Origin of the sequence: Brevibacillus daliensis, assembly GCF_021245735.1 — a bacterium.
GTDB classification, from domain to species: Bacteria; Bacillota; Bacilli; order Brevibacillales; family Brevibacillaceae; genus Brevibacillus_B; species Brevibacillus_B daliensis.
Window position 1 is genome coordinate 173014 of record NZ_JAJISB010000008.1, and the last position, 57156, is coordinate 230169.

General features: G+C 38.6%; 68 protein-coding genes, 1 pseudogene and 1 riboswitch (1 of these 70 only partly in view). Of the genes and pseudogenes, 56 read left to right on the forward strand and 13 right to left on the reverse strand.

The window, feature by feature from the left end; translation table 11 throughout:
* Nucleotides 1-4, forward strand: the 3' portion of a protein-coding gene (locus LM917_RS09850) for a DUF350 domain-containing protein (RefSeq protein ID WP_444876690.1). The gene continues 395 nt to the left of window position 1, outside the view; the window shows 4 of its 399 coding nt (coding positions 396-399); the start codon falls outside the window, past its left edge; the stop codon is at nt 2-4.
* Between the two features lie 584 nt (nt 5-588).
* Here the strand turns inward: LM917_RS09850 and LM917_RS09855 are convergent.
* Nucleotides 589-1038, reverse strand: a complete 450-nt coding sequence (locus LM917_RS09855) for a hypothetical protein (RefSeq protein WP_232697336.1) — start codon at nt 1036-1038, stop codon at nt 589-591.
* 78 nt (nt 1039-1116) lie between these two features.
* Between LM917_RS09855 and LM917_RS09860 the strand changes: the two genes are divergently transcribed.
* The 3 genes from LM917_RS09860 to LM917_RS09870 are packed head-to-tail and all read left to right on the forward strand — an operon-like array spanning nt 1117 to nt 3687.
* Nucleotides 1117-2352: a glutathionylspermidine synthase family protein gene (locus LM917_RS09860; protein WP_232697337.1), complete on the forward strand. Its 1236-nt coding sequence runs from the start codon at nt 1117-1119 to the stop codon at nt 2350-2352.
* A 30-nt stretch (nt 2353-2382) separates the two neighbouring features.
* Complete coding sequence (locus LM917_RS09865) at nt 2383-2970, forward strand: TlpA family protein disulfide reductase (protein WP_232697338.1); 588 nt, start codon at nt 2383-2385, stop codon at nt 2968-2970.
* A 12-nt stretch (nt 2971-2982) separates the two neighbouring features.
* Nucleotides 2983-3687 carry a prolipoprotein diacylglyceryl transferase gene (locus tag LM917_RS09870; RefSeq protein WP_232697339.1) on the forward strand — a complete coding sequence of 235 codons (705 nt, stop codon included), beginning with the start codon at nt 2983-2985 and terminating at the stop codon, nt 3685-3687.
* A gap of 91 nt (nt 3688-3778) precedes the next feature.
* On the opposite strand, the gene LM917_RS09875 is transcribed toward LM917_RS09870, so the two are convergent.
* Together LM917_RS09875 and LM917_RS09880 are read right to left on the reverse strand one after the other, a co-directional pair.
* Nucleotides 3779-4273, reverse strand: coding sequence for a hypothetical protein (locus LM917_RS09875; RefSeq protein WP_232697340.1), 495 nt, complete (start codon nt 4271-4273; stop codon nt 3779-3781).
* A 168-nt stretch (nt 4274-4441) separates the two neighbouring features.
* A complete protein-coding gene (locus LM917_RS09880) occupies nt 4442-4621 on the reverse strand; it encodes a cold-inducible protein YdjO-related protein (protein ID WP_232697341.1) in 180 nt (59 codons plus the stop codon).
* A gap of 262 nt (nt 4622-4883) precedes the next feature.
* On the opposite strand from LM917_RS09880, the gene fni reads away from it, so the two are divergent.
* The 10 genes from fni to abc-f all read left to right on the forward strand — a co-directional run bounded on the left by fni (nt 4884) and on the right by abc-f (nt 15420).
* Nucleotides 4884-5918 carry a type 2 isopentenyl-diphosphate Delta-isomerase gene (gene fni / locus LM917_RS09885; protein WP_232697342.1) on the forward strand — a complete coding sequence of 345 codons (1035 nt, stop codon included), beginning with the start codon at nt 4884-4886 and terminating at the stop codon, nt 5916-5918.
* A gap of 117 nt (nt 5919-6035) precedes the next feature.
* Entirely contained in the window at nt 6036-7280 is a 1245-nt protein-coding gene (locus LM917_RS09890) for an MDR family MFS transporter (RefSeq protein WP_232697343.1), read from the forward strand.
* A 417-nt stretch (nt 7281-7697) separates the two neighbouring features.
* Complete coding sequence (locus LM917_RS09895) at nt 7698-8567, forward strand: energy-coupling factor transporter ATPase (protein WP_232697344.1); 870 nt, start codon at nt 7698-7700, stop codon at nt 8565-8567.
* A complete protein-coding gene (locus LM917_RS09900) occupies nt 8564-9424 on the forward strand; it encodes an energy-coupling factor transporter ATPase (protein ID WP_232697345.1) in 861 nt (286 codons plus the stop codon). The genes LM917_RS09895 and LM917_RS09900 overlap by 4 nt, the downstream gene beginning before the upstream one ends.
* Nucleotides 9425-9435: 11 nt before the next feature.
* Nucleotides 9436-10278, forward strand: coding sequence for an energy-coupling factor transporter transmembrane component T family protein (locus LM917_RS09905; protein ID WP_232697346.1), 843 nt, complete (start codon nt 9436-9438; stop codon nt 10276-10278).
* A 38-nt stretch (nt 10279-10316) separates the two neighbouring features.
* Nucleotides 10317-10865, forward strand: a complete 549-nt coding sequence (locus tag LM917_RS09910) for an ECF transporter S component (RefSeq protein WP_309241945.1) — start codon at nt 10317-10319, stop codon at nt 10863-10865.
* Between the two features lie 131 nt (nt 10866-10996).
* A complete protein-coding gene (locus LM917_RS09915; protein ID WP_232697348.1) occupies nt 10997-12262 on the forward strand; it encodes a Zn-dependent hydrolase in 1266 nt (421 codons plus the stop codon).
* Between the two features lie 69 nt (nt 12263-12331).
* Nucleotides 12332-13129: an EcsC family protein gene (locus LM917_RS09920; RefSeq protein ID WP_232697349.1), complete on the forward strand. Its 798-nt coding sequence runs from the start codon at nt 12332-12334 to the stop codon at nt 13127-13129.
* A gap of 64 nt (nt 13130-13193) precedes the next feature.
* Nucleotides 13194-13337, forward strand: a complete 144-nt coding sequence (locus LM917_RS09925) for a hypothetical protein (RefSeq protein ID WP_232697350.1) — start codon at nt 13194-13196, stop codon at nt 13335-13337.
* A gap of 115 nt (nt 13338-13452) precedes the next feature.
* Nucleotides 13453-15420 (forward strand): ribosomal protection-like ABC-F family protein, encoded by a 1968-nt coding sequence (gene abc-f / locus LM917_RS09930; RefSeq protein ID WP_232697351.1) that lies wholly within the window; start codon nt 13453-13455, stop codon nt 15418-15420.
* Nucleotides 15421-15518: 98 nt separating this feature from the next.
* Here the strand turns inward: abc-f and xerS are convergent, their stop codons facing one another.
* Both xerS and LM917_RS09940 read right to left on the reverse strand, forming a co-directional pair.
* Nucleotides 15519-16673 (reverse strand): tyrosine recombinase XerS, encoded by a 1155-nt coding sequence (xerS, locus tag LM917_RS09935; protein WP_232697352.1) that lies wholly within the window; start codon nt 16671-16673, stop codon nt 15519-15521.
* A gap of 368 nt (nt 16674-17041) precedes the next feature.
* Nucleotides 17042-17416 carry a hypothetical protein gene (locus LM917_RS09940; protein ID WP_232697353.1) on the reverse strand — a complete coding sequence of 125 codons (375 nt, stop codon included), beginning with the start codon at nt 17414-17416 and terminating at the stop codon, nt 17042-17044.
* Here LM917_RS09940 and LM917_RS09945 point away from each other — a divergent pair.
* The 5 genes from LM917_RS09945 (at nt 17388) to LM917_RS09965 (ending at nt 23187) form a co-directional block, all read left to right on the forward strand.
* On the forward strand, nt 17388-17768 hold the full coding sequence (locus tag LM917_RS09945) for a hypothetical protein (RefSeq protein WP_232697354.1): 381 nt from the start codon (nt 17388-17390) through the stop codon (nt 17766-17768). The two genes, LM917_RS09940 and LM917_RS09945, sit on opposite strands and share 29 nt — an antisense overlap.
* Before the next feature lie 241 nt (nt 17769-18009).
* Nucleotides 18010-18212, forward strand: a riboswitch (cobalamin riboswitch).
* Between the two features lie 191 nt (nt 18213-18403).
* Nucleotides 18404-18787 (forward strand): class Ib ribonucleoside-diphosphate reductase assembly flavoprotein NrdI, encoded by a 384-nt coding sequence (gene nrdI / locus LM917_RS09950; RefSeq protein WP_232697355.1) that lies wholly within the window; start codon nt 18404-18406, stop codon nt 18785-18787.
* Entirely contained in the window at nt 18750-20849 is a 2100-nt protein-coding gene (gene nrdE, locus LM917_RS09955) for a class 1b ribonucleoside-diphosphate reductase subunit alpha (RefSeq protein WP_232697356.1), read from the forward strand. The genes nrdI and nrdE overlap by 38 nt, the downstream gene beginning before the upstream one ends.
* Nucleotides 20850-20861: 12 nt before the next feature.
* Entirely contained in the window at nt 20862-21857 is a 996-nt protein-coding gene (gene nrdF / locus LM917_RS09960) for a class 1b ribonucleoside-diphosphate reductase subunit beta (RefSeq protein WP_232697357.1), read from the forward strand.
* A 397-nt stretch (nt 21858-22254) separates the two neighbouring features.
* On the forward strand, nt 22255-23187 hold the full coding sequence (locus tag LM917_RS09965) for a methyl-accepting chemotaxis protein (RefSeq protein ID WP_232697358.1): 933 nt from the start codon (nt 22255-22257) through the stop codon (nt 23185-23187).
* Between the two features lie 147 nt (nt 23188-23334).
* Here LM917_RS09965 and LM917_RS09970 read toward each other — a convergent pair whose 3' ends face one another.
* Entirely contained in the window at nt 23335-24312 is a 978-nt protein-coding gene (locus tag LM917_RS09970) for an LCP family protein (protein WP_232697359.1), read from the reverse strand.
* A 222-nt stretch (nt 24313-24534) separates the two neighbouring features.
* Between LM917_RS09970 and LM917_RS09975 the strand changes: the two genes are divergently transcribed.
* From LM917_RS09975 to LM917_RS10060, 18 genes are all read left to right on the forward strand, one after another.
* A complete protein-coding gene (locus LM917_RS09975) occupies nt 24535-25383 on the forward strand; it encodes a polysaccharide deacetylase family protein (RefSeq protein WP_232697360.1) in 849 nt (282 codons plus the stop codon).
* A complete protein-coding gene (locus LM917_RS09980) occupies nt 25380-26108 on the forward strand; it encodes a YkyA family protein (RefSeq protein WP_232697361.1) in 729 nt (242 codons plus the stop codon). Before LM917_RS09975 ends, LM917_RS09980 begins: the two co-directional genes overlap by 4 nt.
* A 140-nt stretch (nt 26109-26248) precedes the next feature.
* Nucleotides 26249-26830, forward strand: a complete 582-nt coding sequence (locus tag LM917_RS09985; RefSeq protein WP_232697362.1) for a TetR/AcrR family transcriptional regulator — start codon at nt 26249-26251, stop codon at nt 26828-26830.
* Nucleotides 26831-26889: 59 nt separating this feature from the next.
* On the forward strand, nt 26890-27228 hold the full coding sequence (locus tag LM917_RS09990) for a DMT family transporter (RefSeq protein WP_232697363.1): 339 nt from the start codon (nt 26890-26892) through the stop codon (nt 27226-27228).
* Nucleotides 27228-27542: a DMT family transporter gene (locus LM917_RS09995; RefSeq protein ID WP_232697364.1), complete on the forward strand. Its 315-nt coding sequence runs from the start codon at nt 27228-27230 to the stop codon at nt 27540-27542. Before LM917_RS09990 ends, LM917_RS09995 begins: the two co-directional genes overlap by 1 nt.
* A 297-nt stretch (nt 27543-27839) precedes the next feature.
* Nucleotides 27840-28412 carry a delta-aminolevulinic acid dehydratase gene (locus LM917_RS10000; RefSeq protein WP_232697365.1) on the forward strand — a complete coding sequence of 191 codons (573 nt, stop codon included), beginning with the start codon at nt 27840-27842 and terminating at the stop codon, nt 28410-28412.
* A gap of 92 nt (nt 28413-28504) precedes the next feature.
* Complete coding sequence (locus tag LM917_RS10005; protein WP_232697366.1) at nt 28505-29032, forward strand: hypothetical protein; 528 nt, start codon at nt 28505-28507, stop codon at nt 29030-29032.
* A gap of 437 nt (nt 29033-29469) precedes the next feature.
* A complete protein-coding gene (locus LM917_RS10010) occupies nt 29470-31089 on the forward strand; it encodes a multicopper oxidase family protein (protein WP_232697367.1) in 1620 nt (539 codons plus the stop codon).
* 157 nt (nt 31090-31246) lie between these two features.
* Entirely contained in the window at nt 31247-31438 is a 192-nt protein-coding gene (locus LM917_RS10015) for a DUF2933 domain-containing protein (RefSeq protein WP_232697368.1), read from the forward strand.
* A gap of 516 nt (nt 31439-31954) precedes the next feature.
* Nucleotides 31955-32662 (forward strand): response regulator transcription factor, encoded by a 708-nt coding sequence (locus LM917_RS10020; RefSeq protein WP_232697369.1) that lies wholly within the window; start codon nt 31955-31957, stop codon nt 32660-32662.
* Entirely contained in the window at nt 32659-34065 is a 1407-nt protein-coding gene (locus tag LM917_RS10025; protein WP_232697370.1) for a sensor histidine kinase, read from the forward strand. The genes LM917_RS10020 and LM917_RS10025 overlap by 4 nt, the downstream gene beginning before the upstream one ends.
* Nucleotides 34062-34274: a hypothetical protein gene (locus LM917_RS10030; protein ID WP_232697371.1), complete on the forward strand. Its 213-nt coding sequence runs from the start codon at nt 34062-34064 to the stop codon at nt 34272-34274. Before LM917_RS10025 ends, LM917_RS10030 begins: the two co-directional genes overlap by 4 nt.
* A 78-nt stretch (nt 34275-34352) precedes the next feature.
* Nucleotides 34353-34544 (forward strand): NlpC/P60 family protein, encoded by a 192-nt coding sequence (locus tag LM917_RS10035; RefSeq protein WP_232697372.1) that lies wholly within the window; start codon nt 34353-34355, stop codon nt 34542-34544.
* Between the two features lie 238 nt (nt 34545-34782).
* The gene (locus LM917_RS10040) at nt 34783-34992 is read left to right on the forward strand and encodes a prolipoprotein diacylglyceryl transferase family protein (RefSeq protein WP_232697373.1); all 210 of its coding nucleotides are present in this window, start codon (nt 34783-34785) and stop codon (nt 34990-34992) included.
* Nucleotides 34980-35138: a hypothetical protein gene (locus tag LM917_RS10045; RefSeq protein ID WP_232697374.1), complete on the forward strand. Its 159-nt coding sequence runs from the start codon at nt 34980-34982 to the stop codon at nt 35136-35138. Before LM917_RS10040 ends, LM917_RS10045 begins: the two co-directional genes overlap by 13 nt.
* A 19-nt stretch (nt 35139-35157) precedes the next feature.
* Complete coding sequence (locus tag LM917_RS10050) at nt 35158-35565, forward strand: NusG domain II-containing protein (RefSeq protein WP_232697375.1); 408 nt, start codon at nt 35158-35160, stop codon at nt 35563-35565.
* Nucleotides 35566-35588: 23 nt separating this feature from the next.
* Nucleotides 35589-36041 (forward strand): hypothetical protein, encoded by a 453-nt coding sequence (locus LM917_RS10055; protein WP_232697376.1) that lies wholly within the window; start codon nt 35589-35591, stop codon nt 36039-36041.
* 28 nt (nt 36042-36069) lie between these two features.
* Complete coding sequence (locus LM917_RS10060) at nt 36070-36327, forward strand: hypothetical protein (protein WP_232697377.1); 258 nt, start codon at nt 36070-36072, stop codon at nt 36325-36327.
* Here the strand turns inward: LM917_RS10060 and LM917_RS24390 are convergent.
* The 4 genes and pseudogenes from LM917_RS24390 to LM917_RS10075 form a co-directional block, all read right to left on the reverse strand.
* Nucleotides 36324-36458 carry a hypothetical protein gene (locus LM917_RS24390; protein ID WP_255668153.1) on the reverse strand — a complete coding sequence of 45 codons (135 nt, stop codon included), beginning with the start codon at nt 36456-36458 and terminating at the stop codon, nt 36324-36326. The two genes, LM917_RS10060 and LM917_RS24390, sit on opposite strands and share 4 nt — an antisense overlap.
* Nucleotides 36459-36590: 132 nt before the next feature.
* Complete coding sequence (locus tag LM917_RS10065; RefSeq protein ID WP_232697378.1) at nt 36591-36911, reverse strand: hypothetical protein; 321 nt, start codon at nt 36909-36911, stop codon at nt 36591-36593.
* Between the two features lie 110 nt (nt 36912-37021).
* The gene (locus tag LM917_RS10070; protein WP_232697379.1) at nt 37022-37834 is read right to left on the reverse strand and encodes an alpha/beta fold hydrolase; all 813 of its coding nucleotides are present in this window, start codon (nt 37832-37834) and stop codon (nt 37022-37024) included.
* 251 nt (nt 37835-38085) lie between these two features.
* A pseudogene (locus LM917_RS10075) lies at nt 38086-38336 on the reverse strand (VOC family protein).
* 183 nt (nt 38337-38519) lie between these two features.
* Between LM917_RS10075 and LM917_RS10080 the strand changes: the two are divergent.
* The 5 genes from LM917_RS10080 (at nt 38520) to LM917_RS10100 (ending at nt 43634) form a co-directional block, all read left to right on the forward strand.
* Nucleotides 38520-39578 carry a flavin-containing monooxygenase gene (locus LM917_RS10080; RefSeq protein WP_232697380.1) on the forward strand — a complete coding sequence of 353 codons (1059 nt, stop codon included), beginning with the start codon at nt 38520-38522 and terminating at the stop codon, nt 39576-39578.
* Nucleotides 39579-39628: 50 nt separating this feature from the next.
* Nucleotides 39629-40147, forward strand: coding sequence for a gamma carbonic anhydrase family protein (locus LM917_RS10085; RefSeq protein ID WP_232697381.1), 519 nt, complete (start codon nt 39629-39631; stop codon nt 40145-40147).
* A gap of 203 nt (nt 40148-40350) precedes the next feature.
* Nucleotides 40351-41946: a serine hydrolase domain-containing protein gene (locus LM917_RS10090; protein ID WP_232697382.1), complete on the forward strand. Its 1596-nt coding sequence runs from the start codon at nt 40351-40353 to the stop codon at nt 41944-41946.
* Nucleotides 41947-42147: 201 nt separating this feature from the next.
* A complete protein-coding gene (locus LM917_RS10095; protein WP_232697383.1) occupies nt 42148-42642 on the forward strand; it encodes an arsinothricin resistance N-acetyltransferase ArsN1 family A in 495 nt (164 codons plus the stop codon).
* A 344-nt stretch (nt 42643-42986) separates the two neighbouring features.
* Nucleotides 42987-43634 carry a DUF5701 family protein gene (locus tag LM917_RS10100; RefSeq protein ID WP_232697384.1) on the forward strand — a complete coding sequence of 216 codons (648 nt, stop codon included), beginning with the start codon at nt 42987-42989 and terminating at the stop codon, nt 43632-43634.
* A 90-nt stretch (nt 43635-43724) separates the two neighbouring features.
* Here LM917_RS10100 and LM917_RS10105 read toward each other — a convergent pair whose 3' ends face one another.
* Nucleotides 43725-44558, reverse strand: coding sequence for a DUF2935 domain-containing protein (locus LM917_RS10105; protein WP_232697385.1), 834 nt, complete (start codon nt 44556-44558; stop codon nt 43725-43727).
* 362 nt (nt 44559-44920) lie between these two features.
* On the opposite strand from LM917_RS10105, the gene LM917_RS10110 reads away from it, so the two are divergent.
* From LM917_RS10110 to LM917_RS10145, 8 genes are all read left to right on the forward strand, one after another.
* Nucleotides 44921-45346, forward strand: coding sequence for a MarR family winged helix-turn-helix transcriptional regulator (locus tag LM917_RS10110; RefSeq protein WP_232697386.1), 426 nt, complete (start codon nt 44921-44923; stop codon nt 45344-45346).
* 158 nt (nt 45347-45504) lie between these two features.
* Complete coding sequence (locus tag LM917_RS10115) at nt 45505-46881, forward strand: MFS transporter (RefSeq protein ID WP_232697387.1); 1377 nt, start codon at nt 45505-45507, stop codon at nt 46879-46881.
* Between the two features lie 361 nt (nt 46882-47242).
* Nucleotides 47243-48094: an alpha/beta fold hydrolase gene (locus tag LM917_RS10120; protein ID WP_232697388.1), complete on the forward strand. Its 852-nt coding sequence runs from the start codon at nt 47243-47245 to the stop codon at nt 48092-48094.
* A 232-nt stretch (nt 48095-48326) separates the two neighbouring features.
* Nucleotides 48327-48542 (forward strand): helix-turn-helix transcriptional regulator, encoded by a 216-nt coding sequence (locus LM917_RS10125; RefSeq protein ID WP_232697412.1) that lies wholly within the window; start codon nt 48327-48329, stop codon nt 48540-48542.
* Entirely contained in the window at nt 48535-48927 is a 393-nt protein-coding gene (locus LM917_RS10130; RefSeq protein WP_232697389.1) for a DUF2178 domain-containing protein, read from the forward strand. Before LM917_RS10125 ends, LM917_RS10130 begins: the two co-directional genes overlap by 8 nt.
* A 47-nt stretch (nt 48928-48974) precedes the next feature.
* Nucleotides 48975-49403 (forward strand): N-acetyltransferase, encoded by a 429-nt coding sequence (locus LM917_RS10135; RefSeq protein ID WP_232697390.1) that lies wholly within the window; start codon nt 48975-48977, stop codon nt 49401-49403.
* 273 nt (nt 49404-49676) lie between these two features.
* The gene (locus LM917_RS10140) at nt 49677-50042 is read left to right on the forward strand and encodes a helix-turn-helix transcriptional regulator (RefSeq protein ID WP_232697391.1); all 366 of its coding nucleotides are present in this window, start codon (nt 49677-49679) and stop codon (nt 50040-50042) included.
* 232 nt (nt 50043-50274) lie between these two features.
* Nucleotides 50275-50724: an SgcJ/EcaC family oxidoreductase gene (locus LM917_RS10145; RefSeq protein WP_232697392.1), complete on the forward strand. Its 450-nt coding sequence runs from the start codon at nt 50275-50277 to the stop codon at nt 50722-50724.
* A 165-nt stretch (nt 50725-50889) separates the two neighbouring features.
* On the opposite strand, the gene LM917_RS10150 is transcribed toward LM917_RS10145, so the two are convergent.
* Entirely contained in the window at nt 50890-51456 is a 567-nt protein-coding gene (locus tag LM917_RS10150; protein ID WP_232697393.1) for an LOG family protein, read from the reverse strand.
* Between the two features lie 96 nt (nt 51457-51552).
* Here LM917_RS10150 and LM917_RS10155 point away from each other — a divergent pair, with 96 nt between their 5' ends.
* A complete protein-coding gene (locus tag LM917_RS10155; RefSeq protein WP_232697394.1) occupies nt 51553-51873 on the forward strand; it encodes a MazG nucleotide pyrophosphohydrolase domain-containing protein in 321 nt (106 codons plus the stop codon).
* Between the two features lie 373 nt (nt 51874-52246).
* Here LM917_RS10155 and LM917_RS10160 read toward each other — a convergent pair whose 3' ends face one another.
* Nucleotides 52247-52627: a winged helix-turn-helix transcriptional regulator gene (locus tag LM917_RS10160; RefSeq protein ID WP_232697395.1), complete on the reverse strand. Its 381-nt coding sequence runs from the start codon at nt 52625-52627 to the stop codon at nt 52247-52249.
* A 301-nt stretch (nt 52628-52928) separates the two neighbouring features.
* Here LM917_RS10160 and LM917_RS10165 point away from each other — a divergent pair, with 301 nt between their 5' ends.
* The 5 genes from LM917_RS10165 (at nt 52929) to adaB (ending at nt 56983) form a co-directional block, all read left to right on the forward strand.
* Nucleotides 52929-53780: an SDR family NAD(P)-dependent oxidoreductase gene (locus LM917_RS10165; RefSeq protein WP_232697396.1), complete on the forward strand. Its 852-nt coding sequence runs from the start codon at nt 52929-52931 to the stop codon at nt 53778-53780.
* Between the two features lie 52 nt (nt 53781-53832).
* On the forward strand, nt 53833-54708 hold the full coding sequence (locus LM917_RS10170; protein ID WP_232697397.1) for an SDR family oxidoreductase: 876 nt from the start codon (nt 53833-53835) through the stop codon (nt 54706-54708).
* Between the two features lie 317 nt (nt 54709-55025).
* On the forward strand, nt 55026-55739 hold the full coding sequence (locus LM917_RS10175) for a 2OG-Fe(II) oxygenase (protein WP_232697398.1): 714 nt from the start codon (nt 55026-55028) through the stop codon (nt 55737-55739).
* An 88-nt stretch (nt 55740-55827) separates the two neighbouring features.
* Nucleotides 55828-56448 carry a bifunctional transcriptional activator/DNA repair enzyme AdaA gene (locus LM917_RS10180; RefSeq protein WP_232697399.1) on the forward strand — a complete coding sequence of 207 codons (621 nt, stop codon included), beginning with the start codon at nt 55828-55830 and terminating at the stop codon, nt 56446-56448.
* A gap of 1 nt (nt 56449) precedes the next feature.
* Nucleotides 56450-56983 carry a methylated-DNA--[protein]-cysteine S-methyltransferase gene (gene adaB / locus LM917_RS10185; RefSeq protein WP_232697400.1) on the forward strand — a complete coding sequence of 178 codons (534 nt, stop codon included), beginning with the start codon at nt 56450-56452 and terminating at the stop codon, nt 56981-56983.
* The last annotated feature ends 173 nt before the right edge of the window (nt 56984-57156 follow it).

Consider the following 57156-nt stretch of genomic DNA (forward strand, 5'->3'; position numbering starts at 1 on the left):
TTAACCCCTTGATAAGGTAAAAAGGCATCAGTCAAAGCTACTTGTTAACTTTGAGCGATGCCTTTTTTAACAGATAGGTATTTATAAAAATCCTAATGGACTCTAAATGACTACTGTGGTGGGTATGCAGAAGAAGCACATTTTTTGTCTGCAAACTCGTTAAGGTCCAGCATGGTAGTAAAGACTGTCCGCTACACAACAAAGAATACGGAAAGTGCAAAAGGAGGAGAATACTACGCAGTATCTCACAGGGCTGCACTTTTTAATCCGCACTCTTTGTCGTATAGCTAGGTCGGATCTTAAATAGTTCTAGACAAAAAATGTGCTTCTTCTGCAAAGGGCTGCGGTGGAAAAACACAAGAAAAACCAACAGCATGAAAAACCAGATTCTCTTTTCACAAAGAGCGTCTTGGCGAAGCCCGGCCCAGCGTAGCGCACAGTCTAATCCTGTGTGGGGCGAAGACTTTTAGCGAAGGGTGAAAAGAGAAGCTGGTTTTCTCCACGACAGTAGGAAGATGGCAATCCTTAAAAATCCTAGCAAGGAATATCCTTGTTTCAAAGTAATTGATCTATAAGCCATTAGCCTAGTTACGAGGCATCCTTATCAAGATAGATCACATACACACCTCGATCTTCGTCAATCTCAGAAGAATCAACTAGTTGATGTCCCAGTTGTGCTACATAGATGTAATCTTTTATCAAATATCGAACAACCTCTGTATGGTTTTTGCAGGTCATTTGATGGACGAGTAGCGGTTCACTAAACGATTGCAACCTTCTGAATTCAACCAAAACACCGGAACCATTGTTATAACGTTCATCTTGATAGTGGGAAGCCGTTCCTTGGTCTTCATAAATGAGAATTTCCCTGTCCTCTTCCATTTCGTTAGAAAGCAATTTGTACTGAATGCGGTCTTTTATGAAATAGGTACACAAATGACGTGCAAGAATCCCGTCTTCACCAATGTCTGTGGAGTGATATTCGGCAAAGGCAGTGAAATCTTCCCCGTTTTTTATGTAACATGTGACTGAACGCATAGAAACCTCCCATAATCTGTTATGATTACTATGTTATACGCAAGCGAGGCAGAAAAGGATGCAAGGAGAGAGTATCAAATGACTCATAAGGATGCAAGGGCTGCTTTTTATCAGCAAATTCCTGATTATTGGGCGGATTTGTACGGGCAAGAATACAGCTTGTTTGATATCCATCTTATACATAAAGAAGAAGTGGATGCTATACGAAAAGCAACAGAACGTGCCGGTAAGATTTTTTTCAAAATGGCAAAATTATTACGAGAAGTAGACGATAGTCTGTTAGAAGGTCTTGGTTTTCCAGCTTCCTCAATTAAATATGTACGCCATCATCCTATGCCAATGGAAAGTGTGATTGCCAGACTTGATTTGGTTAAAGCGGGTGAGCATTTTGTGGTTTTAGAAATAAATAGTGATACACCCACATTCATTAAAGAACTATTTCATGTAAACGGGCAAATTTGTCATCATTTTGGAGTGGTAAATCCGAATGCAAAAGAAGAGATACGTCTAAGAAAAGCTGTGACCTATGCCATTGAACATGCGAGAAAAAGCCTACATAAAGAACAGGTGCGATTAGTTTATTCTGCTCATGGAGATCATTCAGAAGATAGGTTTACACTTGAATATCTACGCACGTTGACAGGACTGCCAGCAGAATTTATTCCGTTAGAAGAACTACGAATCAGAGAAAATGAAGGGCTTTTTGATCAGGCTGGTAACCAAATTGATATCTTGTATCGACAAACGTATCCGATAGAAAACATGCTCCAGGATTTTGATCCTGAAACAAAAGAACACGTGGGAGAAATGCTCCTTGATTTAGTAATCCAGAATAAGTTGGCTATTGTTAATCCACTATCAGCGTTTCTTTTACAAAGTAAGGCAGTTCAAGCTATCATTTGGGGGCTGCACGAAGAGAAGCATCCATACTTTACAGAAGAAGAGCATGGATGGATTAGCAAGCACTTTTTACCTACCTATCTGGAAGCTGAACCCTTCATAGAGAAAAAGCAAGCTTTTGTGAAAAAGCCAGCTTTCGGTCGTGAAGGAGACACGGTAGAGATATACGAAAAAGGAAGAGTTATCTTGGAAGACAAGAATAAATCATACGTGAACTATCTTCCTGTCTATCAACAGTTTGTACCTTTGCCTAAGACAACGTACAAGACTGAACTAGGCGAAAAGGTAGGACATATGATGGTGGGCAGTTTTCTCATAAATGAGTCCCCGTCTGCTATTGGCTACCGAGTTGGAGGGCAGATTACTGATAATCTGTCATATTTCTTACCTTGTGGTCACTCAGGTTCGAAATAATTGTTAGATCAACGCAAGAGGAGTGGCACCATGAAAAAATTCGGAACGGTTATCATATCGATGGTAGTACTGTTTTTTTTGACACAGACAATAAATCAACAAATAAAAGATAATAACCTGCCAACTGAAACTGGTAATTCCACAAAATCAGGCAATCCAGCGGCGAAGGAAGAAAAACAGGAATTACCTCGTATTGGCTTTCTTGCTCCTTCATTTGAACTGAAAGGCTTAGATGGGAAATCGTATCGTCTTAGTGACCAGCAGAAGGCGAGCAAACCCGTTCTTGTCAACTTCTGGGCTTCTTGGTGTGAACCATGTCATTTAGAAGCCCCCATGCTTACCGATTTATATGCAAAATACAAAGACAAAGCTGAATTTTATGCAGTTAATCTGACAAAAAGCGATTCAGTGGATTTAGCTTACGAGTTTGTAGATCAGTATAAATTTGAATTTCCTGTTTTGCTTGACGAGAGTGCTAGCGTAAAGAAAAAATATTATGCTTACTCCATTCCAACCACATATTTCATTAATAAAGACGGTGTAATAATTGATGTGGCAATAGGAGTATTACCGCCAGATGTATTTGAAGATAAAATACTTCGAATGATAAATGAATAGGGGAGAAGAGACATGGGCTTTATTAACAACTTGATCAATAACCCCAGGTTTATTCTTGTAGCAGCTTTGTTTATATCTGTTCTCTTAATGAACCATAAAGCCAAAACGCTCAATTATCAGAATCGTGAGCGCATGGTATCTGTAATCATGAATGCTGGATTGTTTGTATTGCTATTCTGGAAATTCGGACCGCTGTTAACCAATTTGAGTTGGTATTTGGAGTCACCTGCCTCGTTATTATGGTCATCAGGCTCGCTTAAACACGTGTCAATGGGTATCGTTGCAGCAGTCATCTATATTGTTTACTCCAATCGAAAAAGTCTTGTAGCCTATTTTGAAATGGGGGATTTACTAGCAATCGGGGTTAGTGTATTTACCTTTTTCTATTATCTGCTTGTTCCGCAGCCTGGTAGAATTACTACCATGCCATGGGGAATGACGCTTGAAGAATCTCAGATCATGTATCATCCACTTCATTGGTATTACGCGATTATTGCTTTCCTATTCCTCATTTTTCTATATCGCGCAAAGAACATTATCGGCTCAGGCTACTATGTAAGCAGGTTTTGCTTAGTAGGAGGTGGCGCAATATTATTGATGTCATTCTTCGAGAGAACGACTAATTTTTACGCGGGATTAGCAACTTCTCAATATATCTCCATACTTTTAATAGGTTGTGGCATGTATGTATATGATGGTATTGCTAAAGCGAAATAAATGTCAGATGGATGACAGATAGAAAAAAGCATCTATATGGATGAGATTTGGCTCCATCACTAGATGCTTTTTCTTTGACTATTAAAGTATGTTAAGCTTTTTTATAAAAACCTTCTTCTTGCAGATACATAACAGCTTCCTTATAAGAAGTTGTCGACATTTCCAGATTGCTTCCCGTATACAAATTCCATAAGTCATCCTCTTGAAGTAACTGGAGAGTTTGCCCTATCTTGTTTGCCCAGGTTTCTTCAACTGCTTCCTGTTCATCAGAAGAATAAATGTCCTGTTTCTCTACAGGTTCTACAGGTTCTTTTGATAAAAAGTCAATGGAAGCGGCAATGAGGGTACGTAATTCGTCAGCAGAGTAATCTCTGATATTGACCATACCCTTTTGATCCGTTTTCTTTTTTGGTAAATGTCCAGCATAGACAAAACCATTACCATTTGGATGTAGATGATTAACAACAATTTTTTTCTCGTGCTTGCTTTCTTCAAAATGATAATTGAAGCGTCCTAGTGAAACTGCTTTTTTGGCGAGTTCAGGAAATGACTCGATTATTTCTTGTTTTTGTTCAAACGTAAGCATGTCTTCCTCCATCTTTTAACTAGATGATCTCATTAAACCTTATTATCATACCATAATTTTCATCTAATTCGCACGGGGAGCAATAATTTTGTCAAAAAAGTGGGGGAGATGACGTAAAGACCTGTCCACTAAACAACCAAGTGGGACAGGTCTGATCATCGGAAACTCCTATAATGGAGGAAGAAGTTTCGTATCTCTTTCCATAGCAGAGCTACATATCGGGCAAGTTGGTACTTTGTCGAACGTTAAATTTTCTCTCATCCAACAGATGCAATCGGCCTGCATACAGGTCCACACAGATGTCGCAACTGCCACAACTGGTTCCTCTGTTCTTCTGGCGTGAAACATGTCTGACCACCTCCTTGGGATGATAAACCATAAGTCCCTATTTACGTTCTACTTTCTATTATACATTCTTTCCTTAGAATAAGCATGTTTGGGGTGTAATTATACCTCAATTAACAAAAAATATAGCAAAGATGAAGGAATACTCCATTTAAGTGTTATACACTCTTGCATAGTTGTGTAATTTTACCTACATTTAAAAAGGAAATGTTTGAGCGAGAATTTCAAATAATTTTTACCCGTTGATAGAAAGAAGGTGACTCATTTGCAAGATCACTCGCAAACAGAACGAAGAAAAACGGAACATATAAAAATATGCATGGAAGAACAAGTAACAAGCAGTGTTACAACTGGACTAGAATCCTACCGTTTTTTACATGCTGCACTACCCGAAATTAATTTTTCACAGATATCATTGCAAACGGGTTTTATTAATAAAATGGTGAGAACCCCATTTTTAATCAGCTCAATGACTGGTGGTACTACCTATGCAAAAGAGATTAATGAAAAATTAGCAGAAGCCGCAGAGATCAGAGGCTGGGTGATGGCACTTGGATCAATGCGTGCAGCGATAGAAAAAGAAGAGTTGGTCACGACCTTTCAGATACGTAAGAAAGCGCCTACGGTTCCTGTTATCGCTAATTTAGGAGCCGTCCAATTAAATAATGGATATGGCATAGATGAATGCAAGAGAATTGTAGATATGGTAGAGGCAGATGCACTTGTACTTCATTTAAACAGCATGCAGGAGGTTTTTCAGGCAGAAGGAGATACCAATTTTCATCAGCTGATAACCAAAATTGCACAAGTATGTAAAGCTTCAGATGTGCCAGTTGGGGTGAAGGAGGTTGGGTTTGGATTTGACTCTGCTTCCGCCAGTAAATTGATTGAAGCAGGCGTATCTTTTATTGATGTAGCTGGAGCAGGCGGAACTTCATGGATTGAAGTGGAAAAACATCGTAACAAGAATAAACGAATTTGGGATGCAGCAGAAGCATTTCTTGATTGGGGAATCCCGACGGCTACAAGTATTCTTGAAGTAAGGAAAGTCTCAACCGATCTATTGCTAATAGGTAGTGGCGGAATTAGAACTGGAGTAGAAGCAGCTAAAGCAATTGCACTTGGAGCGGATTTTGTTGGATTTGGGCGTTCGCTACTACAAGCTGCGACTAGTTCAGTTGAAGAAGTCTTGCAAGAAATGGAGCGGATAGAATTCGAATGTAAATCTGTCATGTTTGGGATTGGAGCAAGTGATTTACAGGCATTAAAAACGACAGAACGCTTGTTTAAAAAGGAATAGTTAAATCAGAAGAGCTATCATGATAAAAATGAATTGACCGTACCCTCCTGATCTGATAGCTTCAAGGCAAGAGATCATTTATCGGTAAAGAAAATTTGAGCAAGAGGAGGGAGATTAGTGGTTAGCCGGTTATTTGCTTCATATCCACGTGAATTGTGGATTTTAGCATTAGGTGCCATCATTAACGTGACGGGTGCCTCTTTTATTTGGCCTTTAAACAATATTTATATCACAACAATACTGGATAAACCTGCTACGATCGCTGGTCTTGTCCTGATGTTACATGCAGGAACAGGTATTATTGGAAGCATGGTGGGAGGCTACCTTCATGATAAGGTGGGTGGCGTTAAAACCATTTTAACGGGAGGCATCATCTCTACAGCATGTGTTTTCTCCCTAGCTTTCTTTCGGGATTGGTACTTTTATGTGTTTATTATGGGAGTACTAGGATTCGGGAATGCTCTTGTATTGCCAGTACTGAATGCAATGGCTGGTACGATTTGGCCTAAAGGGGGACGGCGTGCGTTTAATCTCGTCTATCTTTCACAAAACCTTGGTGTTGCTGTGGGTTCTGCGCTAGGCGGATTAGTGGCAGGCGTCTCATTTCAACTTGTTTTTATCGTAAATGGGATTACTAATTTGATCTTTTTGGCAATTATCTTAATCGGGTTACGCAATAAAATGAAACGCCCTTCCGTTGAGAACACGAGCGAGCCCAAGACGAAGCAATATGATGATGTACACGTAAAAGTGAGAGGACCATCTATTTGGCAATCTCCTTATGGTATTTCCCTCATGATCTTATGTTTAGGTTTTGCTATCACATGGATTCCCTATGCACAATGGTCAACCAACTTCTCTTCTTACATGACTGATCTAGGTTTTAAGCTGTCACAATACAGTTTATTATGGACGATTAACGGTGCACTAATCATTTTGGCACAACCGTTATGCTCCCTGCTTACTCAAAGGGTACTAAAAGGTTTGCGTTCTCAAATGCTGACGGGACTTCTCATTTTTGCTGCTGGGTTTGGTGTATTAACTATCAATCAATCATATATGTTTTTCGTGATTGGAATGATGATTGTAACCTTCGGGGAAATGTTACTTTGGCCAGCAATTCCAGCAGCTGCTGCAGAACTCTCCACTCCTGGGAAGGAAGGCTTTTTTCAAGGTGCAATAAGCGGTTCCGCAACAGCAGGAAGGATGTTTGGACCGGTTATTGGTGGTTTTCTATATGAGAACTTTTCACCGATTATTATGATATATGCAATGGTTGCTATTTGTTTGATTCCAATGATTTGTTATATGGTCTATGATCGACCTGTCTATTCAAAAGTACAGGAAACATTACATAGATAAATACCTAATCATCTTGTCAGGGGATCTGTTGCTGCTTCATTAAAACAGATCCTCTTATTTGTTGTGTAGAGTTTTTCTATACATGACTGACAGGGAAAATATAAAAGAATGACGAATTGTACGAAAAAAGGATATCAAGTCATGCACAATCAATGAAAATAGATTTGACTGGACGCTTGATGGGCAAAATAGGAAAATAACTATTTTAATCTGGAAGTAAGACAAAAAATATTCTTTTTCGCGAACATTTATATTCGATGTTGTTTACTTTGGCTGAATTTCGTATAGTTAAACAGGTGAAAAACATGTCAAGGTTGATTCAATTTCACACCAAGCAGTTAAAAATGACAAAATACCAGTACATATGAAGCGGTGTAGATAAATTACTGAGAGGAACGAGAGAGGGGGAAGTAATCTATGGCAAACGAACCACTATTACAGGTGGAAGATGTCTCCTACTCCTATAAGATAAATTCAAAAGAAACTCTACAAGTCTTAACAGATGTGAGTTTTTCTGTACAAAAGGGAGAATATGTAGCGATAATTGGTCATAACGGATCGGGAAAGTCAACGTTATCTAAGCTACTAAACGGAATTCTTGTTCCAGAGAAGGGGCAAGTACGTGTGAAGAACTTGCTTACTAGTGATCGCACCCAGATAAAAGAGATTCGACGTACCGTCGGCATGGTCTTTCAACACCCTGACAACCAAATCGTGGCGACCATTGTGGAAGATGACATTGCGTTTGGTTTAGAGAATATAGGGGTTCCTCACGACGAGATGGATGCAAGAATAACTGGAGCGCTAGAAGCCGTAGGAATGAGCGAATATCGCTATCGTCCACCCCATCACCTATCTGGTGGACAAAAACAGCGAGTAGCGATTGCAGGAATTCTAGCCATGCAGCCGGAATGTCTGGTATTAGATGAAGCCACCAGTATGTTAGATAGTTATGGTCGAGATGATGTATTGGCCATCATGCGCAAGCTCCATGAGAACGGAATGACTATTATTACAGTGACTCACCATATGAATGAAGTGATTGAAGCTGATAGAGTAATTGTAATCGCTGAAGGCAAGATCGCAATGGTGGGGAGTCCCAGAGAGATTTTTATGAGGCAGCAGGAACTGGAGTCGCTACATCTCGACGTCCCTGATTGTAGTAGAATAGCAAAAGTTTTACATCAAGAAGTCTCTTCGTTCAACGCTACTGCGATGAATCCTGAAGAGATTGTATCAGAAGTGAAACGGCTGACTCACGTTAATCAAGAGGAGAGCAAATCATGAACCAGCCTATTTTGAGTGTAAAAGATCTAACGTATGTATATATGAAAAGCACTCCTCTTGAGCATCAGGCGCTTTTGGGAGTGAATATGGAAATCACAGAGGGTGAGATAGTTGCCATCATTGGTCATACTGGATGTGGTAAATCTACGCTCATTCAACACTTTAATGGTATACATTTCCCGCAAACCGGACATGTCATGATCAACGGCATGGATCTAACTAAACCAAAGCTGGATGTGAAGTCGCTTCGCAGACAGGTGGGACTCGTTTTTCAGAATCCAGAGGATCAACTCTTTGAAAAGCTTGTCGGGGATGATATTGCATATGGCCCTTTCAAAATGAAGCTTCCTTTGGAAGAGGTTAGGGAACGAGTGAAGTGGGCAATGGAAATGGTAGGTCTTCCTTTTGATGAGATGAAAGACCGTGCGACCTTTGCATTGAGTGGTGGACAAAAACGGAAGGTAGCTTTAGCGGGAGTTCTTGCCCTACGCCCAAAAATATTAGTGTTGGACGAGCCTACAGCGGGTTTAGATCCAAAATCTCGTAGAGAACTACTGGAGAAAATTAAAAAATTGAACCAGGAAGAGGGTATTACCGTAATTTTCGTCTCTCATAATATGGAGGAGGTTGCCTATTTGGCAGACCGTATCTATGTAATGGCAGGTGGAAAAGAAGTATGCCATGGTACACCTGAAGAGATATTTACTAACCCAGAAATAATCTTGCAGCATCGAATCGGGACACCAGAGACTGTGAGAACCTTACATCGACTACATGAGGAAGGATACGCTGTCAATACAGGGAGATTCCGAGTAGAAGATGCATCAACAGAAATTCGCAAACTTTTGCCAGAGTAGGAGGTGAAAACGTGTCCTCACCGTTTGAACTGACCCGTAATATAACCATAGGGCAATATCTTGTCCGTAATTCTATCATACACAAGCTGGACCCCAGATTTAAGCTTGCTTCTTTTGCCATCCTGCTTGTAGGTATCGCCATATGTGATTCTTATATTGGGAATTTGATTGGTTTATTTCTATCCATCTACTTGTTCCACCTTGCATCAATACCTGTTAGTTATGGTGTTTCAGGTTTAAAGCCTGCTATTCCTTTTATGATTATTATTGGTCTCATGCAACTGTTTTTGTATAAAGAAATGTCGCCAGATAATGTGATTTATTGGCAGTTAGGTTTTTTAGAAGTATCTAGCGCTAGTATAAAAATTGTCATCATATCAGTTCTACGCTTTATGCAAATCATATTTTTAAGTAGTATTTTAACGTTGAGCACATCTACAACGGAAATTACCAGAGGCTTGGAGCGACTACTGTCGCCATTGCAAAAGGTGAAGTTTCCCGTGCATGCCTTCTCTCTAATTATTACGATTGCGATTCGTTTTGTACCTACTTTCGCGATGGAAATGGAAAAAATGATGAAAGCGCAAGCCTCAAGAGGAGCGGAATTTGGCACAGGCGCTTGGTGGCAAATTATCAAAAGAACAACGGAAATGTTCCCTTTGATTATCCCTCTCTTCAATGTTGCTCTAGCAAGGGGAGAAGACCTTATTTTAGCAATGGAAGCACGTTGTTATACCCCAGGTTCATCCAGAACGGTTTATACGCAGTACAAAGCGAACGGAAATGATTATGTTGCATTGCTGGTTAGTGTAGGAATTGTCTTTGTGCTTGTTTTCATTCCATATCCGTGGTAAAAATCAATAGAAAAACGAGATAAAGGAGGAGATTCATGGTGGAAAGAGGACTCACAGTACGAAAAATTGTGATTGCCGGGGTGCTAGGAGCGATTGCGATCCTGCTTGGTGTGACTCGTATCGGTTATATTCCTGTTCCTACACCTGCTGGTAATGCTACAATCATGCACATCCCCGTAATCATTGGTGCGATTATGGAGGGCTGGGGCGTTGGTATGATAATTGGACTTATCTTTGGTGTATCATCTTTTTTAAATGCCACCGTCGTACTATTTAAAGACCCGCTCGTAGCCATTTTACCTCGACTTCTTATTGGGGTATTCGCCTATATTACGTATGTAGGATTAAAAAACTTTAATCAGTATGTAGCAATCGGCATGGCAGGATTTGTAGGTTCACTAAGTAATACGATTCTGGTTATGACAATGGCAGTTGTTCAAAACTACCTGGTCCCTGGCGCGGCTATAGCGGTTGTACTTACCCAGGGGATTCCGGAGGCAATTGTCTCGGTTATTGTAACCCTTGCTGTTGTTACCACCTGGAAAAAACTAGGACCATCCGGAAAGCAAAAGTCAAAAATATCCTGAACATGCAGAATATGATTGTTTTAGCTCTACTATTATTAGTAGAGCTATTTTTATGCTAAAAGAACATAGTAATCTGAAATGCTTCGTGGAATAATAAGAGGATGATAAAAATTCGCAATGGGGAGAGTTACATGTTCGATAAAGAGAAGCACATACATAACAAACGTATTCATGCAGAGCGACTATCTTTACGAATCGAGCAGCTAGCTATGATCGGAAAGACGGATCGGAATGGTGTTACACGTCTTCCTTTGACTGAAGAAGATGATAAGGCACAACAATTGGTTGGAGAATGGATGAAGCAAGCTGGCATGAAGGTAAGAAGAGATGATTTTGGCAATCTGATTGGCAGAAGAGAAGGAAGTGATCCTGACGCCACTGCTATCATGATCGGTTCACATATAGATTCTGTTCCTAATGGTGGTAAATTTGATGGAACGGTTGGAGTGATCAGCGGCATTGAGATTGTTCAGGCCATACATGATGCCAACGTATCTCATAAACATCCGATCGAAGTCATAGCATTTTCTGATGAAGAAGGGGCTCGTTTTTCAGATGGGTTATTTGGAAGTAGGGGGATATGCGGTTACCTTACAGATAAAGAACTAGCAGTTATCGACGTGGAAGGAATTAGTCGAAAGGAAGCGATGGAGCAATTTGGACTATCGACTGAGAAAATGGCTAATTCTGTTCGAAATGCTACAGATGTTAGAGCTTATCTAGAGATACATATTGAACAAGGACCTTATTTACAAGCGATGAATCAACCTGTCGGACTTGTTACCTGCATTGCTGGTTCTTATGTGTTACGAATTACGCTTCGGGGAGAAGCAGGTCATGCTGGAACTGTCCCAATGCCAATGAGACGTGATTCTATGATGGGTGCAGCAGAGGCTATGGTAGCAATTGAAAAATTATGTGGACATGATGCGAAGCTGCCAACAGTTGGGACGGTTGGCACCCTTGAAATTTTTCCTGGGGCATCCAATGTTATTCCATCGGAAGTAAGCTTTACCCTTGATATTCGAGATTCCGACGATGAGCGCCTACATAAGCTGATAACCGATGTTGAGGTGGTACTTGCAGACATTTCTTTACGCCGTGGACTTGAGTACCATATTGAACAGTTGCTATCTGAGTCACCAGTAGAGCCTTCCCACAAGCTCATGGAACAACTTAGATCTTCTGCCGACAAACATGGAATGATCCTGCCAGAATTAATTAGTGGTGCTGGACATGATGCTATGATCATGGCCTCTATCACTGAAATGGCAATGCTATTTGTCCGTTGTAAGGATGGGATTAGTCACAATCCCAAAGAATGGGCAGATGCAGAAGATATCGCAATTGGTGTCTCTATTCTTTGTGATACTGTGCTCAAACTGTCGAATGAATAACAATTTTTGAAACACTCTATCTAGGATATTCGTATGAAGGAATACATACGTGACGATGGGAGAGTTAATATGAAGGAGACAAAAGAGTATTTACATAAAGAATTAGATGCTGTGCTTGCCTGGGAGCAAGATCAGAAAGATTTATGGTTCTGGGAAAAAATAGGTCGGCTTCCGTTCGTGTTACTCGACAGGGTAGCTCCCAAAATGTTAAAAGATAAAGTTGGTGAAATGCTCAATGAGTTAGGTGCCTTTATCCAGTCTGGAGGAAAGCATCTCATTAGCGAAAAAGATATACTAAATCGCTTTCCTGACAAGCCCAATCATCTAAGTCAGGTATCTGCAATGCCGTTAACTGAGATGGATCAGGTGGCCAAGGATTTGGGCACTTCACGAACCAATGTTGCTACTGTACAAGGTGCGAGTACCGGATTTGGTGGCATGTTCACATTAGCAATTGATATTCCCATGATTATTGGCTTATCTCTTAAGGTTTTACAGGAGATTGCTATAGTGTATGGCTTTGATCCGCATGACAAAACGGAGCGTGTCTTTATTATTAAATGCCTTCAGTTTGCTTCAGCGGATCTGGTCGGAAAAAAAGCAATTCTGGATGAATTGGCTGATATGGAGAGCAAAGAAAAGCACAAGGAAGTAATTGCTCAAATCCAAGGATGGCGAGAGGTTTCTCTTACCTTCATGGATAATATGGCTTGGAAAAAATTATTCCAAATGATCCCCATAGCGGGGATGTTTTTTGGAGCATATCTTAATCGGTCTCATATTGCAGACATTGCAGAAACAGGACATATGTTGTATCGAAAACGCAGAATACTGCATAAACTACAGGAATGTGAAGAGAGAAAATAATTGGCAAGTAAGAGAGAGTTATGATACACTAGTTAAAACTTTCCTGTAAGGAGGTGCAAGGTACGTGAGTGGATCTGTTCAAGCTTGGTTTATTGTTGAAACATCCAGTATGACACATGATTTTTCCAACTACGGGAGAAGTCTGTCCTTTTTTGGACCAACAATACCATATGAACAGAAACAAAAACGGCGTACCACGCATCGTTAGCAACCAGGAGTAATTTACTCATAATGAAAACGACAGCTGCGGGTTATTTGCCTGCAGCTTTTTTGTGTTTTGCTATCGAAATAACCTCGTAAACAAGGAAAGGCGGATATATACCATGATTATGATTGCGGCAAATAATATCGCCAAAACATACGGCGCAGAACAAATATTAACAGATGTATCACTAGAAATTCATGATAAATCACGTGTTGGGTTTGTTGGACCCAATGGTGCAGGTAAATCAACGTTGTTTCGTTTGTTGTGTGATCTGGAAGAGGCGGATTCCGGGCAAATTTTTCGAGCAAAAGGGGCTACTTTTGCTTACTTGCCACAACGACCACAGTTTCCAGCTGAATGGACAGGGTTTCAGGTAATCCAAAGTGCTTTTGCTTCCTCAATCGAGTTAGGCTCGATTATGCGCAAAATGGAAGATCAGATGAAAGATGAGCAATTTTTTACCTCTATGCAAGAAAATGAGCAACAAATCTTCTTGGAAAAATATCAAGGCATTCAGGAACAGTTTGAAAGAGCAGGGGGATATGATAATGAAACGACCATATCCAAGGTGAAGCAGGGGTTAGGCATCGACAGTAATTTGCTTGAAACCCCTTTTAACCAGTTAAGCGGGGGAGAACAAACCAGAATTGGCCTGGCAAAGTTATTATGCCAACAAAGTGATGTCTTACTTTTAGATGAACCTACGAACCATCTTGATCTAGATGCGATGGAATGGCTGGAAGAGTTCGTTAGACAGTATAAAGGGACAGTCTTGATTATCTCTCATGATCGTTATTTCTTGGATGCCGTTGTAACTTCTATTTATGAAGTAGACAATGGCGAAATAGAGCATTACCTAGGCACATATAGTAACTATGTGAAGGAAAAGGAAGAGAGATTGCTTCGTCAGTTTTCAGAGTATCAAGAGCAACAAAGAAAAATTAAAAAGATGAAAGAAACGATCAAAAGACTGAAAGAATGGGGCAATCGCTCCAATCCGCCAAATGAGGGCTTTCATCGTCGAGCGAAGAGTATGGAGAAAGCGCTGGCACGTATTGAAATCATCGAAAGACCCAAAATGGAAGCTGATCGAATGGGGTTGGTCTTTAAACATGCCTCCCGCAGTGGGCAAGAGGTCGTTCGTGTGGAGCAGCTTCACAAGCAAGTAGACCAGAAAGCGCTTTTCGAGAATGCGGATATGTCTATACGATATGGTGAAAGAAAGGCGTTACTTGGTCCGAATGGCTGCGGGAAATCAACTTTGTTAAAGATGATAATGGGAACACAGACTCCTGATAAAGGGAGCGTGAAAACGGGTAGTCAGGTTACCGTTGGATTTTTATCTCAACAAGGTCTGGATGGAGATGCCGCCAAAGACATCATAAGCCTTTTCAGAGAGACCGTTACGGTAACCGAAGGAGAAGCAAGACATATGTTGGCAAAATTCCTGTTCTATGGACATCAGGTGTTTAAAAAAGTTGACCAACTAAGTGGTGGAGAACGCATGAGGCTTCGCCTAGCTCAATTAATGCATCAGAATCATAATTTACTTGTACTAGATGAGCCAACGAATCATCTTGATATTGAAGCGAGAGAAGCCCTGGAAGAAGCAATCTCACATTACCAAGGTACTCTACTACTAGTCTCACATGATCGTTACTTTTTGCAAAAATTGGTGCAAGGCATCTACTGGGTGGAAAATAAAAAATTGGTCCATGATGAAGGGACATATGCAGAATCACGGGAAAAACATAAAGAACGTCTGTTAAATCTGTTAAATAGTAATCAACAACAAGATAGAATTGAAGTAGCGCCAATATCCAATCAGAGTGGTAAGAAGGCAGAGAAACCTACTGTCGAAACGATATCGACTAAACCACAAAAGAAAATAAATCCATGGAAACTTGCAAAATTGGAGTCAGATATAGCGGAGTTAGAAAACGAGCGGGAAGAATGCTTAACCGTCATGAATAAGGCAGGTAATCATGTAGATCAAATCGTTGAGTTGCAGGCTAAGATAACTCGGATAGAGGAAAAGCTGGAAGAACAATATGCAGAGTGGTATGTAATTCAAGAAGAAAAATAAATGCTGGTACGTGATTAGTTCGTTAAGTAGCCCCTTGTATCATTACATGGTTGTAATGATACAAGGGGCTTTCAATTAAATCGATCCATGTAGGTACATCAGGTAAGATCTTCATCCACGTTTTCAAGTTCTATTTCTCTTCGCGTCGTCCGGTTGACTGCTTCACTTAAGGTATCATCCAAGACATGAGCATATTGCATAGTAGTATCAATCTTGGAGTGACCCAGTTGAGCCTGCAATTGGTGCGGATCGGGATTGAGGCGCAAAAACTGAGTGGCAAAGCTATGACGTAATTTATGTACAGAAATATCTGGGACACCAAAAGCTTGTCCATATTTTTTAACGAACTTTTGTACGGTTCTCAGGTCGATTCGATGACCAAATGGCTTGGTTGGAGAGACCGTCAAGAATAAAGCATCCTCTTCAGTAGGAGGATTATATTTATGACGAACCTCCATGTAACTCATCAAGTACTGCTTACCCCAATCGCTAAAAAAAGGAGCATCCTCCTTTTTACCCTTACGAACCATACGGAGCTGATTTTTCTCTAAAATCACATTTTGTCTATTCAGATTCACAATTTCAGAGACACGAAAGCCACCAGATAGAATCAAGGCGACTATGGCAACATCCCTTTCTCGATTGCGATAGTGAAAATCTTGTTTCTTTTTTGTATTGCAGTATTCCAAATATCCATCATAGACAAAATCGACAAACCGTTGAATTTCGTCATCGACCAAGATTTTGGAGCGAATGGAATTGGCGCGAGCAAGAGGAGTGACTTCTTCCACATCCAATTCTATTTTAGCCATAACGTTTCTAGTTAAATAAGAGTTTCCATGTTCATCTTCGGATAAAGCTGATAGATAATAGAAGAGTGATTTTAGACTTGATAATTTTCTAGCAATAGTCACGTCGCTATATTCTTTTTTTGCACTTTTGGTTGGATTGGTAAGTAGGATAGAACGTTCAAACAGGTGTGAATCTTGAAGATAGATTAAGTAAGACTCCACATATTCTTTTCGTAACTCGTTTAATTCGGATAGCTCAATCTCTTTCATCTCGTTTGCCTTGGTTAAACCTTCAGAAATGAGCCAACGAAAGAAAAATTCAAAATCTCGTAAATATCCAAGCAGAGTGGACACGGATGCACGTTTTGATTTTTTATGATCCATATATTTTTCCACATACCAGGGAAAAGCGGGAATGCGCTGAATAAGTTGCTTAGCATCTCGTTGTTTTGTTACAGACATATTGTTGCACCACCAAATAAGAGTTACATTCACTTTATTATACAGGATATGGCAGTTAAAGTCGAACGATTGTTCGATTTTTTGTATATATCTACATCAAAAATGGAAAATGTAACGTTGCATTATTGGAGAGATACAAAGATATCAAAGGTAAGCACAAATTAGTGAATTCAAGTTAATTATTATAGTTATTCGTTTGTATTTGTTGTATGCAGAAAATGTGCTCCTCCTTAGCTGTTCTTTTGCATATTTTGCTAAGAAGTGAGGTGATAAGAGTTGTTCAATCTAAATGACAAAAATGGCAAAAATTTTAAGAGAAATGATGAAATAAGCAGATTTTTACGGAAAGACCCGTTTTACAAGAAACATCATAAATCTTGCTCATCATCTTCTTCATCATCATCTTCTTCATCATCATCTTCATCATCTTCATCATCTTCATCCACGTGTATAACGTTCAAAGTAATTCCGGGTATTACTGGGGCAACGGGAGAAACCGGCGCACCTGGCGCACCTGGAGCAACGGGGGGACCTGGCGCACCTGGCGCACCTGGAGTAACGGGAGGAACCGAAGCACCCGGGTCACCTGGAGCAACGGGAGGAACCGGAGCGCCTGGGGCACCTGGAGCAACAGGAGGAACCGGCGCACCTGGCGCAACAGGAGGAACCGGAGCGCCTGGAGCAACAGGAGCTGGTGTAAGTAGTGCTATCGGGGTGTATAGAAGTGATCCAGGAACAGGCACAGACCCAGTACCTGGAAATTCACCTATTGTATTTTCCAATTTAAGCGATCAGTTAGGAACAGCATTTTCATTTACTGCTCCATCTTCTACGGTTACAATCAACCAAACGGGGTATTACTTCTTTAGTGTTGAGGTGCATAACCAGAGTAATGCAGATTTTAATCTGGTTGTAGGCGGATCGCCTGTAACTCCAACTCCACTTTCCGGGAACGGCGGTGGGCCAATTGCTGCAACCTTTGTCTTAAATATCACTTCAGTTCCGGCAGCTGTGCAAATAGTTAATCCAGCCAATAATCCTGTTAACCTACACAATGGGGTTAATACAACATTAACCATCCTGAAGCTCTCATAACAATAGACGACTTCAGACCTACATGTAGCAATTAGTACACAAAAGGTTCCAAGAGAATTTTTGGAACCTTTTATCTTTTGTCTATTATGAATCAAGCTATTCTACTAATTTTGCACATTAATAAAATATGGGTCTTGCTTCTCCTGCCAAAAAGTTGTAATCTATGACATGTAGCATATATTGTGTTGTTGTGATTCAACAACTACTAGATATGGTTAGTTAAAAGGAAATTATTCAACTTAAAATACTGAGTGGAGTTAGGTGTTAGATTGTCGACTTAATAGGGAATTTGGTGAGAATCCCAAGCTGTCCCCGCAACTGTATGTGCGGATGAAATGAGAATAACCACTGCGAAGAAATATCTATATCTAGTGTTCTTTGTGGGAAGGACTCAGAGTAACTTGATGCACAAGCCAGTAGACCTGCCTACTTCATACGTTTCATATCTTCGGGGAATGAGTGGTTGAAACGACCCGCAGGTCCAAAATTGGGAGTTGCTTATTTGGCATGCCTCTTTTTTGTACATACGCGTCGTTTTGAGCACATCGAAACCAAGATGCGCTTTTTTTATTTGGTTCCCTAACGAATGAAATGTCACGTCAGTATTGATAGAAAATAGTGGAGGGGTGAAAGTCATGCTGATAGCTTTTGACTCTAAAACTGGCAATGTAAAGCGATTTGTCCAAAAGCTCGGAATGCAGTCCGTGCAGATCAATTCTGCTTTACAACTACAACAACCATATATTTTGGTCACATACACGACTGGCTTTGGACAAGTTCCCCCAACTACACAGGAATTCTTGCAGAATAACAAAGATTGGATGCATGGAGTGGTAGCTAGTGGTAATAAAAACTGGGGTACTAAGTACGGGCTGGCAGGTGACCAGATAGCTGAAACTTATCAAGTTCCCTTACTACATAAGTTCGAGTTAAGCGGAACGAAGCGTGATGTCGAAACAATTAAGCAGGAGGTAGAAAACATTGTCAACACAATTACCACAGTGGATCAAGCTCAATAATGAAATCCTGGTAAAAAAGGATAGTAGCTTTCAATACGAAAAAGATCGGGAAGCAGCAAGAAGTTATTTTATCGATTACGTAAACCAAAATACGGTATTCTTTCATAACCTTCGAGAAAAAATTGATTACCTACTTGACCAAGACTACTACGAGAGAGAGCTATTTGACTCTTACTCTTTCGATCAGATAAAAGAGGTTTACGATTACCTCTATACACAAAAATTCCGGTTCCCATCTTTTATGAGTGCCTTCAAATTCTATAATAACTATGCAATGAAAACGAACGATGGGACCAAGTTTTTAGAGAGATATGAAGATAGACTTGCCGTCGTCTCCCTATTTTTAGCAAAAGGGGACCATAAAAAGGCGCTTCAATATGCAGAGCTTCTCATTTCCCAAGAATATCAACCTGCGACACCGACGTTCTTAAACGCAGGTAAAAAACGTCGAGGAGAACTAGTAAGCTGCTTCTTGTTAGAAGTTGATGACTCGATGAATGCGATTGGATTTGCAATTAATTCCGCCTTGCAATTAAGTAAAATTGGCGGAGGAGTAAGCCTTAATCTAAGTAAAATTAGAGCAGCAGGTGAGCAAATCAAGGGATTGGATGGCAAGGCAAGCGGCGTACTACCAGTTATGAAACTATTCGAGGATGCTTTTTCCTATGCGAATCAATTAGGTCAGCGTGATGGCAGTGGTGTTGTTTATTTAAATATCTTCCACCCTGATATCCATGAGTTTTTAGATACAAAGAAAATTAATAGTGATGAAAAGATCCGCATTAAAACCTTATCTTTAGGTGTCGTTGCACCGGATAAATTCTTTGAACTGGTTGAAAAAGATAAGGACATGTACTTGTTCTATCCGCACACGGTTTATAAAGAGTACGGGAAACATCTGGATGACATGGATATTACCGCGATGTATGATGAGTTGGTTAATAATCCGAATATCCGCAAGAAAAAGGTTGTAGCTCGAGATCTGATCATTAAAATTGCCCAGACACAGATGGAGTCAGGTTATCCTTACATCATGTATGTGGATAATGCCAATGAATATCATGCATTAAAAGAAATTGGACGTGTAAAGTTCTCCAATTTATGCAGTGAAATTGCGCAAGTCAGTGAAGTGTCTGTGATTAATGATTATGATGAACCAGATGTGATTAACCGTGATATTTCTTGTAATTTAGGCTCACTTAACATCGTAAACGTGATGAAGAATAAACGGATTCAAGAAACCGTCCATTTATCCATGGATGCTTTAACTGAAGTGAGTGACAGAACTAACATTAATCTGGTTCCTTCTGTTGCAAAAGCAAATCGTGAGCTTCATTCTGTAGGCCTCGGGGCAATGAATTTGCACGGATACTTGGCGTTAAATAAAATCTCGTATGAATCTAAAGAAGCCATTGATTTTGTTCGGACATTTTTCATGATGGTCAACTACTATTCATTAGAGCGTTCGATGCTGATTGCAAAAGAACGCGGTATCACGTTTGTAGGTTTTGAACAGAGTGAGTATGCAAATGGAAATTATTTTACGCGTTATCTGGAAAATGATTATTCTCCACGATTGGACAAGGTAACGACTCTCTTCGAAGGTCATTATATTCCTACGAAAGAGGATTGGATTCGTTTGAAGGAAGAAGTTCAGCAGCATGGGCTCTACCATTCTTATCGATTGGCGATTGCCCCAACAGGCTCGATCTCGTACCTGCAATCAGCTACAGCATCGATCGCCCCGATTACACAACGTATAGAGGAAAGAGAGTATGGCGATTCCAAAACGATCTACCCAATGCCATATCTATCAGATGATAACTTCTTTTTCTATAAAGAGGCATATGATATGGATATGTTTAATGTGATCGATCTAGTGGCTGAAGTACAGGTACATGTGGATCAAGCGATCTCTACTATCCTGTTCGTAAAAGATGACAATACCACTAGAGATTTAGCTAAATACTATATCTATGCGCAAAAGAAAGGCTTAAAAACCCTTTACTATACAAGAACGAAGAAGCGTACGATCGAAGAATGCATCAGCTGTAGTGTTTAAGGAGGAGTAAAGATGAAACCATTTGAAGCGGTTAACTGGAACGATCCAGAAACGGATTATACGGAGATGATTTGGACGCAAAATACATCGCAGTTCTGGCTAGATACTGAGATTCCTATTTCTAAAGACGTGAAGTCATGGGTTCACCTACAAGATGAAGAAAAAGAAACGTATATGCGTGTCTTGGGTGGACTAACTCTTCTTGATACAGAGCAGGGTAATGTAGGTATGCCACTTATTGCTCAACACGTTAAGGAAAAACAAAAGAAAGCAATCCTAATCTTCCAGGCAGCGATGGAAGAGATTCATGCAAAGAGCTATAGCACTATTTTTACCACTGTAGCAAGCACTGAGAATATTAATAATGTGTTCCAATGGGTACAAGAAGAAAAACATTTACAATATAAAACAGCGACCATTGACGCGATCTATAAAAATATTAAAGAAGATGATCCATATAGTCTGTATCAAGGATTGGTGGCATCTGTTTTCTTGGAGAGCTTCCTGTTTTATTCAGGATTTTTCTATCCACTTTATCTGGCAGGGCAGGGTAAAATGGTAGCAAGTGGAGAAATCATCAAGCTGATCATCCGAGATGAGAGCGTACACGGAGTATTTGTCGGGGTATTGGCTCAAGAAGTGTATCAGCAACTTAGTATTGTGGAAAAACAAGAAGCAGACCGCTTTGTTAACGATCTGCTACAAGATTTATATAAAAATGAACTTGGTTATACAGAGAATCTCTATGATTCCATTGGTCTTACCCATGAAGTGAAAAAGTATATCCGCTACAATGCTAACAAAGCATTAATGAATCTAGGATTGGAACCTTTCTTCGAGGAAGAAGAAGTGAACCCAGTCGTCTTAAATGGTATTCGTACAGAAACTAGTACGCACGATTTCTTCTCTACCAAAGGAAAAGGATACCAGAAAGGAAAAGTAGAAGCATTGCACGATGATGATTTTGATTTCCTCAACCAACGGGTACTGGATACTACAATCAAATAAGTAGATTCATACAATAAAATACTCTTAGAGAAAAGCCGTTCATTCTGCCGATTCATTTTGGCAGAACGCTCGGTTTTTCTTACTGTATAAGAAAGTAGAAACTACTTGGCATCACTTCCTTATACGTATGAAAAACATCCTCTAAAAAAGAACCAGCTTCATCGAGAAACTTCGATAGAAGTTTTTATTACATGAACGGAAAAGAGATAGCTCAAAGCAGATTAATTGAAAAATATTAAATCTTTGTGTAATTGGCTCATGAATAAGTCAACTTGATGTATAGTTATCGTACATAGTCAAAAGAAAAGATGATTGCTAATGCTATTGTAATCTTTCATTTTTATCAACATGCAATCAACTTAAAATAACAGCTTTTAACGGACAAGGAGAGATGGAAATGAGCATGAACATAGATCATGGGGACAGGATGGAATCTGGTCAGGTACTAGACAGAGATGCAGTCTTAAGGGCAATCGAAGGCTCGCTAGCGATGATAGAATTTGATCCGCAAGGCAAGGTTCTTTGGGCTAATCATTATTTCGCGGAAACTATGGGATATGATAGTGATGAAATAGTAGGATTGATACATAAGCAATTTTGTACGACTGATTTTGTTACGAGTAGAGAATATCGTTTGTTTTGGGAAAATTTGCGAAGCGGTAATAGTTATCAAGCTAAAATTCAGCGCGTAGCGAAAGACGGAACACTTCTTTGGTTGGAAGCGTCCTATATGCCTGTGTTCAATGATGAGGGTAATACAATAGCTATTATTAAAATAGCTACGGACATTACAGTAAGGGAAAAAACAATTTCTGAGATCGCAACTGAATTACAAGCAATGGCTGAGAGTCTTCGAAAGCGGGCTGAAGAAGGAATTACCAAAAGTAGAGAAGTTGTTACATATACGGAAAAGCTAGTGGAAGAATCGAATGAGAATCTAAACGTTCTAGCAACATTAAAAACTCAAGCAGAATCAATTCAGACGATAGTTAAAACCGTGCGAAGTATCGCAACCCAAACCAACATTTTGGCATTAAACGCTGCCATCGAAGCTGCAAGAGCTGGCGAACATGGTAAAGGGTTTAATGTAGTAGCGGATGAAGTCCGTAATCTGGCTAAACGTGTTGAGGTCGCGATTCAAGAAGTTAGTTCTCAGATAGATGGAATTACCAATGAGGTGATAAAAGTTAGTACGGGTACTGAGCACTCTCAATCAGGCTTACAAGAAAGCCAAATCTTGATCGAAAAAGCAGTAGAAGAATTTGCTGGGATTGGGACAGCTTCACAAGAGCTTGATCTAAAGGCGAAAGACTTTAAGAAGATGTTGTAGTCGCTCAAGAAAAAACAGCTTTTCCTAGTAAATTTTGATAGAGGAGATTTTTCAGTCTGAACACAAATATACATGTAAAAATGGATTTGATCATAGAGAAAAGCCGATTCTAGTGATTAGAATCGGCTTTTCTCTATGAATAGGGGATTAGGAAACACGCTTATCTGGTTGATATCCAAGATGCTGTTGCAGAGTTTTAATGATTTCATCAAGTTGACCGTCATCTAGTTGATAATAATAGATTCCATTAATATGGATATCTGATCCAGCAAGCTGCATTTTTTCAATTTGAAGCTGCGAATGATTTTTTCCAAATTGTAATAGATCATACATCTCCGTTCTGGTCAGATTTGTTTTAATATGATCACCCATAGCGTCCAATATGGCACCGGATTTGGTTATAGTAGAGAAAGATAATGTTTTATCGAGAATGGCCTCCATAATTAATTGCTGTCGTTTTCCACGTTCTGCATCGCTATCGATTTTACGTGTACGTGCGAGTGCGAGTGCTTCTTCCCCGTTCAATGTTTGTAACCCTTTTTCTAGACGAATCGCACCAGGTCTGTCATTACTGTCCTGTTCTTTAAAGGTTATAGGAACATCAACCTCTATACCATCTAATACGTCAATGAGAGAAACAAATCCTTCGAAATCCAGTTTTACATAATAATCAATGGGTATATCAAGTAATCCTTCAACCGTTTCAACTGTTCCGTCAACTCCGCCAAATGCGTGGGCATGTGTGATTTTATCTTTTTTCCCTTCTACTGGGATATATACATAAGAATCGCGAGGTATGCTAACCAACTTTATTGTTTGCTTTTGCTTATTGAATGTAGCAAGCATTAGTGCATCTGATCTTACTGCTTTTCCATACTGATCTTTTCTGTTTTCACTTTGATCAACACCAATAAATAGTACAGAAAAGCTATCTTGAATGTTGTCCTTTTCGTCATCTCGTACGACTGAATTTTCGCCACGGTTTAATTCCTGAAACATGTTGTTTTCAGCCGCAACTGCTTTTTGATATAGGTAATACGTAAAGCCGGCAGCAGAGAAGAGAAATAGAATAACGGGAATTAGACAAAGCCATAAAATCCATTTCTTTTTAATACGTTTTTTCATGAAGAAATCATCACCTTTTTTCTAGCTGGTAGATAGTTTATCAGTTTTCAGGCTTTTTTTTGTTACAAATAGGTAACAATAAGTAAACAAAGGGAATTACCAAATTGCAGTAAAAAAATGTATAAATTTTTATGAAATGTTACTTTTCCTTAACCCTTTTTTCCAGGTAATCAATTAACCTAGAGATACAAACGTTGAAGCTAGGGAAACGGAAGTGAAAAAATGTCAGCAGCGAGACAGCACGATACACACAAAAAAAGAACAGGTTCAAAAAAAAGGAAAAGACTTGCTATAACAGTAATAGTAACATTTTTATTAAGCTTAGGTGGATTTTTTGCTATTCAAACCTATCAATCCGTAGCGGTAGCTTCTGAATTACAAGAGATTTCCAATTACCAAGCAAGTAGTCATCTGATTACTGAGTATAACAGAATTGTACCCTCAGAGTGGGATGGGAAAGAGAGGAAAGTCATTTATTTAACCATCGATGACGGACCTAGCCAATTTACAGAGGAAATTCTTGATATCTTACATAAAGAAAATATAGATGCTACATTTTTTATGTTAGGTAACAACATGAATCGATATCCTGAATCAGTGAAGCGATTAGTAAAAGAAGGTCACTATCCAGGGCTTCATTCCATGACACATGGATACAAAAACTTGTATAAGCATGGGCCACAAGCATTTATTAACGAGATGAAGCAGGCTCAAGCCATCGTAAAGAAATTAACAAATGTGACTCCTACCATTATTCGAGCTCCGTTTGGAAGCCATCCTCAAGTCACTGACAACTTTCGAGATGCAATTGTTCAGGCAGACTTAAAAATGTGGGATTGGACTATTGATTCATATGATTGGAAACTACCTAACCAACCAAATAAAATCACAGAGACCGTCAAGAAAGGATTAAAAAAGCCGACAGAGGTTGTATTGCTGCACGAAAAACCACAAACCATCGTAGCATTACCGCACATCATAAAAGCAGCGAAAGATATGGGTTATGAATTCGAAGTTTATAATCCAGCTGAGCACGCCTCCGTTAACTTTTGGAATGACCAGAGATTATGAGAAATCGGGAGAGAAGAAATCGAAAAAGAACAAGAAGAATTCTGGAATTGATCATCGTCTCAGTAATGATTGTTGGGATTCTACAGGGTTGCGAACCTAAAGCGGAAAAAGAGGTTTTTAAAACGTTTCAAAATGCGTTACACCTGGAAGAAAAAATCCCTCAAAAAATGAAGGAATGGCAAGAAGCTGAAAAGATGAATGCCCACTTATACCAACAGATCATGCAGGTTGGTAAAAAGAGTCGCGAAGAAGCAACCTCATTGATTACCAAAGCCTTACAGTTAGCTGATAAGAGAGGGCAGTTGATGGCCGATCAAGTTAGTATGTTTGATACGGTATGGAATGAAGTTCAGAAAAATGAAAAGAAGATTAAGCAACTCAAAGATTCGGTTACCAGGAACGAGGCAATGAATATCATGGCCCTCTTTAAAGAAAGACAAGAAACCAATAAGCAAATTGATGTTGCATATCAGGAAGCATTACAAACTGAACGGAAAATGTATCAACAGCTTTTAACCAAGGAAACAACAATCAAAGCAATTCGAGTAGAAATCCAACAAGTTAATCAATTGTTTAATCATGTTACCTCACTTCAACAACAGTTTAATGATCAAACCAAAAAACTAAATGAGGCAAAGGATTGCATTAATAAATCAAAAGATATTTCCAAAAAAGGGGTACAATCTGCACATAATTTGCAGGTTGTGCCTTTATTTTTTTATTAGTTTTGTTCGTTAAAATTTTATGTACATGAATTTGCATAATAGTTTCCGGTTTTTTCCCATGAACCTGTTCATGAACTTGACTTTACACATGTATAAAAGTAAAATGAATGATAGTCAGTCATATGAAAGGAGGATATTGGTTGGATAATAAAAAAGAACGAATTATTCATGCTGCCATCGAGGTTTTCCGTAGGCAGGGAATTGAGAAGACAAAAATATCAGATATCGTAAAAGTAGCTGGGATCGCACAGGGCACCTATTACTTGTATTTTCCATCTAAACTATCCGTTATGCCTTCGATTGCAGAAGTAATGGTAGAGAAAATTATTGGAGCTGTTCAAGATCAAGTAGAAGAAAATGCTCCTTTTTCCGATAGGCTTAGGCAGTTAGTAGATGTTGTATTTGCTCTTACAAAAGATTACCGCGATATTTTTGCACTCATCTATGCTGGATTAGCCTCCACAGAGCACCTGAAGGAATGGGAATCAATTTATGCTCCGTATTATTCCTGGATGAGCACTTTTCTACTTGAAGCCAAAGAAGCTGGTTCTATTCGGTCTTCTCTTCAACCAGTGTGCACGGCAAAGCTGGTTATTGGTGTGATAGAGTCTGCAGCCGAGCAAATTTATTTGTATGACAATAGTAGTGAAGAGAATGCAGCCATACAAAAAAGAGAAGTTCTATCTTTTTTGGGTCATGCCCTCGGTATTCAAAGCCGATAAGAGTGCCCCGGTTTTTTTGAACTAAAAATGACTGATATTCAGTCAGGAAGGTGATTGTTATGAATAAATCGTGGTTTTACGTCATGATGACATGTTTGTTCGAGCTACTTTGGGTATATGGGTTTAATGTTGCCGAATCTTGGTGGCATTGGACTATCATTATCGTTATTATCTTGGTGGATTTTCAATTCTTGGCGAAAGCTTGCGAAAATTTACCGACAGGTACCGTTTATGCGATTTTTGCGGGACTTGGTACAGTAGGAACTGCTTTAATGGATGTCTTCTTATTTGGAGGAAGCTTTAATCTAGGCAAGATATTTTTTATGGGCGTACTACTGGTTGGAGTAATCGGATTGAAACTGGCTGACAATAAAGAGGAGAAAGGAGTTGCCTCATAATGGGATGGTTATTTGTTTTTTTAGCAGCAGCTAGTGAAATGGTTGGTGTCATTGGATTAAATAAATATAGCCAAAACAAATCATTAGCAAATGTTGCCTTGTACATGGGAGGCTTCGGGCTTTCTTTTATTCTGTTATACGCATCTTTCGAGTACTTACAAGTAAGTATTGCGTATGCAGTATGGATAGGTGTAGGCACAGCAGGCGCAGTTTTATTAAACATGCTATTTTTCGGAGAATCAAGGAGTTTGGCACGTATGCTAAGCCTGATTATCATCATTATTGGGGTAACGGGGCTAAAAGCATTCTCATAGAAAATAGAATAGGGAAAAGAAATCAGTAAAAGGAACATTTGCTCTTTTTTAATAGGGCAAATGTTCCTTTTACTATCCTTTGTCATTTGAAGTTCTTCCTTGTTTTCTTATCAAGATATTTATCAACTCCTAACTATTACTCCCATCATTTAGGAATAACACAATAAAGAACATGTAAACTGTAAACAATGAAAAAGATACACAATTTAAATTAATCTGATACGGATGGGAACCTTTTACATATAAACAACGTAATAATTGATAGGACAGATAAAAGAAGGCAAGGTGAGAGAAGAGATGGGAGAAAAACCGGTAAAAGTTGCATTGATTTGTGGAGAAAATTGTGATGGAGAGACATTTGCTTTACGCTCAACACTCGAATACTTTGGGGCCCAGGTTATGACTTATTGGATAGGGCGACCAAATGACTTGATAGCTGTATTAAATGGCGAGAATCTTTACGATGACGTCTCCTACATCGTGTTATGTTTTCATGGTGACGAGGGAGAGCTTATCATGCAAGAGCTTGGTGACGAGGTATATGAACCAGGTGAGCCACAGGGGAATTTTTCCAGTAAAGAAATATTGAAATATGGTGACTTCGCAGGAAAAAAGGTAATTGGAAATGGTTGCACACTGGGAGATCCCGCTTTGGCTCATGCATTTATTGAAAAAGGCGCGAGTTGGTATATTGGTCCAGATGACTATCCATATGGCAATTCAGCATTGTTATTTGCCATACATTTCTTCTATGAAGTGCTGGAAAATGAACAGAGCGATAAGGAAGCATTCGAACAAGCTATTAAAATAGATCCAGAAAAAATGGAAATGTATAAATGGTACTCGAATGAAAAGTGTATAGAATGGTAACCTGTTTAACAATGAAGGAGTGAGTGAGATAAGCCGATGATAAGAATGAATGGAATTTTCATATATTTTATCGAAAGAAGGAGATGTAAGTATTGAAAAAAGTTACATTCTTTATCGGTGCATTACTTATTATTGCCAGTCTGCTTTTGATGACGATAAGTACCTCGTTTTTTAGTATCCAATGGCAAAACATTGGTCAAATCGTTGGTATCTATTGGCCGTCCATTTTTATGCTACCTATCGCAATCATCTTACATATTATCCACTTCAGTAAGGTTGACTCGAATGGAGATATTCTGATAGGGGCTGGATTTCTATTAATTGCGAGTTTCTTTTTTCAAATATCAATGCTTTATAATATTTGGGGCTATATGTGGCCAGGAACCCTTCTCGCTATTGCATTCGGAATGTTTGAAGCGATGTTATTAGGTAAAGACAAGTCTAAACTGATTATTCCAGCTAGTATCTTAAGCTTGTTATCACTAATTTTCTTTGCTTCAACGATAGGAAAGTTACTAGATCAGTTTGATGCAAGGTACATTGTTGCGATTCCACTTTTGTTGGTTGGTGTAGCAATTATTATCATGGGTATTTACTCGTCTAGAAAAAAGAGATTTTAAGATAGTTTATGATTCAAAGAAAAAGTGTTGGACGATTGGTCCAACGCTTTTTTGATGGATAAGAAAGTATAAAATTTTGAGGGACGTTGATGCAAGTAAGAGGGGCCCCACATACGTAAAGGCTTATTCAAGCATATTGTCCACAGTTGGATCAATCGTAAAATCAGGCATGAAGCCCGCATATTTCACTTCAAATACGCATGCCTCAAATCATGGCAGAGTTTTGTTATAAAACTTTTAGTTAAATTAATAGATCCTTTTGCAACTATCAGGGTGTTAGTGTAATAAAGCTCAATCAAATAAGCAGAATTTATTATAAAAACCGCATTAGACCGATAACTTGTTTGAATATTTTAATTTTTTAGATTCCTTCATCGTTTCCACATATTTTTTGTTTATAGTAATTTGTAATAGGAAATGAAGTGGAGGTTCTAGGAATGAAAGGTAAGCTCAAAATCATATTGGCGATTGGTGCGATTAGCATACTAATGACTGGCTGTTTAAGTTCAGGTGGTACAGATGGAATGGTGGGCATGGATCATTCCAAAATGAACATGGATGGCTCCAAAAAGACTTCGGAGAGTACGTCTATTTCAAAGGCTAATGCAGATAATATATTGCTTACGAAAGAAACCCCAATAGTGGACGGTAAGGAATATACCATTACTGCACAAGCGAGTAATCTGAAGGTATCTGATGATACGACTCTGCCTGTATGGACATTCAACAATTCTGTACCCGGTCCAGAGATTCGTGTCAAAGTGGGCGATACGGTCAAAATTAATTTGAAAAATGAACTTGAAGAACCTGTATCGATTCATTGGCATGGTTATCCTGTTCCGAATAACATGGACGGGATTCCTGGGGTGACACAAGATGCGGTTGTGCCAAGTAAAAAATTTAATTATGAATTTAAGGCCACCATTCCAGGTACCTACTGGTATCATTCGCATCAAGACAGCGTTAATCAGCTCGATAAAGGGCTTTATGGTTCTCTGATTGTGGAAGATCCTAATGAGAGCTACGATCAGGATTACACGCTTATGCTAGATGAATGGATGAGTTCTGGTAATATGGATATGAGCAACATGGAAGGCATGGATCATCGTCAAATGAACATGGGTACGAAGGATGACGCGAATCAAAGCGAAATGAACATGAGTGAAACGGGAAGTATGAAAGGTCACGATATGAGCATGTATGATCTGTATACAATCAATGGGAAAAGCGGTAATGCGGTAGATAAGCTAGTCGTTAAAGAGGGCGACAAAGTTCGATTTCGCCTCATTAATGCGGGTTACCTCACGCATACCATGCATCTCCATGGGCATGAATTCAAGGTAATTGCCTCAGACGGACAGCCTGTGAATAGTCCTGCTGTCATTACGGATCAAGGGATTGCTATCGCTCCAGGTGAGCGGTATGATCTAGAATTTACAGCAAACAATCCTGGATCTTGGCTGCTTGAAGAGCATGGAAGTGACGACAGAGTGAAAAACTTAAGAGCCATAATTGCATACGAAGGTTCAACAGTACAGACCGATGCATCGAACGCATCCGAAAAGTTACCGCAATTCGATCTTATGAAATACGGTAAACAAGGCGAGACCAAGTTCTCCTTGAATCAATCCTTTGATCAAGACGTTCTTCTGAATCTGAATACCGAAATGAAGGATGGGGAGATGGTTTACACCATCAATGGAAAGGTTTTCCCAGATACAGATCGCATTAAGGTCGAATCAGGGGATAAGGTGAAGGTTACTTTTGTGAATGAATCCAAGACCGATGATCATCCCATGCATCTTCACGGACATTTCTTCCAAGTTCTAAGCAAAAATGGTCAACCGCTTGAAGGAGCACCTGTCATAAAAGATACACTCAATGTGAAGCCAGGCGAACAATATGTTATGGCTTTCGAAGCGGATAATCCAGGGGATTGGATGTTCCATTGCCACGATTTGCACCATGCATCTGCGGGTATGGTAACCGATGTCATGTATAAAGACTTCAAAAGTAACTACACACCTGACCCAAGAGTGGGCAACAAACCAGAATAACCCAAACGTCCATTTTTGCTGCTGACGATGGGTTATCATAGTAGCTTAGTGGTAGAGTAGCTACATGTTTTCTCTATGCTTTCAACACGGTTTCTACACAATCATCCCATACAATACAGTTATATTAAATTGGATTTAGGAATGGGAGGGTGTTCAGATGGATTGGTCATGGCTGTTGTTATTAGCTTGTCCCCTCATGATGATCTTAATGATGTTTGGAATGCGTGGAGGTCATGGTTATCATGATAAAGGCAAACAAGAGGATGCTGAAAAGATACAGCGTGAATTGTCAGAGTTAAGGGCCCAAAACGAGCAAATGAGAAGGGATATTCAAAACTTATCACGATGAATAGAACATTCAAGAGGAGGAATGGAAGTTGAATTGCTGCGGAAATCATAATCAAGGAAGCAATAACAATTCTATTTCTCAACAGGAGCATGAATCAAAATCACATCGGTGGATGATGACGCTATGCTGTATCTTCCCGATCATTCTTGTTGTCCTTGTGATCTTACTTAACGCTTATCGAGGGGAGCCTACCAATTACCCTCTGATGGGTGTCCTCTTGATTTGTTCCCTTTCACATTTGGTCATTATGCCCCTGATAAATAAAATGAATAATTGTCAAAATTGAGCATGGAGGATCAAAATGCCGTTTGCCTTTATCTAAAGCTGACGGCATTTCTTTTATGGAGGGGAGTCGTTCATGAAGAGGGATAGATATGATGTAAGAAGAACAAGACGATATGATGTAGGGCATCCTATTTTAACTGAAGAATAAGAGGAACGATGTCCATTGACGGTTGGATGAATGACTGACTACTCTATGATTGTAAATTCATATTGAAAATAGAAGGTGAAATAATGTCTAAAATCAAGGTACTACTCGTAGATGATGAATGGAACATGAGGAACTTGATCCGAATATATCTCATGAAAGAGGGCTTCGAGGTAAAAGAAGCGTCTTCTGGTTATGAGGCACTCGCTATGATGAAGCAGTATGAGTTCGATCTCATCGTGTTGGATGTCATGATGCCAGGGATGGATGGTTGGCACGTTTGCAAAACAATTCGAGAAACACAAACGATCCCCATCCTCATGTTAACCGCCCGAACCGAAACGAAGGATAAGGTACATGGGCTCGGTATTGGTGCTGATGATTATTTGACGAAGCCATTTGAAATCGAAGAACTACTTGCGCGTGTTTATTCACTTCTAAGACGTTCCATGATGTACCAATTGAATAAGTCTCAAGAATCCATCATGGAATTACCTAATCTCAAAATTTATGCAGAAGCACGTGAAGTTCATATTCATGAGGCGAACGTTGATTTCACGCCTAAAGAGTTTGAACTCCTGTATTTTCTTACGCAAAATATTCAGCATACCTTTTCAAGAGATGAGTTAGTTGAGCGTTTATGGGGATATGATTATACAGGCGATTCGCGCGTTGTGGACACCCATATCAAAAACATTCGGGAAAAAATGCAACGAGCAGGGCTTGGTTACAATCCCGTTCAGACGGTTTGGGGAGTTGGTTATAAGTTTACCGTGCAAGGAGCAAAGGAATGATTAGAAATCGCATTGGAATGAAGTTAGGATTGGTCATTGCTTCGGTGTTTTTAGTGGTTTTACTAGTTCTTGGCGTAACGATGTATCAAATGTTTTTCAACTTTTATCATACTGAAATGAAAACCGAAGTCTCCGAAATGACCTCTCATTTCATTACTATGGCTGAGACCACGAATGCTTCATCAGAGGATATGATGCTGACCTTTGCCGATTTTTCTAATGTAAGTATATTTTATATCAATGCGCAAGGAAAGATTACGCTTCATTCGGGTGAACATAATGCAGCGGATCGCTCTTTTATATATGAGGAAGATATAAAGAAGATATTTTCAGGGGAATCTATAAGCATAGAACATCAAGATCCGTCAGGCAGTCGATATGTTGTTATCGGTCAACCGATCTATGAAGGCAATACGATTTCTTCCGCCATTTATGTGATGGCATCAACGGCTAACATGGATAAGTCCTTAACTGCTGTACGTAACCTTCTAATACTCGCAGGAATAGGGGCTTTTTTGCTTGCCATTGGCATCACTTGGATTATGGCACAACTATTGTCACGACCCTTAATCCAAATGCAACAAGCCACGAAGCGAATTGCGATTGGCGAATTAGAAACACGTTTGGAAATTGAAAGTAAGGATGAATTTGGCGATCTGGCTGCTGCGATTAATAATTTGGCAGCGGATTTGCAACGATATCGAGATACACGACAAGAGTTTTTTGCAAACATTTCCCACGAACTCCGAACACCAATCACCTACTTGAAAGGTTACGCCAAGGTGGTGAAGAATCGTATATATGATACCGAAGAAGAAAAGGATCGGTATTTGGACATTATTTATCAGGAAGCCAGTCGCATCGAACATTTGGTAAGCGACTTGTTTGAGCTTGCTAAAATGGAAGAAGGTAAAATCAGTTTATCGATGGAATGGGTCGATATGAAGGATATTGTAGAGCAAGCTGTTCAAAAGATAGAATTAAAAGCTAAAGAAAAAGAGATCTATCTCAAGATTCAAGCTCCAGATTCTATTCCGCTTATTCGTGGTGATGGGTTACGGATGGAACAAATTGTGCTTAATCTTGTGGAAAATGCGGTGCGCTATACAGACAAAGGTACTGTTAAAGTCAGTGTAAGCAGTTCTACTAATAGGGTGACTCTATTAGTAGAAGATACAGGTATTGGTATTCCAACAGATGAGCTTTCTTTTATCTTTGATCGTTTTTATCGGGTTGAGAAATCTCGGTCACGGCAATATGGAGGTACAGGACTTGGTCTATCTATCGTAAGGAATTTAGTTGAGTTACAGGGAGGAACCATTAAGGTAAGTAGTAGCGTAGGAAAAGGGACATGCTTTAAGATTCAATTTCCTTCCTTAACCATAGAGGAGGAATTGAGATGAAAAAAACAGACTGGCTGATTGCTGTATTTTTTATAGCGATTGGTGTGATGTGTTTAACGATATCAGCTACATTCTATCAGAGAGGTTCCTCCATCAATAGTAGCAGTTTTATGGGAACTTTTTGTATATGGATACTTATGATCGGGCTTGTGATATACCTCATCTATTTTGCATTTCAGATTAAACAAAACCGCAGAAAGAAAAAGTGACTTCATGAGATGAGGTCACTTTTTTGTTTCTTCATGGTTTCCACAGTAATGCGACACTGAGTTCGACTGTGAAGAAGGTTGTCAGAACGCCTTACGGATGGAAAAGGAATATCTCATGCAGGAATATACATGGGTGATGGAATATTCGGTCACAATTCGGTGGGGAAAGGTTCTGAGGTGAGTAAACTCTCCGAGAAATATTATGCGGAACGTTATATAACAGCTCGTCGAGTATTTTCAGATGAGGTGTTCCGTAAATTAGCTCAATAAAACATTTTCCTCTTCACTTTAATTAGAGGACTTGTTTTATGTTGGGAATTTGCTATACAAAGTAAAGTCAAATAGCTTAATCGGTTGCAACTGTTTCTTATGGTCCTCGTTCTTTGTGCAATGATCTCCCATCGTTAATCACTATAAAGCGCATGGAAAAAATTAGTACATCTTCACAGTTTCAACATATTATCAAAGTATAATGTGTATGTGATTATAAATGAGAGGACAGAGTCTCATGCAGGTTATCTTATTTCATATTGGAAATTTCCCCATTCGATCTTACGGTCTTATCATAGCAATTGTTATTATCTTATCGGCGTATGAAGCATATTATTTAGCCAAAGGCACAGTTTATCGGAAACACGTCTTTGATCTGTTACTTTATGTTATTGTCGGGGCCATTCTTGGAGCACGTTTGTGGGAGGATTCTTCTTGGAGTTCTTAAGAGGAGATACCCCTAAATATGCATTGGATTGGACCTCCGCCCAGTGGACAAGCGTGGCAGTTATCGTCATTAGTGCTATCTTAATGGGATACAGACTGATGAGTAATAAATGGAGAGAGAACAAGCTTGAATGTCTTGACGCTTAAAAAGAGATGAGAGGTGGAAATGAATCAGCTCAAGTTAAAAAAAGGAGATTTTATTCTAATTATTATCCTGCTGATCGTCGCTACCTTGATCTATGTGGGGTTCATGATCAATCGAGCGTCCATTGATAAGATCTCAGCAGGAGAATCCTATGCCCATATTCAGGTGGATGGTGAAATCTATCAGACAGTGAAGCTCACCAAGGAAACCCAGTGGATTGAGATTCAAACTAGTAACGGCTACGACTTACTACGAGTTCGTGATTATGGCATAGAAGTTGTGGAGTCAGATTGCCCACAAAAAATATGTTTTACCTTTGGTCATATTACCAAGCTGAGTGAAGAGATTATCTGTTTACCTTTGCGCATGTACATCACCATTATAAGCGATATCCCTATAGATAATGAATTGGACGCAATCGTTTCATAAGATCAATATAAAGGAGATTTGCTTTGAATAAATCAGTTATTTGGATAAGTGCTTCTATCCTAACGTTAGCAGTTGTGATGATCGCTTTTATATATTCTTTTAATGTACAAAAGGAAGAAGCAACTGATAGTAAAGAACCAAAACCTGAAGTAACAACGATTCAAGTGGAAGAACGCTTTGGAGTAGAAAAGGATTGGCAGCAAAACGGAAAAGAAAATCAGTATCTCACAAAATTACTTGAAGGAGAATTAGCATCAGAAAGCATAGGTGTGATTCAATCCGATACGGACTGTGAAGCAGATGAGATGGGGATCAGTCAGTGTCACAACGAAATTGAACTAGAAAACAAACAAACCATTACCATAATCAACATCCATAATATGATGAACTACGTTTGCTTCTATCCTGGGGAAAAAGTGAAAATCATTCCTTCAGAAGACGGACAGTGGATGCAAGTAAGCAAAATAACTTTATAGTGAACCATTTTGAAAGGAGGTGAACATCATGAAAACTAAACTAGTGACTGTTGTAGGCGCAGTGGTATTAACTCTTGGAGTTGGAACTGCCGCGTATGCTGATGAGGCAGGTCTTAGTACATTCAAAGAAATGCTTCCATTCATGAAGGAAATGCACCCAAACCTCAGTGATTCCGAGCTTGAACAGATGTACAATAGTTGTCATCAAAGACAAGGTAACGAAAATACTCAGGGAATGATGAAGAATAACTCTATGATGAGAACATCAGATGTAGGTTCAATTTAATAGTTCAAGAGGAAGACTGCTGGAATTCTGGCAGTCTTTTTTGTTAATCCGTCAACTGCCATGCGAGCGACGCTAATCGTAACATCGAACAGCTTACGATTATTGAAGGTGAAGGAATAAAATAGGCTCAATGAGGAGCCTTTTCCTATTAATGTGCGCATTTTTACTATAGATACATGCTACCAATGTTTAAAGCGTTGATTACTTAGATTTTTATTTAGATTAGTCTTGATAAGTCATGAAAATATGAGGGACTTTTTTTGTCACCAGGTCCATTTACTAGGACGAATCCCTAATTTTTCAGCTATAAAATATGCAACAGGCTGTTTTAATGGCTCTAATGATTTAGATGTACAAGATGATTCAGGTTTATAATGTAAGGCGGTTGCTTGTTCTAACGTGGATTCAGCCAGATTGTTGGTTTTCTCGGCTTGTTCGTAACAAACAGGAGTGATATATGTTTCGTACGTATGCTCCAAAATGATACGAGTAGAGGAAGGAGGATATGTATTTACTTGAATCGTAAATAATCCAACAATTAACAAAATGGTAAGAACTCCAATGGAGATTACACTTTTTCTCAAAAAAATCACCTCTTTGATTTCTTTAAAACACATAAACTCTATTAATCATAACGTGCTTGTAAGGGAAAGAGAAATATTTTTTGAGCAAAAAGTGTAAATCTTCCATCTTGTTACTCCTTAATAAAATGAATCAATGCCTCATTAAATTTTTCCTTTTCACAATAAAATAAACCATGGCCGCTATCCCAAAAAGGGATAAGCTCAGAGTTCTTGATTCCTGTATTCATTGCCTCAGCAAAAGCAAACGGACATACTTTATCATGGATACCATGAAAAATTCCTGTTGGCACATTAATCTTTGGTAAATCAGGGCGTAAATCTTCATCTCGCAATGCTATGGCACACATGGCTGTTGCATGTCCGGAAGCTTCCATTCCAAGACCATGAAACCAGTCCTTAAAACTTTCTGTAAGATAGCGATAAAAAAAGATATCCCCAAACCCAACCAACATTTGTGGTCGGTCAGCATAGGTTTCCTCAATCAGTTTGTTTACTTCTTCCTTGGTGAATCCATATGGGAAATCAGGACGTCTTGTGAAAACGGGTGCGGCTGCACCAAACAAGGCTAATTTTGCTACTTGATGTCCTGCATGGCGTGCCATGTATCTGATTGAAATGGCACCACCCATGGAATGTCCTGCAAGAACAATATTCTTTAGTCTGAGCGAATCAATTACAACACGAACATCGTCTGCCATTCGATCATACGTATACCCGGTCCAAGGTTTATCGGAATTCCCATGACCCCGTAAATCAATACCGATACATCGAAACCCCATCTTAGGAAGCTGGTCAAACTGATACTCATACATCTTATGGTTGACGGGCCAGCCATGAAGAAAGACGATTGGTTTGCCGTTACCCGGATCTACATCTTCCACAAAAAGATTAACATTCGGTTCAACTGTAATGTAGTACCCCATTTAATCTCCTCCCATGTTGTTATCTAACTGAATGTCCACATGATATTCCATTTCTAACCTACACATACAGGATATGAAAAAATCGTAAAATGGACGTTTGTCTCGATTAATCTAATGAACAAACCAATCGGATATGGGATTGATACAAAATGCGCTTTAATCATAAAAGAACAACCAGTCTAAAACACGGGGGAATCGTGTAAGACTAGTTGTTTAATTTTGGCCTATGTAAAAGCACTGGCACAGAAATTCTATATATAAAACTCCATATGTGCTTTTTTCTGTTTATAGTAAAGAAGCCGATCTTGCAATGTTCCGGTATGAAATTCAAACTTATGACCATCCGGATCAGTAAAATAAACCACATTCCATTACAGTCAAAATAGGCTGTTTTTTCCCCTTTTACCAGGAGTTTAGCTTGAAATACATTCTGATAAAAGTTGATAGAATGATCTAAATTGGAGACAGAAAACAATAAGTGATTCAAACCAGATATTTTCACTGTATCACCTCAAGAATAAGGTTTATTTTATTCCATTATACAAAACAAGTGATATCGTACAGAATATTCAATTGATAACAAAATGATTAGATACATTCAAATATATATTTGAATGTAAATGAATTTCACATTATAATTGGTTTACTAACAGTATTTTTCGTTGGATAAAAGGAGTGTCGTACAATGAATCAATCTGTTGTAGACGTATTAGTTATAGGAGCAGGTCAAGCAGGGCTAGTTGCAGGGTACTATTTATCTAATAAAGGATGGAATTTTCTGTTAATTGACCAAGGGGGTGAAATTGGTGAGGTTTGGCGAAACAGGTATGATTCCTTACAGCTGTTTACTCCTCGCTGGTACAGCTCGCTTCCTGGATTAAAACTTGATGGAAGCCAGGAAGATGTCCCAAGTAAAGATGAAATCGCTGACTATTTACAACTGTATGCGAGAACATATGACTTTCCCACTCATCTCCAGACAAAGGTAACTCGGCTTCAAAAAATAAAAGATGTCTTTACAATAACGACAACAGACAGAATCTACCTTGCAAAACATGTTATCATTGCAACTGGACCTTTCCAAAAGCCTTTTATTCCACAGTTTGCACAGGAATTATCCGCGGATGTCCAACAGATTCATTCAGCTGAATACCATAATCCAAGCCAAATAGCAGAGGGCAATTCTCTGGTAATCGGAGCAGGAAATTCAGGGGCACAAATAGCTGTAGAATTAGCACAAACAAAGCGAAATGTGACCATTTCTACGGGTCACCCATTGCGGTATAAACCATTAAAAATTGCGGGAAAAAGTATCTTTTGGTGGTTAAAAAAGATGGGAATTGTAAGGATGCCAAAACATTCATGGATTGGTAAGTGGCTTAGCAAGCGCTCTGACCCAATTTTCGGTAAAGAATTACAGCATCTTATTAAGCTTGGTCAAATAAGTATATCTCCACGTGCGACTCAAGCTGTGGATCGTGTGGTCACATTTGAAAATGGGGAGCAGCTGGAGGTTACAAGTATCATTTGGGCAACTGGTTTTCAATCTGATTTTAATTGGGTAGACATACCTAATGTACTAGATAGCCGAGGAAATCCTAACCATCACAAAGGTGTTAGTAAAATTGACGGTTTATATTTTTTAGGTTTACCGTGGCAAAATTCCCGGGGCTCTGCTTTAATAGGCGGTGTAAGGGACGATGCGAAATATTTAGTAGAACTAATCACCTCGAAACAGCTATGATAAGAGAAAGAGAATAATACTCACATAATGGACTTAAAGGAGATCAGAACATGCTATACAAATTCAAAAATCACTATCCAGTTATTGCTGAATCAGCCTATCTAGCTCCAGGCGCCAAATTACTCGGGAATGTAACAGTAGGTGAGGAATCGTCGATCTGGTTCAATGCAGTGTTACGTGCAGATAATGCTCCCATTACGATAGGAAACCGCGTCAGTATCCAGGATGGTTCTGTCTGTCATGTAGATGATCATGATCCTATCATCGTGGAGGATGATGTTACGGTTGGTCATATGGTAATCCTTCATGGGTGTACAGTTAGAAAAGGAGCTTTAATCGGTATGGGCTCTACCGTAATGAACGGTGCAGAAATTGGAGAATATGCATTGGTGGCAGCTGGATCACTTGTTTCAGAAGGCAAAAAAATCCCGCCTTGCACTATGGTAATGGGTCGTCCGGCAAAAATCATTCGTGAATTAACAGAGCAAGAAATTGAAGGATTAAAGCGCGGGGCAGAGCACTATGTGGCAAATAGCAGAGTTTATTTGGAAGAGAAGATTGTAGAATAGATATGGCAGAAATATATACGGTGGATGAAGAGATTAGATCATTCTAATCTCTTCAAATATGTCCGAATTATTTGTGATAAGCCTTCAGAGAAAGCCAAAGAGTACCATTCTGTCTTTCAGCATAACAAGATCATGTACAGATAAATATAATCAACTCGTACGTATAATTCTATTCATACAAATATTTTAAAGGAATGGTTTTCATGATACAGATGGAAGAAGTAGAGCAACAAATTCAGTTTGAAATGAAACAGGCTAAAGTCCCAGGTCTGGCGATTGCAATTATCCATGAAAAGAAATTAATCTATGCGAAAGGTTTTGGAGTTACTGCTTTACAAGAGAGCGGAACAGCTGTCATGTCATCAACATTATTTCGCATCGGCTCAATCTCTAAATTATTAACGGCAACCTTAGTCATGCAATTGGTGGAAGAAGGTTTGCTCAATCTTGATGTCCCCGTTTGTGAGTACATCCCTTGGTTTTCTTTGAAAAACTCAGCTTATAACAAATCCTTAACGCTTCGAACATTACTCAGCCACCGAGCAGGGTTTACTAATGGAGGAAGCTATGCAGGCAATAAGAACCCAGATGGCTTACAACAACACGTAGAGCTAGAATTGTCCCAGATTGATTTAGATGCACCACCAGGTAAAACTTATTCTTATAGTAACTTTCATTTTAATATTGCAGGTTGTGTATCAGAAGCAGTGACAGGCATTCCTTTCGCCAATCTTATACAAGAATATCTGTTTAAACCGTTGAACATGAAACTAAGCACGTACGATCCTTTAATTGCCATGACCCATTCTCTCGCACTACCTCATTACCAGGAAAATGATGACATACGTGTTTTACATCGTTTCATTGATAATCCAGCCTGTTATCCATCATTTTTTTGTATGTCTTCCGTAACTGATCTGGCCAAATTCGCTTTGTTACATCTTAATAATGGGAAAACAGGTGATAAGAGGTTACTACAGCCCGAGACAGTTGAAGAGATGCATCAAATCCAAACATATCTGTTTAGTACATGTACTAATGGATTTGGCTTGGGTTTTGCACTTCAGGAAGATGAGATGAGTACACGCTTCTCACGCCATTATGGTGATATTAGCAGTTACACGGCTGACTTTGTACTGAACCGGGAGTCTGGAAGTGCAGTCATTATTGTAAATAATCGTCCGTTTCCTCATAACAACATTACAAAACGTATCTTCGACCAGTTACATATAACCCTTCCAAAAACAAAAATAAATAAAAAAGATCTTGTAAGCAACCAGGTTTCAAAGAAGCTCACCGAAGTATGCTCTGGAACCTTTTTTGGCCCCAGTATAGGTCTTGTAAAACTAAGTGGGGAACCACTTCAGATTACAATTAATAAAAAACAAATAGATTTATATGAGTTGACAGAAGATCATTTTTTAGGTTTTACCGATAATGGTCAACAATCTTGCAGTGTAGGTGTAATAAGAGAACATGATGGCTCTGTATTGTTTATTCAAGTAAATAACAATCGTTGTTATCGCTTTACTCCACAAGAATTCCATTCAGAATCTATCAATTATCAGGAGTATTGTGGAACTTATTCCTTTCAAGGGTCCCCAGATTGGAAATTTGAAATCAGCCAATTTGAGAGCAAACTTATGATTGAAGCGGATGGAGATACGGATACGCTTATTCAAATTGGAGAAGATTTGTATACAAGTGAACAATTTGGAGCAATAAAATTTCATCGGGATAAAGAGGGGCAAGTCCTGCACTTTCTTTTACACTGTTCATGGAAAATGAACAAAGAGTAATAGTATTTTCCAGTAATAATCATTATTTGACGGTTGAAACAGTATCTGAATAATCTTACTAGAAGACTGGCCTTGTAAAAGAGGACGGCACGGAACTTTAGTTAAGCTTTCTTGAAAGAGGCTTCTCAATTGGTTCTCTAGGGGCTGCGATTCTACTCAAGTGCTGTTTCATTGATAAATTTAAATACCTGGTGATGATGAATGATAATACGAAAAGCTAATGAAAAGGACTTACAATCCATACTAAACATTTATAATCAAGGCATAGAAGATCGGATAGCAACACTTGAAACGGATGAAAAAGATCTCGACTATATGAGAAAATGGTTATTGTCGCGGAGTAGCAGACAGCCAGTATTACTTGCAGAGGATGATGGTGTCACACTGGGGTGGGCATCAATCAATTCCTACAATATACGTCGTGCCTATGACAGTGTGGGTGATATTTCCGTTTATATTGAAAGAACAAAACGAGGGAAAGGCGTCGGACAAAAATTGCTTAAAGAGCTAGAAACGGAAGGAAAACAACATGCTTATCATAAATTTGTACTAATGACACTTCTATCAAATATACAGGGACAATCTTTATATCGAAAACTGGATTATAGAGAAGTGGGGATATTGAAAGAACAGGGCATTTTGGACGGTAAGTATGTTGATATTATGATCATGGAAAAAATTTTAGCAGGCCCATAAAAAATCGAACCCATCTGCAGATTGTGAAAGTAGATGGGATTTTCACGTTCTGATACTATTTAGAATATTGCTGTTCAAGAAGTGATAGAATCTGTTGATTTTGTTTTATTTGTTTAATTTGGTTAAAATAGATTCCTTGCAAGAAAATTACTACAACAATTAATATAGTTCGATCATTTCACTCACATCCTTTGAAATTGCGAGAGTAACTATCATTTGAATAATCCTACTCTACTACATGTAACACTTTACATAAATGGTAGAAATGATTAATTCCCTGCATTTGACAATGGACTGGTCCTCGTAACGGATGAAGAGAAGGATATCAGAAGGAGTGGATGTAGTTGTCTAATCAATACCACCTAGAAGAATTTAATCGACAAGTAGCTACCTTACTCGAAAAAGAATATCATGATATGGCTGGTTTATCGGAAGAAGAGTTTATCATCCATGTTGAACCCCTTAAACAATTGATAGAAAAACACACCTTTACCTATAATGAACCGGAAGAAGGTTATTTTCCATTTGTGATAGTGATAAAAAGTGAGCTGGTAACAGCAGATCAAACCATTCAACGAGTGGTAAGGAAGAAGAAACAAGGCTTTTCTGTCATGGAAGCAGATGATATCGAGAAGTTTAAGCCGATTGAAAATCTGGTACTTCCTGAAGGAATGGCTTATCTCTTGTTGGATATTGATACAGGTAAAGAAACGAGAAATATCACACCCAATGCTGCCTTACAATCGATTATGGAAGCAAACAAATCGCCCCTTACCATCGATGAAGGCATCGCAGTGATTACGCATTTTCCAGATACCATGCAAAAAAATAACTGTTTTTATTTACTAGGTTCTCGTTGTGGGGATAAACGAGTCACTGCCTTGTGGCTCAGCACTGGTAAACCTAAGCTAGGTTGGTGCTGGGCTGGGAATCCACATACATGGCTGGGTTCGGCATCCTGTGGTAGCCGTGTAGGAGGTCTACCAGAATAATTCAGGTTTTCATATTGATAAAGGGGAAAAACACTTCCAATAATCATTTTGGGAGTATTTTTTCCCCTTTTTCTTTAACATACTAATTCTTTAACAGTGAGAATCAAGGTTAGGATTATTTTTACCACTATGATGGGATGTACCGTCTAATACTGCTTCAAAAGCGTCTAGGATTTCAAGGAAATGGGTTGCTTCTCTAAAAACATGATCAGCTAGTAACGCAGGAATAATACTTTTGATCCGGCATGCCTCGATTAAATCACGTGCTGTTCTCTTAAAATCACGGAGCTGGACAACTGATACTCTATTCTGATCCACGAACTGGGAGAGTAAGGGAGGAGTCTGTGACTGGGGGCGCATCGAGTCTAGATCAGTCGCTTGAAAAACAAGTTGATCAAAATCATGGCTAAATTCATTGGCCTGTTCAACGAGCTTACGTTCGGATGGATCTAATAGGTGGTTAATAAACTTAGCATGATCAGCCATAATTTTAAGGAAAAATACATTTTCGTTAATAATCGCATCTGGTAATGAGTCCAGAGTACCCGTATTTAATTGTTCAAGTCGTTTTGCAAAATAAGCAGCCTCTCTACTGACATGATCTACTAACAACGGAAAGTTATTACCCCCAATTCTACATGAGATAATCAGACCGAGTACATGACGTTTAAACGACCAGATATGACGAACAGCGTGTAGAATTTGTTCATTAAAATCATAAATAAACTGAGGATCAGTATCTTCTGACAAAGAAAGAGCCTGCGCTTCAATGTTTTCAAAAATACCATAAAATCTTTCAGCTTCTTTAATGAGCTTCGTATCATCGCAATTAAAACCAAGCTTTAAAAACAATGAATGTTCCTTCATAATTCTCGACCAAAAACGAACCTCTTCTAACGATCTACTTACAAAGGCATCAGTCATGTGGATTATTCCCCCAGTTAAATGATGTATGTGCCCACTAATTTATGCTTACTAGCAGAAGGATATTAGTAAAGTTGAAAATATAAAGGAACAATTTTATTGATATTCCAGAAAAGAACTAGCTCGATAATTCCGAACTAGTTAAAACAAAGTACCTTCCAATTTCAACATATTCACAATTCCTGTTCATATGAGGGTTTCTCTTTTGGCAATTCCATAAGGGAGATAAAGCGATTAGGTGTCAGTTTTGATGGGGTAAGGACGGAGTAAAACAGTTTTGAAACCGGAGTTGACATTCTTTGGTATTGGTTTTATAATTGTCATAGCAACTATAATCATATCAATTATAAAGGAGACTACCATTGGAATTAGAAAAATATATAGGTGTTATCGTACACAGGGCGGATTTAAAACTTAACAATTACTATCAAAAAGTGGTGAATCCTTTTGATATTACGGTAGACCAATGGGAAATATTGGTTATCTTGTGGGAAAAGGAGGGGATCACCCAAAAAGAACTTGCGGAAAGGCTTTATAAAGATCAGACGAACATTGCCCGGATGCTATTCAAGCTCGAGAAAAAGGGCTTTATTCATCGTGTAACCCATGAGACGGACCGCAGATCGTTACGTGTATATTTAACTGTCAAAGGTCGAGAAACAAAAGACGAAATTCTTGCTCCATCAATTGAAGCTTTTAAGAAAACGATCGAAGGTTTATCGGAGGAAGAAGTTGAGACTTTTAGAAGAATACTTACTGTCATGTATAATAACGTTAAAGATTTATAATATTTTTTAGTTTCGTCACAATAAGATGTTTTGCTATATAATTGCTATGGCAACTATAATCATGACCATTATCCTATTTTGGTCGAAAAGACGTCTGATTTTCAATTTTATACTTGCTAAGACAATTAATGCTTTGGCAAGTAAGGGATGGTGCGATTATGGAAATAAGTGAAAGCAAGACTGGAATTTTTGACGTCCGTTATAGAGCGTTGACAATCGGCATCATTTTGGCAGTTACTACGGTAGCATTCGAAGGTTTGGCTATTACGACGATTGCTCCCAATCTGGCGCAACAATTAGGCGGTATTCATTTATACGGATGGATATTCAGCGCTTTTCTACTGTCACAAATATTGGGAACCATGGTCATCGGCCAGCAAATTGGAAAAATCGGTGTGTATCGTTCATTTACATTGTCTATCATTATTTTTGTTGTGGGCATTCTTCTAGCGGCCACCTCATGGAATATGCCGATGTTGATTGGAGGAAGAGCGTTTCAAGGCTTTGGAGCTGGAGCCAGTATAACATGCGTTTACTATAGCATTACATTGAGCTATCCCGATGGATTGAGAACGAAAATTTTGGCCGCTTTTTCAAGTGCATATATTTTACCTGCCATGATCGGACCTTATTTTGCTGGATTGCTGGCAGAATATGTATCGTGGAGACTCGTGTTCTGGCTTGTATTGCCATTGATCGGGTTGGCCGTATTACTGACACTTCCTACATTTCGCAAGCTTCAAGTGGGTAACATCTCGGTTACAAAAAAAAGCCACAAAGAAGGTTACGCCTTATTGCTAACTATCGGTACGGGTATGCTGCTGACTGGATTGGGATTTGTATCCGATTGGAAAGGCATTGCGCTTTCGCTTACTGGTGTGGCCATAATGATCCGGCCACTACTAAAACTACTTCCCGAAGGCACCTTTCTCGTCAAAAAGGGGTTGCCGGCGACAATTGTCTCAAGGGGTTTGTATGTTGCGTGTTACGTCGCAACCGAAAGTTACGTTGTATTGGCTTTGACGGAAGTTAAGGGTTTGTCGGCAGACCTTGCGGGGCTGATTGTCGCCACGGGCGCGTTAAGCTGGTCTACCGCAGCTTGGCTGCAGTCTAAGCTTGACGAGAGGGATCAAGGTCGTGGCAGAAAAAAACGGGTTTCTGTCGGTGTCGGTTTGATGATAGTAGGCGTATCACTAGTCATAATGGCTATAGGATTTGAGGGCGGCGGAATAGCAATTGCATTGATTTCACAATTATTAACTGGATTCGGCATCGGAATGGCAAATCCAACTACGGGCGCTATTGCGCTGCAGCATGCCCGTAAAGGAGAAGAAGGAGAGATATCCGCCTATCTCCAATTCGTCGATGCGTTTTTTCCAGGATTGAGCATCGGAATAGGCGGGGCCTTAATTGCCATAAGCGAAATCTTTAGCAGTGGTATCTTTATGGGTATCATGTTGGCCTTATTTACTCAGCTGCTTCTCGTAATATTGAGCTTTATCGTATCTTTCCGTATTGCCAAAAGGAGTGAATAAGGAGGATATTCCGAGTCTTCGACGGTTACAATCTAGAAGAGACATGGAGGCAGAAGTGAGAGCACCTGAACCCGAAAGTCGGGGTGGATATACGGAAGACGGATGGATTATGAGATTTTCTAAAGAAAGATACGAAGAAGTAAGGTAAGAAATCAATCACCTCTCTTGAAACCTTGTCTCTCCGTGTAAATTATGCTAAAGTAACCTGAATTGTTGGCAATTTTGATTGAGGTGATGTAGAGTGTTAGAACGCTCCATGGAGAATATTAGGGATTTTAAAGGAAGAAAGGAAGTGATGTAAAGGAGAGCTGTTACTTCATTAGTAGCTCTTCTCATTAAAAATGAAAAGAGGACTATTATAATGTACAAAAATCAAAGTATAAACATAGATGGATTTAAACTGAATTATTATGTAAAGGGAACCGGAAAACCCATAGTAGTGGTAGGGAGCAGCATGTATTACCCTCACCTATTTTCGGAAGATTTATATGAAACATTCCAGTTTATTTTCCTTGATCATAGAGGATTTGTGAAACCGCCTCGGGTTCTGAAATTAGAAGATTTTACATTGGAAAAAGTGTTAGATGACATAGAGAAAGCAAGACAAACTCTTTGCTTAACCGACTTCATTATATTGGGGCACTCAGGACACGCTTTCATTGCTTTAGAATATGCAAGAAAGTATCCTGAACATGTCCAAAAAGTTGTCTTGTTAAATTCAGCACCTACTAATAGCCAGAACAGGCAGCATCAAAGCTTTACATTTTTTAATGAAACAGCAAGTCCAGAAAGAAAGCGGCAATTTGAAAAAGACATTGCTCTATTAGAAAGTGACATCAAGAAAGACCCTGAACGACGTTTTGTCCACATGTGTATTCGAATGGGTGCTCAAAGTTTTTATGACTATACATTTGATGCAGCTTATATGTGGGAAGGTGTTTATACGAATATGCAAGTCATTGATTATCTGTGGGGAGAAGCGTTTGGAGCGCTAAATCTTATACAGTCACTGAACACCTTCAATAAACCAGTGTTTATTGGTTTAGGTAGATATGATTATTTGGTTGCACCTGTTTCACTTTGGGATTTTATTGATGACACGAGTAATAACGTGAAGAAAGTGATTTTTGAGCATAGTGGCCATAATCCTATGTTTGAAGAATCTCAATTCTTTGATAGAGAACTTACCAAGTGGATTTGTGAGGACAAATAAGGATTTCAACCATGATTCACCGATTATAAGCCGGTCTTCCTTCGTTAACTCAACATAGGAAGATCGGCTTTTTTATCTAAAAAAAGGCTTAGCTTGCTTGAAAGAGCCGATTGCTATATAAAAGTACAAGACTAATAAGGTGTAAAACATGTTTGACATTTTATTAGTCATATTTTATATTATAGGTGTAAAAGGTTTTTTACACTTTGCAAATGTGGCGGTGGTAGAAGGAATGAAAAATCGAATAAAGGAGTACAGAGAAAAAAACAGTTTTTCACAAGGAAAATTAGCGGAGCTATGTAATGTAAGTAGGCAAACGATTAACGCTATCGAGAACAACAAATATGATCCAAGTTTACAATTAGCATTTAATATAGCTAAGCATTTAGGTACCCCTATGGAGGAGTTATTTATACCACCGGAGAATGGAGAGGAAAAAAATGGATAAATCAAAAAGGATCATTACCGTATTATCCTTTGCTCTTTTTTGTACGCTTGCAGGGATCACTCTATATCGGTGGATACGATATGGAACAATAGATGGGGGTTCTATATTTTTCAGCTTTCTTGCCTTATCATATTTTTTTAATACTCTTACTTGGGGCAATCATAATGGACCTACTAAGAAGGACGAATTAGACCATCATATTGAAACTCAGAGTGCAAAGATAGGTTACTTTGTATTAATGATATTGTCAGCTTTAATTTTGTTCATCTCGGAAGGGGTATCTAATTTGAATGATATTCAGAATTATCCTTTACTTATTGTAGTCGGTCTTACATTTGTGACACTTCCGATTACAGAATTCCTATATGCAAGGAAGTACAAGTAAGATATTCTACTACAAGCGATGAAACCTAACTGAAAGGAAAATGGACCATGATTACACTGCTTGAAAATACAAAAATAGACGACGTAATGGATATTTGGCTTAAATCAAACATCGAAGCACATAATTGTATCCCAGAACAGTATTGGCTGGATAATTACGAGCTAGTAAAAACAGAGTACCTCCCAATTTCCAATACAAATATTTATGAGGACCAAGATACAGTTAAAGGATTTATTAGCATCATGGATGGCTCATTTATCGGAGCATTGTTTGTATCGAATGAATATAGAGGTCAAGGTATCGGAAAGAAACTGATCAATTATTGTAAAGAGCGATATGACACCTTAGAATTAGCTGTATTTAAGGATAATAAGCCGGCAATCGCATTTTATTATAGTTGTAACTTTAAAATAGCTACTGAACAGCTACATGAAGATTCAGGTTTTTGGGAATACCATATGATCTGGTCGAAATAGTCTTATCGTAATTAAAATTGTAGGATGCCAAAAGGGGAAGTAGATCGCCCGAAATCGTTAATGAACCAGCGATCTCTCCCTATATTTTACCAAAATCAATGAGAAATCTATATAAAACGACGAAAAGTTTGACCAATATAGCCTATTATGTTCTAATAAAACTATGTTCCAAATAATCAACAACCCCTTACCTTTAAAATATTTATCTAATAGAGTGATTATTTGAATTATTAGAACATAGTTTATTTAGAACATGCTAGGGAGGAATCTATCATGAATGCTGAAATACGTGGACGTGGCTTTCTTTTAAAACAACGATCCTTTTTAAAGTTTTATCTGATTACGAAAATTGAACAGCAAAAAGGATACGGCCTGCAAATGTTAGATGATTTGGAGAATGAATTTAAACCATTCGCCTACTCTCCTACCCATACTGAATTATATAAATCTCTTCATGAGTTAAAAGATGAAGGCATTATTGATTGGCATCGGCAATTAAAACCAGAGACAGACTTACAAGAGATCAAAATTTACCGAATCGTCGATCAGGAAAAGGCTAACCTTTATAAAAAGCAAATGAAAGTAGAGCTGGATAGGTGCTATGGTTTGTTAAGAAAAGCGTTACAGGATAATTATTAGAAATCAAATAGTAATGATAGTAAAAAACCTTCAGTTGGTTCACATCGATGAATTTATGATTATTCTCATCTGTGATATGGTCTGAAGGATTTTTTGTTAGACAGTTTAGTAAAAATAAAGGTTTAGAGATCTCAACGATTATTGTCGTTGGATAAATATGAGAAAGTATATTACGATGTATGGGCAACCTTGGACTAAAGAAGTATATAACACCTTTAAGGAGGTATTCATTATGAACTCTTCTGTATCGAATGAAGTCCAAGCACTCTATCAACAACTAGTAGATGCTTGGAATAATCGCAGTGCCTGTGCAATGGCTAACCTGTTCACAGAGGAGGGCGAGAGTATCGGTTTTGATGGAAGTCATTCGATTGGACGCGAGGAGATATTTTCGCACCTCAAACCGATCTTTGAAGACCACCCCACTGCTACATATGTAAGCAAAGTTAAAAGTGTGCGTTTTCTTGGTTCTGATATTGCCATGGTACGAGCAATAGCTGGTATGGTACCTCCTGGACAATCAGACCTTAATCCTAAAGTCAACACACATCACACTCTAGTTGTCGTTTCTAATGAAGGAAATTGGCGTATCCAACTTTTTCAGAATACACCAGCTCAGTTTCATGGAAGACCTGAGTTAGTCGAACAAATGACAGAAGAGTTAAGAGAGTTACTTAAATAAGTCGTAAAACATGACAAACAGCTGAAAGTATCTGGAAGAGAAGAGTGTTGAGCAAGTAAAGAAAATCTAATGAAATCAAAAAGGCTGCAGGAATCTCTATGGTGGATTCCGCAAGCCTTTTTTAGTAGTACACGACTGATTAACTTCCTATGTACCAAATGCTCATTACCGATATTCTTTTACAGTCGGCGGTTCATACTTATAAAACTTATCAAGTAGTGTCCCCACGTCTGAATCCACAATCGCCATTGCCTTATATTTTTCCTGTAAGAATTGCTCTTTCACCATATGTTGGAGTAGAGCGATCAATGGATCATAGTAGTGGTTCACATTTAACAGTCCAAATGGCTTCTGGTGTAAACCAATTTGAGCCCAAGTGAAAATCTCAAAAAATTCCTCTAATGTACCAGGACCTCCAGGCAAAGCAAGGAAGCCATCTGCTAGCTCCGCCATTTTTGCTTTTCGCTCATGCATCGAAGAAACGATGAACATCTCAGTTACATTTTGATGAGATATTTCTCTGTCAATTAACAATTGCGGCATGACACCGATTACTTGTCCACCCTCTTGTAAAACGGTATCAGCTACTGCGCCCATTATTCCGACACTTGCCCCACCGTACACGAGTGTTATCTCCCGTCTAGCTAATTCTTTTCCTATTAGAATAGCTCCTTCCGTATAAGAGGAGCAAGCTCCGCTACTTGAACCACAAAATACTGCCAAACGTTTCAACAAAATAACCTCCAGACGATTAATTTTATCTCATGTAAAAATTATATTTGATTTTCCGATAAAATATAAGACATGAAAAATGTGGAGGTTGTTTCATTGAACATATCTGAATTCCAAAGTTGGATTAAAGAGTATTATGAAGAAAGAGGATGGTCTGATTTAGACATCTTTATTCGTATTGGTTTTTTGGTAGAAGAAACTGGTGAAGTAGCAAGAGCAATAAGATCTTTAGAAATAGGAAGAGACCGCCCCGATGAACAAGCGGGTACATTATTGGAACAAAAGAGAGACTTAACAGAGGAGCTTGGGGATGTTATTGGAAATATTATTATCATTGCAAATAAATATGACATATCCATAGAAGATATTTTTAGAGCCCATCGAGAAAAATTGCAGCAACGTTATATTACAAAATAAGTAACTCGCCGTAGTGGAGTTAGTAACGACTCCTACACGCATGTGGTATTTTAATCGACGAAGAAAACCATAGAAGCTAAACCTAAAAGAGACTATTTTGAGAAATGTGTAATCAAAATAGTCTCTTCATTATTTATTTGCTAGATCTATTTATTAGTGGGGTAGTGAAGTAAAACAATCAAACTAAAAGACCAGGTTAGTTAAAGAAGATGTATGCTAACAATATATTCTATAAAATTACTTCCGTCTAACACATTCCTACTTTGTAGAAATTACACATTGTAAACATTGAATAATAGTCTACAACCAAATTCCGGGAATAATATTCGTGGTGGTTAAAAGGACAAACAAAAAAGAGCAGTTCAGCTCTTTTTTATTTTTGTGTGGAGTATTTTAGTTCCTTTTGTTTTTTCTCCATATATTTTTTACCCCACTCTCCCATAACGTCCAGTACAGGAATAAAGCTTTTTCCTTCTGGTGTTAGTGAGTATTCTACTTTAGGAGGAACTTCTTTATACACTTCTCTGTGAACCATTCCGTCCTCTTCCAATTCTCTCAGTTGCCTTGTCAAGATTCCTTTTGAAATGCCTGGTAACAACCTTTGAAGTTCATTAAATCTTCTTGTTTGCTGACTTAGATACCATAAAATAATAATTTTCCATCTTCCAGCAATTACATTCTGAGTAAGTGTCAAAGGACATACTTCTTCATGATTTTCAGGAGGCGTTTCTCCTTGAAATTTAAATCGAGCCATTGTATTTTCCCTCTCTTTACATATCGGTAATATTTTTGTGACTATGCCATAAAAAAGTGCCTACTTTTATTATTGTTACTATTGAAATACTATATATTTGCACTTATTAATTCAACATGAAAATTTATGTTGCTGTGGTTTTTACTGTGTTGATGAAGAAACATGAAAGTTAATGGTGATGGAACTAATTGCATTCATCAATCGTTAATCATATATCAGAAAAGGATTTAGAGGAAATTGTTCTTGGGCTAACAAAACTAAACAAATTATTTGATATTGCACTTGAGGAGAAAGATAACAATTGAAAACAATACTTGTAACAGGTGGAACAGATGGAATTGGAAAAGGTGTTGCTATGCACTTTTTTAAAAAAGGCGACCGTGTAATTGTTGTCGGTAGTTCTTCTGCAAAAGGCGACATTTTCTATAATGAGGCTAGACAATTAAGAGCAGAGGGAAGGGCAATTTTTCTTCAGGCAGATTTGAGTTTGGTAAAAGAAAATCAGCGTATTATCGAAGAAGTAAAAAGCCGGTTCCATTCTTTGGATATGGTAGTTTTATGTGCAGTGTCTCAAAAGTACAGAAAAACATATTCTGAAACACAAGAGGGGTTTGAATTTACTTTTGGGTTATATTATTTGAGTAGATTTATTCTTAGTTATGGCTTAAAAGAGAATTTGGAAAAAGCTGAGAATCCTGTTATTCTTAATGTTTGCGCACCAGGAATGAATGGAACTGTTAACTGGGATGATTTACAAAACAAGAATAGTTTTAACAGTACAAAATCTAAGTTTCATGGCAGCCGATTAAACGATTTACTAGGTGTTGCATTTGCCCAAAATGATACCAGTGGAAGGATAAAATATATTCTCTTTAACCCTTGGGCTGTGCAAACCTCTGGAGCTATAGAAGCATATGAACAACCTGTGATGAAGAATATAATGAAGCTAATCTATAAAATAACAGGAAAACAGGTAGAAAAAGCAATTGAGCCTATAATTGTTTTGTTAGAAAATCCACCTAAACCTTCTTTATCTGCTTTTAAACAACGAAAAGAAGTAAGTCTTGCGATGAAAACTTTTGATAAAGAAAATGCTCAAAAGCTTTTTAATATAACTGTTCAATTGTTGAAAGGATTTCCGAATGAAAACTAAACAGTCGAAAAATAAAAAGTACCAACGAAAAAACATAATGGAGGAAAAGTAAATGAAAATATTAGTTACGGGTGCAACAGGGAAATTAGGGTCAAAAGTTATAGAAACGTTATTAAAAACTGTACCAATGAGTCAATTAGCTGTTAGCGTTCGAAATCCAGAGAAAGCAGAAAGATTACAAGCTCGCGGTGTAGAAGTTCGACACGGAGATTTTGATCAACCAGAAACATTAGATTCTGCTTTTTCAGGAATTGATCGACTTTTAATTATATCTACGGTTGGGGATGATGAAACAATAATTAGACAGCATACTAATGCTGTAGCTGCTGCTCAGCGTGCTCAAGTTAAATTTATTGTTTATACTAGTGTAACAAATGCAAGTGAAAGTAACTTATTCCTTGCCCCAGCTCATCGAGCTAGAGAAGAAGCTATTTTGAAAACAGGCATTCCCTACTCGTTTTTACGAAACAATTGGTATTTGGAAAATGAAATTGGGAGTATACAAGGTGTGATGGCAGGAGCACCTTGGGTTACATCTGCAGGAACAGGAAAAGTAGGTTGGGCACTTCAACAAGATTATGCGGAGGCAGCAGCAACCGTATTGACTGGGAACGGACACGAGAATACAGTTTACGAACTTTCCGGTAAGCTTATGACTCAAGAGGAATTAGCATCTGCTCTTGGAACTGTAATAGGTAAAGAAGTACCAGTACAACAAGTCGATGATGCTACTTATACCGATATTATGAAAGGTGCAGGGGTACCAGAATCCTATCTTTCTATGCTTGTAAACATACAAAAAGGCATTCGAAATGGTGAATTAGAGATAGAGTGCAACGCTTTAGAAAAATTACTTGGTCGCCCTACTACAACAATAAACGAGGCTTTGAGCCAAATTGTTAGTCAAATTCCACAAACAGGAAATTAAGTTTAATCAAAAAACGACCTTCTCATATGTATGGAGGTCGTTTTTTATATAAAAGGGCTAGGAGGCTTTACTTCTTGAATAATGTGAAATAATGTACGTGAACTAATGAGTGGTGTTATTTGAAGATAATAGGCATAGTTGCATCTGTGTTTCTATTTTTTTTATTCCATTAAAGGGCGCTTTTCTAGAGTGGAGAAAAAATTTCGATTTCTCATTTAATTTCGTTATCTTGCTATTACATTCTCAAAGCATTATTTTTTCGTAATTATGAGGTTATAGTGTTAGTTATCAAGAATGCTAAGTAGGGAGAGATAAAAATGGTTCAAGATATACCAACGCGTGTAAAAAGCCTAAATTGGGATTCCATTCAAAACGAATTAGATGAGCAAGGATTTGCAAAGCTTTCACCCATTTTAACAAAAGATGAATGTGAGTCCTTCAAGGAACTATATAGCGAGGAAGAGTCATACAGATCGACCATCAATATGACAAGGTATCGCTTCGGGAGTGGGGAGTACAAATATTTTTCCTATCCATTACCTGACATCATCCAAAGTTTAAGAGAATCCTTTTATCCAGAGTTGGCCAAAACAGCAAATCGATGGTTGGGTTATTTAAAGAAGCCCGAGCAATTTCCGAATAACCTTCAAGACTTTTTGGGAATATGTGAAGAACATGAACAAACTAGACCAACAGCCTTAATTCTAAAGTATGAAAAAGGTGGGTTTAATTGCTTGCACCAAGATTTATATGGAGACGTATTTTTCCCGTTTCAAGTAGTATTTGTATTAAATCAACGAGATCAAGACTATACGGGTGGTGAATCTCTTTTAGTAGAACAAATTCCTCGTGCTCAGAGTAGGGGACATGTGATTACTTTGGAACGAGGCGGTGCACTAATCTTTCCTACAAACCATAGACCTGCTCTTGGTAAAAAAGGATATTACAAAAATACGGTTCGTCACGGGGTAAGTACGGTTACATCTGGAGAACGATACGGTCTTGGAATCATTTTTCATGATTCTAAGTAAATATCAAATTTCAATATCTTGCTATTTTATCCCTGAAATCGTACATTCTGAATTTATAGAGGGTATATTGTAAGGAGAGGTGAGAATAATGCCGGACAGTATCAATAATGGATTTCAAGAGAGTCATGATCATGGAATTTTGAGTGACGTGGAAATGATGACAAATGAAAAGTGGCAAGCAATTATTGATAATGATGCTTCGTACAATGATCAATTTTTCTATGCTGTAAAGACCACGGGGATCTTCTGTAAACCGTCATGTAAATCCCGCGTTCCAAAAAAAGAAAATGTACGTATTTTTCAAAACGCAGAACAAGCTCTCCATGCAAATTTTCGCCCTTGTAAACGTTGCAAGCCTACTAATGAGAAATTGCCTGATAGTGAGTGGGTTGCACTTACCACTGAGTACATTGATAAAAATTTCACAGAAAAATTAACTCTAGAAACGTTAGCAGATATTGCCCATGGGAGTCCCTATCATTTGCATCGAACGTTTAAAAAGATTAAAGGTATCACGCCAGTTGAGTATATACAACAGGTTAGATTAAACGCGGCTAAAGAGCACTTGATTCAAACAAATAAAGCTATTGCGGATATCGCCATATGTGTAGGTATGCCTAACACGCCCTATTTTATTACTTTATTTAAAAAGAAAACCGGACATACACCCGCACAATATCGTCAAATGACTAAAATGGAGGAAATGTAAAATGGAATCAAAGAATAAGCCAACCATTTATTGGTCTTTGCTAAAGTTTAGGGATTGGAGTTTTTATATTGCTTCAACCTCTAAGGGGCTTGTGTTTGTTGGTTCACAGAACAAACCATTCGAAGAATTGTCCGAATGGGCTAAGAAACGTTTTCCTGGAAGTCCACTTGTTGAAGGTGATGAAAAACTTGGATCCTATGCGGCTGAAATCACCCAGTATCTAGAAGGTAAACGGAAAAACTTTACTGTTCCATTTGATTACAATGGGACAGCATTCCAGCTTGCAGTCTGGAACGCACTTTGTGAAATTCCGTACGGACAGACTCAGTCCTATTCTGACATAGCAAATTCTATTAATAAACCAGCAGCTGTTCGTGCTGTAGGAGCGGCGATTGGGGCTAATCCAGTATTAATTACCGTACCGTGTCATCGTGTAGTAGGAAAGAATGGGTCGTTAACCGGCTATCGTGGCGGATTAGAAATGAAGACACTCCTTTTGGATTTGGAAAGACAAGCTTCATTTAGCAATGAGTGATTATTACTGTAAAATGAACGGAAAGGAGGTGCCGACATGAAAAGTGAATTGTTCTACAAAAACCTGAAAACCATTTTTAATAAAGGTACAGGCTTTTTTTCTGGATAACTCATTCACTAAATCCTTATTGGCTATTATTCTCACTGCGGGCGTTTGGCGGTTTTTTCTTCGGG

What these genes read in the sequence shown, in the direction of transcription:
- LM917_RS10010 (WP_232697367.1), top strand. Translation starts at nt 29,470, where the DNA reads ATGAAAGGTAAGCTCAAAATCATATTGGCGATTGGTGCGATTAGCATA.
- nrdF (WP_232697357.1), top strand. Translation starts at nt 20,862, where the DNA reads ATGAAACCATTTGAAGCGGTTAACTGGAACGATCCAGAAACGGATTAT.
- LM917_RS10145 (WP_232697392.1), top strand. Translation starts at nt 50,275, where the DNA reads ATGAACTCTTCTGTATCGAATGAAGTCCAAGCACTCTATCAACAACTA.
- LM917_RS10070 (WP_232697379.1), bottom strand. Translation starts at nt 37,834, where the DNA reads ATGGGGTACTACATTACAGTTGAACCGAATGTTAATCTTTTTGTGGAA.
- xerS (WP_232697352.1), bottom strand. Translation starts at nt 16,673, where the DNA reads ATGTCTGTAACAAAACAACGAGATGCTAAGCAACTTATTCAGCGCATT.
- LM917_RS10085 (WP_232697381.1), top strand. Translation starts at nt 39,629, where the DNA reads ATGCTATACAAATTCAAAAATCACTATCCAGTTATTGCTGAATCAGCC.
- LM917_RS10090 (WP_232697382.1), top strand. Translation starts at nt 40,351, where the DNA reads ATGATACAGATGGAAGAAGTAGAGCAACAAATTCAGTTTGAAATGAAA.
- LM917_RS10170 (WP_232697397.1), top strand. Translation starts at nt 53,833, where the DNA reads ATGAAAATATTAGTTACGGGTGCAACAGGGAAATTAGGGTCAAAAGTT.
- LM917_RS09920 (WP_232697349.1), top strand. Translation starts at nt 12,332, where the DNA reads ATGAAGGAGACAAAAGAGTATTTACATAAAGAATTAGATGCTGTGCTT.
- LM917_RS10000 (WP_232697365.1), top strand. Translation starts at nt 27,840, where the DNA reads ATGGGAGAAAAACCGGTAAAAGTTGCATTGATTTGTGGAGAAAATTGT.
- LM917_RS09875 (WP_232697340.1), bottom strand. Translation starts at nt 4,273, where the DNA reads ATGCTTACGTTTGAACAAAAACAAGAAATAATCGAGTCATTTCCTGAA.
- LM917_RS10060 (WP_232697377.1), top strand. Translation starts at nt 36,070, where the DNA reads ATGAAAACTAAACTAGTGACTGTTGTAGGCGCAGTGGTATTAACTCTT.
- LM917_RS10015 (WP_232697368.1), top strand. Translation starts at nt 31,247, where the DNA reads ATGGATTGGTCATGGCTGTTGTTATTAGCTTGTCCCCTCATGATGATC.
- LM917_RS09880 (WP_232697341.1), bottom strand. Translation starts at nt 4,621, where the DNA reads ATGTTTCACGCCAGAAGAACAGAGGAACCAGTTGTGGCAGTTGCGACA.
- LM917_RS10140 (WP_232697391.1), top strand. Translation starts at nt 49,677, where the DNA reads ATGAATGCTGAAATACGTGGACGTGGCTTTCTTTTAAAACAACGATCC.
- LM917_RS10130 (WP_232697389.1), top strand. Translation starts at nt 48,535, where the DNA reads ATGGATAAATCAAAAAGGATCATTACCGTATTATCCTTTGCTCTTTTT.
- LM917_RS09965 (WP_232697358.1), top strand. Translation starts at nt 22,255, where the DNA reads ATGAGCATGAACATAGATCATGGGGACAGGATGGAATCTGGTCAGGTA.
- LM917_RS10080 (WP_232697380.1), top strand. Translation starts at nt 38,520, where the DNA reads ATGAATCAATCTGTTGTAGACGTATTAGTTATAGGAGCAGGTCAAGCA.
- LM917_RS10095 (WP_232697383.1), top strand. Translation starts at nt 42,148, where the DNA reads ATGATAATACGAAAAGCTAATGAAAAGGACTTACAATCCATACTAAAC.
- LM917_RS10115 (WP_232697387.1), top strand. Translation starts at nt 45,505, where the DNA reads ATGGAAATAAGTGAAAGCAAGACTGGAATTTTTGACGTCCGTTATAGA.
- LM917_RS10120 (WP_232697388.1), top strand. Translation starts at nt 47,243, where the DNA reads ATGTACAAAAATCAAAGTATAAACATAGATGGATTTAAACTGAATTAT.
- LM917_RS09870 (WP_232697339.1), top strand. Translation starts at nt 2,983, where the DNA reads ATGGGCTTTATTAACAACTTGATCAATAACCCCAGGTTTATTCTTGTA.
- LM917_RS09990 (WP_232697363.1), top strand. Translation starts at nt 26,890, where the DNA reads ATGAATAAATCGTGGTTTTACGTCATGATGACATGTTTGTTCGAGCTA.
- LM917_RS09895 (WP_232697344.1), top strand. Translation starts at nt 7,698, where the DNA reads ATGGCAAACGAACCACTATTACAGGTGGAAGATGTCTCCTACTCCTAT.
- LM917_RS09915 (WP_232697348.1), top strand. Translation starts at nt 10,997, where the DNA reads ATGTTCGATAAAGAGAAGCACATACATAACAAACGTATTCATGCAGAG.
- nrdI (WP_232697355.1), top strand. Translation starts at nt 18,404, where the DNA reads ATGCTGATAGCTTTTGACTCTAAAACTGGCAATGTAAAGCGATTTGTC.
- LM917_RS10040 (WP_232697373.1), top strand. Translation starts at nt 34,783, where the DNA reads ATGCAGGTTATCTTATTTCATATTGGAAATTTCCCCATTCGATCTTAC.
- LM917_RS10135 (WP_232697390.1), top strand. Translation starts at nt 48,975, where the DNA reads ATGATTACACTGCTTGAAAATACAAAAATAGACGACGTAATGGATATT.
- LM917_RS10160 (WP_232697395.1), bottom strand. Translation starts at nt 52,627, where the DNA reads ATGGCTCGATTTAAATTTCAAGGAGAAACGCCTCCTGAAAATCATGAA.
- LM917_RS09980 (WP_232697361.1), top strand. Translation starts at nt 25,380, where the DNA reads ATGAGAAATCGGGAGAGAAGAAATCGAAAAAGAACAAGAAGAATTCTG.
- adaB (WP_232697400.1), top strand. Translation starts at nt 56,450, where the DNA reads ATGGAATCAAAGAATAAGCCAACCATTTATTGGTCTTTGCTAAAGTTT.
- LM917_RS09975 (WP_232697360.1), top strand. Translation starts at nt 24,535, where the DNA reads ATGTCAGCAGCGAGACAGCACGATACACACAAAAAAAGAACAGGTTCA.
- LM917_RS09855 (WP_232697336.1), bottom strand. Translation starts at nt 1,038, where the DNA reads ATGCGTTCAGTCACATGTTACATAAAAAACGGGGAAGATTTCACTGCC.
- LM917_RS09865 (WP_232697338.1), top strand. Translation starts at nt 2,383, where the DNA reads ATGAAAAAATTCGGAACGGTTATCATATCGATGGTAGTACTGTTTTTT.
- LM917_RS10050 (WP_232697375.1), top strand. Translation starts at nt 35,158, where the DNA reads ATGAATCAGCTCAAGTTAAAAAAAGGAGATTTTATTCTAATTATTATC.
- LM917_RS09860 (WP_232697337.1), top strand. Translation starts at nt 1,117, where the DNA reads ATGACTCATAAGGATGCAAGGGCTGCTTTTTATCAGCAAATTCCTGAT.
- LM917_RS10180 (WP_232697399.1), top strand. Translation starts at nt 55,828, where the DNA reads ATGCCGGACAGTATCAATAATGGATTTCAAGAGAGTCATGATCATGGA.
- LM917_RS10020 (WP_232697369.1), top strand. Translation starts at nt 31,955, where the DNA reads ATGTCTAAAATCAAGGTACTACTCGTAGATGATGAATGGAACATGAGG.
- LM917_RS10125 (WP_232697412.1), top strand. Translation starts at nt 48,327, where the DNA reads ATGAAAAATCGAATAAAGGAGTACAGAGAAAAAAACAGTTTTTCACAA.
- LM917_RS09900 (WP_232697345.1), top strand. Translation starts at nt 8,564, where the DNA reads ATGAACCAGCCTATTTTGAGTGTAAAAGATCTAACGTATGTATATATG.
- LM917_RS10025 (WP_232697370.1), top strand. Translation starts at nt 32,659, where the DNA reads ATGATTAGAAATCGCATTGGAATGAAGTTAGGATTGGTCATTGCTTCG.
- LM917_RS10175 (WP_232697398.1), top strand. Translation starts at nt 55,026, where the DNA reads ATGGTTCAAGATATACCAACGCGTGTAAAAAGCCTAAATTGGGATTCC.
- LM917_RS10105 (WP_232697385.1), bottom strand. Translation starts at nt 44,558, where the DNA reads ATGACTGATGCCTTTGTAAGTAGATCGTTAGAAGAGGTTCGTTTTTGG.
- LM917_RS09995 (WP_232697364.1), top strand. Translation starts at nt 27,228, where the DNA reads ATGGGATGGTTATTTGTTTTTTTAGCAGCAGCTAGTGAAATGGTTGGT.
- LM917_RS09970 (WP_232697359.1), bottom strand. Translation starts at nt 24,312, where the DNA reads ATGAAAAAACGTATTAAAAAGAAATGGATTTTATGGCTTTGTCTAATT.
- abc-f (WP_232697351.1), top strand. Translation starts at nt 13,453, where the DNA reads ATGATTATGATTGCGGCAAATAATATCGCCAAAACATACGGCGCAGAA.
- LM917_RS10030 (WP_232697371.1), top strand. Translation starts at nt 34,062, where the DNA reads ATGAAAAAAACAGACTGGCTGATTGCTGTATTTTTTATAGCGATTGGT.